This window comes from Streptomyces sp. NBC_00286, assembly GCF_036173125.1.
Classification (GTDB): domain Bacteria; phylum Actinomycetota; class Actinomycetes; order Streptomycetales; family Streptomycetaceae; genus Streptomyces.
Genome location: NZ_CP108054.1, coordinates 9,260,503 through 9,316,058, shown reverse-complemented (window position 1 = coordinate 9,316,058; position 55,556 = coordinate 9,260,503). Strand labels below are relative to the sequence as shown.

Here is a 55,556-nt window from a genome sequence, read left to right as displayed (position 1 = left end):
CCGGGATGCCACCCCCTCCGAACCGAGGAGGTCCCTGTGCGCAATCGTCGGCGGGTGAGCCGTACGCTCTGTGACTTCGACTCGTCGGTCGCGGCCGTCCGTGCGGTGAGCAGATTCATGCGCGGGCGCGACTTCCGCGCGCTGGGTGCGGGGCCCGCCTCCGCGCATCTCGCGGCACTCGCCTCGGCACTGCCCGCCGGAGCGCAGCGCAGGCTTTTCGTCACGGCGGGACGCTTCCAGAGTTCACGTGCGTCCCGGGTGCGCGGGCTCACCAGTGAGGACCTGGCCTCCTGGACCGCCGGGCAGTACGGCCCCGGCCCGTATCCCGCCGTTTTCATCGGCTCCGTCAGCGGTGCCGCCGTGCATCTCGCGGCCGCGATGGGTGCGCCGGTGCTGCCGCAGACCTATCTGGTTCCGGTACGGGCCCGGGTGGACCCCGACCGCCCGCGGAACGCGCTCACGGCAGGCATGGAACTCGGTCGCGCCATGGTGGCGGCCAACCCCGATCTCTCGCTGTGCCATATGCACGACCCGAGTCAGGACCGGGCCATGCTCGTGCGTTTCCTGTACTTCCGCTTCAAGCGGCTGCGGCTCGGGGCGGTGCTGGAGCGGTTCCTCGAGGAGCGGCTGGCTCCCGGCGCGACGATCTTCATCGTGGACTGCACGCTGACCTGGCCGGTCACCGTTCTCGGGGAGCGCCACAGCTTCCAGTTCGGCGCGCTGGGCGGCATGTCGCCGGACGAGTACGTATCCGGAAGCGACCGGGTCGCCGAGCATCTCGCGCAGCAGGGCTCGCCGGTACGCCGCTGGGACCCGTCGCCGGCTGACGAACGTCAGCCCGAGGCCGAGTGGGGCTACGACGACGCGCTCACCGAGGACATCTCCGAGGTGGCGGCCCGGCGCGGCTACCGGGTGCGGCGCATCACCCTGGAGGAACCGGAGCATCTGAGCCCGACGGTCGCGGAGCTGTACCGCTGGTGGCACCACCGCCGCGGACTGCCCGCCGAACGGCTGCTGGTCGAGACGTACGACCAATGGGAGCCGTACTGGACGCTGCGCCTGGGCGCCGTACCGTTCTGGCTGCAGTTCACCGCCGATTCCTCCCTCGACCTGCTGGAGCGCTACCTGCGCGGAGTGGAGCCGTACCGGCAAATCGGGGTCAATCTCTTCTCCAACGGTCTGCTCTCGGTCGGCCAGGCCCCGGTGGCCGAGTGGCGCAAGGTGGCCGAGCGGTACGCGGCCGAAAGCGGCGGCACCCTGGGCGTGGACGAGCGGGCCTTCCCGTGGGACTTCGGCGCCACGATGCGGCACCGGCCCGCGCTGGCGGCGCTGCCCGAGCGGTACCCGATGCCTCCCCCGCTGCGTGTCGACGAACTGGACGAGTTCCTCGGCCACTTCCCGGCCACCTCGGCCCCCTTCCCGCCACGAGTCGAGAGCCTGCGTCCGGCGAGCGGATGAGGAGGAACGACCGGCCATGAGCACACGCGAGCAGCACACCCCGGTGTTCCCCGAGCACACCGAAATCGCGTACCACGACGGCGAGTTCGGGCGGATGCGCAGTCGTACGGTCGGCCGCAGGCAGCCGTCGGTGCCCGAGGTCGTACTCGTCCAGGGCATGGGCGTATCCGACTATCTGCTGCCCGGCCTTGCGGCCTTCGGCGAGTGGACCCGGGCGCATCTGGTGGAACTGCCGGGATTCGCGGGCAGTGGGGATCCGCCGCATGAGATGGATGTACGGGAGTTCGGGAGCTGTGTCGCGGAGTGGCTGCGCGCGCGGGAGCTGGGGCCGGTGGTGCTCATCGGGCACTCCAGCGGTACTCAGGTCGCCGCTCGGGCCGCCGTGGATCACCCGGACGTCGTGGGCGTCGTACTGGCCAGTCCCACCGTCGACCCCATGGCCCGAAGCGTGCCGCGGCTGCTGCTCCGGTGGCGGCTGGACTCCCGCCACGAACCGTCCGGGCTCAGCGAGAACCATCGCCCGGAGTGGAAACGGGCCGGGGTGCGCAGGATGGTGCACATCGTCCTGGTGCACCGGGCCGACCGGCTGGAGGACTCCGTCGCCCGGCTGCGCGTTCCGCTGCTGGTGATCCGCGGCCGTGAGGACCGGATCAGTACGGCCCGCTGGGGCCGGGAGCTCGCGAGCCTGGTGCCGGACGGCCGGTATATCGAGGTGCCGGGGGCGCATACGTTTCCCTGGCTGGTTCCTGACGCGTGGTCCGCGCCCGTACGGGAGTTGGCGGCGGCGTCGGGGCGAGTCTGAGCCCCAGGGCCCTCAGCAGCGTGCGGAGCGCTCAGCTCGTCAGTACCTGGGGCGAGGTCTCCTTCAACTCGGCGTTCGCCCAGCGCAGTTGGCGCAAGGTGTCGGGATGGCATCGTTGTGCGAGGTCGAGCAGCTGGTCGTCCGCGGTGGCCTGGGCGGCCTGGGCGACGAGTTCCCAGTCGACGGAGACCGCCGACGCCTGCTGGCAGATCCTTCTCAGATCACGGAGCAGGAGCAGTCCCGCGTCGCCCCGGCGTCCCGCCTCGCCGCGGCGGCCGATGATCTCGCTGCCCTTCTCGCGCAGCCGGCCGACCGGTCCCGGCTCGTCGTCGGGTTCCGGGTCGAGGGTGACGTCGTAGCGCTCGGCGAGTTCGGCCAGCTCGCGGATGTGCCGGTGGGACCAGTCCGCGAGGTCGAGCGCGAGGTGGTGGATGTCGTGCGAGGTCTTGTGCCGTTCAGCGGTGTGCAGCAGTTCCCGGGCCAGCTCACGCTCCTCGCGATGCAGGTCCCGCAGCACCAGGCCGATCTTCATGTGTCACCTTCCGTCGGCGGCGTACCGCGTACGTCCTCATCTGATTCCGCGGCCGGGCCGCCCCGAGTCTCGGGCACGCCGGCGCCGAGCGGTGCGGAGGCGGCCGTCGTCGGAGCCGGGGCGGGGCTGCCGTCCTGCGCCCGAATGCGGCGCAGCCGGGCCGCGGCGGTCTTGTACAGGGGTTGCTTGGAGGCGGCGTCCCAGTCGGTGAGGGTCAGCTCGTTGGCGGCCCGGCCGTGGGCCTCGTCGGCTTCGGATCCCTCGTCGATGTCCCAGTAGCCGTAGTGGAACGGAAGGAACAGCACTCCGTCCCGGATGCCGCTGACCCGGGCCTTGGCACGCACCGAGCCGCGTGGCGTGGAGACCTCGACCAGGTCTCCCTCCATGACGCCCAACTCGCTCGCGTCACCGGTCGAGATCTCCACCCACATCTCGGGGGCCGCGGCCTGCAGTTGGGGGGCGCGGGCCGTCTTGGTGCGGGTGTGGAAGTGGTAGAGCGTGCGTCCGGTGGTGAGCAGGAAGGGGTGGTCACCGTCCGGTTGTTCATGCGGAGGGAGATATCCGGCCGACTTGATCACCGCCTTGCCGTACGGGTTCATCGCCCGGTACTCCGTGGGCTCCACGGGTGCTCCGGTGACCAGGTCCCGGCCATAGCTCTCGCAGTAGTCGGGGTCGCTCCAGAAGGCGCCGCCGGTGTAGAGGCGTTCGGTGCCGTCCGGGTGTTCCGCGTCGCACGGCCACTGGATGCCGCTGCCGCCGCGCAGTCTGTCGTAGCTCAGGCCGGTGTAGTCGCACGGTCGGCCACGGGAGCATTCCTTCCACGCCTCGAACGCCGACTCCGGATCGTGCCACTTCACCAGCGGGCCGCCGTCCTTGTCGCGCAAGTCCATGCGCCGGGCGTAGTCCAGGAAGATGTCCAGGTCGGGGCGCGCACGGCCGGGCGGGTCGACCGCCTTCTCGGAGAGGTGGACGGTGCGGTCGGCGTTGGTGAAGGTGCCCGTCTTCTCGGCCCATCCGGCTGCCGGCAGTACGACGTCGGCCAGCTCGGTGGTCTCCGTGGGGAACAGGTCCTGGACGATGAGGAAGAGGCGCTCCTGGGACAGTACGGAACGGATGCGGGACAGTTCCGGCAGGGACACCGCGGGGTTGGTGCCCGTGACCCACAGCATGCGCAGGGAACCCTGCTCCGCGTAGCGGAACATCTTCATGGCGTGGGTGGGCGGACCGTAATGCGGAATCCGCGACGGGTCGACGTTCCAGACCCGGCCGAGGTCGGCGACCTGTGCGTCGTCGGCCCAGTTGCGGAAGCCCGGAAGATCGCCGTCGGCGCCGCACTCGCGGGTGTTCTGGGCCGTGGGCTGGCCGTTCATCTGCAGCACTCCGCAGCCCGGGCGGCCGAGCATGCCGCGTACGAGGTGGAGGTTGTTCACCTGCACCGCGGCGGCCGTGGCCTGGTGGGACTGGTAGAAGCCCTGCAGCACCGTGGACACCAGCCGCTCGCAGGTGCCCAGCGCCCGGGCTGCCCGCCGGATCTCTTCGGCGGGCACGTCGCAGATCTCGGCGGCCCGTTCGGGCGGGTACTCCTTCACGCGGCGCTCCAGCTCGTCGAAGCCCACCGTGTGCCGGGTGATGTACTCCGCGTCCGTCCAGCCGTTGCCGATGATCTCGTGCAGCAGCCCGTTCATCAGCGCCACGTTGGTGCCCGGCCTGGGGGCCAGGTGCACCGCCGCGGCACGGGCCACCGGAGTCAGGCGGGGATCCACGCAGATCAGCGCGGGCGGTTCGGGTCCCGCGAGCCGGTCGAGGATGCGCATCCACAGCACGGGCTGCGTCTCCGCCACGTTGTGTCCGAACAGGGCGATGACGTCGGCGTGGTCGATGTCGGTGTACGAGCCGGGCTGTCCGTCGCAGGCGAAGGACTGCTTCAGTGCCTCGGCCGCCGTCGCCGTGCACAGCCGGGTGTTGCCGTCCAGGTGGTTGGTGCCAAGGCCGCCGTGGGCGATCAGGCTCAGGGTGTAGTACTCCTCCAGGAAGAGCTGCCCGGTGGTGTAGAAGCCGATCGCGCTCGGCCCCTGGTCCCGCAGGAGTTCCTTCGTACGGGCCACGATGTGGTCCATCGCGGTGTCCCAGTCCGTCTCCACCAGGCGGCCGCCCCGCCGCACCAACGGCCGTGTCAGCCGGTCCGGGGAGGCACCCGCCTGCCAGCCGTACAAGTCCTTGGGGTCCAGACGGCCGTGGTTCACCCGGTCCTCGGCACGGCCGCGCACTCCGACGATCCGCCCGTCCTTGACCGCGATGTCCAGCGCGTCTCCGTTGGAGTGCAGCACCGAGGCGGACCGTACCCATCGGTCGGGGTGCTCGGCGCCGTTGCCGTCGGCCAGGAAGGTGTCCACCCGCACCGGCCATTTCTCGCCTCGCGCGTAAGGCGTGCGGGTCCCCCACGGCTCAGCGATCCGGTCCAGTCGTCCCATGGGCCCGCCTCTTCCCTCCTGCCGCCCGGAGTCCGCGTCGAGTCCGCGTCGGTCATCTGGCGACGAGTGCCCTTCGTACGCCCGGCAAACCGCTGCGCGCGCTCGGCGCCCGGCGCCCGCCGACGGCATGCCGGGATACGCCCCTCTTCCCGTTTCGTGCCAAAGGCCGGGGTAACCCGTTCCGGGTGAACGGCAAGGAAGCGAGGTGAACCATGCAGCACGATGCCTTTATCGGTCAGGTTCAGGCCCGCGCCCGACTGGACAGCCGCGGTGCGGCCGAGAGGGTCACCCGGGCCAGCCTGGAAACCCTCGCCGAACGCGTTCCGGCATCGGTTGCGGAGAAGGCCGCGGCCCAGCTGCCGCAGGAGGTCGGCGAGCATCTGCGCCGGGTGGCGCACGCGCCGGGCGAGCCCTACACCGGCATCCGGATGGACCGGGAGCAGTTCTTCAGCCGGGTGGCGGAGCGTGCCGGAACCAGCTATCCGAAGGCCCTGCACGAAGCCCGCTGCGTGATCGAGGTCGCGACCGAGGCCACCGACGGTGCCCTGGCCACGCAGATCCGCCCCTCCCTCGACGACGACCTCGCCGAGGTCCTCTTCGCGGGCAGTACTGACTAGCCCGCAGTGTTCAGGAGGTGATCGACGTGCCCGAACCCGGGAGCAAGAAGTACGACACCCGGCGCGCGAGGCTGCGCAAAGACGCGGAGGCGGCCGGGACCCCCGACCAGCATGCCAACGAGGAAGCCAACGAGACGCTGCGGGAGGACCCGGACTGGCGCAGCCGCGGGCCCCGCACGGAACGCGGCCGTGGCCCCAAGGGCGAACGCCCGGAGAGCGCGGACTGAACCGCCCCATCCGGTGTGGCCGATCCGCTGACGAGGCGAAGCCTCACTTGAGACTCGAGACTCGAGGAAGCCTCACTCGAGACTCGAGCGTGAGGCTTCGCCTCGTCACTGGTCCAGCTTGTCCTCCACCGGCGGCTCCTCCATTTCCGCTTCCAAGCGCGGGCCCGTGATCCCGGCAATGCCCGGCTCAGCCCGTGTACTGGCGGGCCCTCGAGTGGCGCTGGGCGTGTTCCAGCAGTTTCAGCCGGGCCTCGACCTCCGGCGGTACGACGGTTCGCTCGCGCAGGACCCAGGGCAGTCCGGCGGCCGCCTCGCCGAAGGCCCGGAGAGAGGCGCGGTCCCGGGGGACGGTGCGGGCGAGATGCAGGGTGCGGCGCAGTGCGGCGGGGGCCGGGCGGCGTAGCCAGGTGAACCACAGGGTGTTGCGGATGCCGTGGGTGCGGCGTCGCGTGGGGTCCCGTACGGGCGACGGACGGTGATGGACCGTCAGCTCCTCGGCGTAGGCCAGCCACCAGCCGTCCGCCGCCAGGTCCGCGGCGAGCAGTTCCTCCTCGCCGCCCAGCCACAGCCGCGGACAGAAGCCGCCCGCGGCGCGGAACGCGTCGGTGCGCAGCACAGTGGCGGCGGCCAGGAAGGAGCCGAGGGCGGGGCCCGGCAGCCAACGAGGGCCGGGGATCGGCGAGTTGCGCAGTTCCTCGACGATCGGGTCCTCGGTGGCGCCCGGTTCGACGAGGATGCGGGCCGTGACGGCCGCGAGCCGGTCGCGGGGGTCCAGGAGGTCCGCGGCGCGGGACAGTGCTCCGGGCTCCCACCAGGAGTCGTCGTCGCAGAAGGCCACGTACGGCGTACGCACCTGTCGTACGGCCAGGTTGCGGCCTACGGCGCCGAGGTTGCGGCCCGGGCGCAGCAGCCGTACGCCGGGATGGTGGTGCGCGACGGCCTCGGCGGTGCCGTCCGTGGAGGCGTTGTCGGTGACGATCACCGGCGGGGCCTCGGGCAGCTCGGCGAGGTCGTCGAGGGTGCGCAGGAGTTCCTTGCGCCGGTTGTGGGTGATCACGACCACGGTCGTCCGGTCATCGCTCACGGGAGGCCTCCTCGACGCGGCGCACGTCCCGCTCGACGTGCGGGGGCAGCGGCCTGCGGGCGCCCAGCGCTGCGGGCAGCACCGCCAGCGCGGCGCGCAGGGCCCGCCGGGCCTCGGGGTCGCGGCGGGCCTCGACGGCCAGGTCCCGGGTGCGGCGCAGGGCGACGGGCGGCGGACGGCGCAGCCAGGCGGTGAGCAGCTCGTTGCGGCGTACGACGGCACGGCGGTGGGCCCGTGGCACCGGAGCCGGATCGTGGTGCGCGACCACCTCCGGGCAGTGGGCGACGCCCCAGCCGCGCGCGGCGAGGTCGTACGCGAGCAGGTTCTCCTCCGCGCCGAAGAACAACAGCCGGTGGTAGCCGCCGGCGTCGAGAAAGGCCGACCGGCGGGCGACAGCGGCGCAGCCGAGGAAGCCGAGTACCTGGGTGCCCGGCAGGTCGGCGGCCGGGCCCAGGGGCGAGGCGGCGAGGGAGTCGTTGAGCGGGTCGGGTGCGTCGTCGGGGCCGACCAGTGTGCGCGCGGAGAGCAGCCCGAGCCGCGGGTGGGCGCCCAGCAGCCTGGCCGCGGTGTCCAGGGCGCCCGGTTCCCACCAGGAGTCGTCGTCACTGAAGGCCACGTAGGGCGTGTCGAGGGCGCGTACGGCGTCGTTGCGGGCGAGGGCCCCGCGATTGACCGGCAGGGCGAGCACCCGTACCTCGGGGAACCGTTTGGCGATCATCGCGCGCGTGCCGTCACTCGACGCGTTGTCGGCCACGACCACGGGCGGCTTCTCCGGCAGGGCGAGCAGCCGGCGCAGGGTGACGGCGAGGGAGTCGGTCCGGTCGCGGGTGGCGATGACGACGCCCACGGGCCGGTCCATCCCTGTCATCGGGGGCTCCTTGCTCACTCGTACGTCCTGTGCCGTGTTGTGATGTCTTGTGCCGTCTGCGCGCTGTACGCGGTAGCCCGGTGTGCCCACCTCAAACCCCGGGCGACAAGTCGTCGTGAATCAGGAGGTTCTTCGCCGTTCGTCACCGGATGTGCGGGGAACTCGCGCAGCATGCAGCAGCACAGCAACCCAGACCCCGATCCGCTGCGGACTCCCGGCCTGGATCCCGGTGGCGGCGTTCCGCCCGGCGAGACGCCGCCCGCCGAGAGCAGTACGCCCGGTGCCGGACCGCAAGAGACCCACAACCCGCCGAGCGGCTGGGCCAAGGGCCCGCTGACCCTCATCCTGATTCTCGTGGTGCTGGTCGCCGCGGGCTTCCTGGCGTTCGCGATCGCGCTCGCCCTGTGAGGACGTACGACCCTGTGAGGACATACGACCCTGTGAGTACGTACGGTCCGTGAGTCTGCACAGGCCGTGAGCGCGTACGTTCCGTCGACCCGGCTTTCCTCAGCCGTGCCGTCAGTCGGGCTGTTCCTGTGGGCCGGTCTCCTCCTCGACCGGCTCGGCCGGTGACACCCTGGCTTCGTCGTCGCCACGCTGTCCCGAGCCCGCCTCGTCCGGCTCCGGATAGGCCTCGGGAGGCGCCTGACCGGCGGACTCGGCGGTCGGGAGGTCCACGATGGCCTCCTCCCGCTCGGCTTCCTCCGGGGGCGGGGGCAGATCCCGCGGCACCCCGGTCTCGGTGCCCGGCTTCTCGGACCGTTTCTCCTCCATGCCGACCGCTCCCTTCGTGGAGTGCGTCGAACGAGAGCAACAACTGCTGGGCGCGCCCTAGGGCAGGGGCGTGCCGCCCGTGGCGTTGAGGATCTCCGCTGTGATGAAGCTCGCTTCCTGGGAGGCGAGATAGACGTACGCCGGGGCCAGTTCGGCGGGCTGTGCCGGGCGCCCCAGCGGAGCCTGCTTGCCGAACTTCACCGTGTCGGGCAGCGTCGCGGGGATCAGCGGCGTCCACACCGGGCCCGGCGCGACCGCGTTGACGCGGATGCCTCGGTCCACGAGCATCTGGGCCAGTCCCTGGGTGAAGGTCACGATCGCGCCCTTGGTCGTCGCGTAGTCCAGCAGATGGGGACTGGGCTTGTAGGCCTGCACGGACGTGGAGTTGATGATGCTGCCGCCCTCCGGGATGTGCGGCAGGGCGAACTTCGTCAGCCAGAACATTCCGTACAGGTTGGTGCGCATGACCCGGTCGAACTGCTCGGTGGAGATCGCCTCGATGCCCTCCGGCTGCGACATCTGGTACGCCGCGTTGTTCACCAGGACGTCGATACGGCCGAACTCCCCGGCCGCCCGCTCGATCAGCGCCCGGCAGTTCTCCTCCTCGCGGATGTCGCAGGAGACGGCGACCGCCTTGCGGCCCGCGCCCTCCACGAGCCGGGACGTCTCGCCCGCCTCGTCCGCCTCCTGGTCGAGGTGGGTGAACAGCACATCGGCGCCCTCCCGGGCGAAGGCCAGGGCCACGGCCCGTCCGATGCCGGAATCTCCGCCGCTGATGACGGTCTTGCGGCCCTCCAGCCGGCCACTGCCGCGGTAGGACTCCTCGCCGTGGTCGGGCGGCGGGTCCATCGGTCCCGTCCAGCCCGGATGGGGCTGGTCCTGTTCCGGGAACTCGGGGCGAGGATGCTGCGTCACTGGATTCTGCTGCGCGTGCTGCGGATCGGTCACGTCGGCCTCCTGACCATTGCGGTGGGGTTGAATCCGGTCAGGCGGGCGAGTTCCCGTCTCGCCCCGGCCGAAAAGTCATGAGCGGGCGGGACGCGGAGTTCCGGGCCGTAGCGCCGCCGAGGCCGCGACGCAGGGGGTGAGCCTCGCACTCACGGGTACCCGAAGCGGCTCGTTTCTGCGGACGGCGGCAGGGCACCCGGTGCTGATGTTCACCAGGAGGAAGGCTCGCGCGGCTGCGGAGGGGCGCGGAGCGGACCACCGACGCGTTGGACGCGCGGCTGCCGGTGTCCGAGGGCGGCGGGCTGCTGCGCAAGGCGTTTCCCGACCACTGGTCGTTCCTGCTGGGCGAGCTCGCGCTGTACAGCTTCGTCGTTCTCCTGCTGACCGGGGTCTGGCTGACGCTGTTCTTCCAGCCGTCGATGAACGAGGTCGTGTACGAGGGCTCGTACCGGCCGCTCGACGGTGTGCGCATGTCGGAGGCATACGAGTCGACCCTGCGTATCAGCTTCGACGTACGCGGCGGACTCCTCATCCGGCAGCTGCACCACTGGGCGGCTCTGGTGTTCCTCGCGGCGATCGGCGTGCATCTGCTGCGGGTCTTCTTCACCGGCGCGTTCCGCAAGCCGCGCGAGGTGAACTGGATGATCGGCGTGACGCTGTTCCTGCTGGCACTCGCCGAGGGCTTCGCGGGCTACTCGCTGCCGGACGATCTGCTGTCCGGCACGGGGCTGCGGATCGCGCAGGGCATCATGCTGTCGATCCCGGTGGTGGGGACGTATCTGAGCATGTTCGCGTTCGGGGCGGAGTTCCCGGGCGAGGACATGATTCCGCGGCTGTACTCGCTGCACATCCTGCTGCTGCCGGGCCTTCTGCTCGCACTGGTCAGCCTGCATCTGATCTTGGTCTTCTACCTGAAGCACACGCACTGGGCGGGGCGCGGCCGGACCAACCGCAATGCTGTGGGCAAGCCCATGTTCCCGCAGTTCGTGGCGAGTTCGAGCGGCCTGTTCTTCAGCGTCTTCGGCGTACTGACGGTGCTGGCGGGCGTGGCGCAGATCAATCCGGTCTGGGTGTACGGGCCGTACCGCACGGACCATGTGTCGACCGGCTCGCAGCCCGACTGGTACGTGGGTTTCCTCGAGGGCTCGCTGAGACTTGTGCCACCGTGGGAGACGGCGGTCGCCGGGCACACGGTGATGTGGAACGTGCTGCTGCCCGCGGTGGTCCTCCCGATGGCCCTCTTCGCGGTGCTGTACGCGTATCCGTTCTTCGAGAAGTGGATCACCGGGGACGACCGGGAGCACCATCTGTGCGACCGGCCGCGGGACAAGCCCGTCCGTACGGGGCTCGGTGTCGCCGCGATCGTCTTCTACGGCGTACTGCTCGCGGCGGGCGGCAACGACGTCATCGCGCACACCTTCAAGATCTCGCTCAACACGCTGACGTGGGTGTTCCGGATCGCCCTCGTGGTGCTGCCGCCGCTCGCGTTCATGGTGACCAAGCGGGTCTGTCTGGCGCTGCGGGAGGCGGAGCTGAAGAGGCTCGCGGAGGGTGAGGAGACCGGCGAGGTGCGGCAGTCGGTGGAGGGCGGCTACGAGGAGAGCCACGCACCGCTGGACGCCGAGCGGCAGTACGTCCTGCGCACGCGCGAGCTGCCGCGGCCCCTGCCGCCGCCGGAGCACGACGGCGGCGTACCGCGGCTGCGCCGGCTGCGGGCCTCACTGAGCTCGTGGTACTACCGAGACCGGGTCGGGGGCGAACCGCCTTCCCGCAAGGGCGAGTTGGAGCCCTGACCGGCCCCTGGTCCGGGGCCGGGGCGTCCGGCGTACTGGAAAACCATCCCGAACACCCCGTGCGCGAGCACGCCGAGGCCGAGCAGGACCAGCCACAGCCCGTAGACCACGCCGAGGGCGACGATGACCGATCCCAGGGCCGTGGTGATGGGCCAGGGGCTGTGCGGCGGGAGGAACTCCAGGGGCCCGGCAGTCTCCACCACCTCGGCGTCGCCCCGGTCCTGGGCCCGGCGGCCGCGCCTGCGGTACTGGACACGCAGGAAGAACGCCACGAGTGCCGCCATCAGGAAGGCGATGCTCAGGGCGGCCGTGCCGGCGGGCTCCACGGAGAACCAGCCGTATCCGGCGGCGGTGACGGCGAAGAAGACCGCCACCCCGGTGAACAGACGTGCTTCGGTCCTCATCAGAAGGCGGTCCTCATCAGAAGGGCAGTCGTCATCAGAACGCGTGGCTCCAGCCCGACAGTACGGCCCGTACCCGGTCGACCAGTCCGGGCCCGGGAAACAGCAGCTTGCTCGTCGGCGGGACGCCGGGGACGGCCGGGTAGGGGCGCGTCGGAACGACGGACTTCACCCGGCGGATACGGCTGCCGAGATCGGTGAGCGTCGGCGCCGGCAGGGCGTCCTTCAGGCGCGGGAAGAGCAGATCCTCCTCTTCCCGGGTCTGCCGGCGGACCTCGATCAGCAACTGGTCGACGAGCTGGGCGAAGGTGACGGTGCCCGCTTCGGTGTCCTCCAGATTTCTCATCAACTGTTCCAGGCGGCCATGGTCTTCCATTCCCTTTTTCGCGAGATCGGCGCCGTCGACAATCCGATCGCTCAGGACCGGATAGACGAATTCCTCTTCGGCGACAAAATGCCGTACGAGCTCGATGGTGGCCCGGTCCGTATAGATCTTGCATATGTGATCGGCCTCGGGAAGCGCCTCGATCTGGCGGAATATGTCTTCCACGTGCCGATGGTCATCGGCCAGTTCCCTGATGGCGTCCGTCTCACCTGCCATGGTCGTCACCCTTTGTTTGTGCCCCGCTCGCGGGGGTACTGCCCGGGCTCATGGGCATGTCCACGAGGAAGACCGCTCGGCTCGATCCGTCGTCAGCAGCGCCTCAGTCACCGGGCCTGCGGCTGGGGCGTGCCCTGTACCGCTGGGCGACCACCACCGATCACAAGGTGATCGGCAATCTCTATATGGTCACCGCGTTCGGGTTCTTCCTGCTGGCCGGCGTCCTTGCGCTGCTGATGCGGGCCGAACTCGCCCGGCCCGGGCTGCAGTTGGTGAACGAGCACGAGTACAACCAGCTGTTCACCATTCACGGCACCATCATGATGCTGCTGTTCGCGACGCCGATGTTCGCGGGCTTCGCGAACGCCTTGATGCCGTTGCAGATCGGGGCACCGGACGTGGCCTTCCCTCGCCTCAACGCCCTGTCGTACTGGATGTATCTGTTCGGCGGGCTGATGGTGGTCTCCGGCTTTCTGGTGCCGGGTGGTGCGGCTTCGTTCGGCTGGTTCGCCTACGCACCGCTCAACAGCGCCGTGCGCTCGCCCGGATCCGGAGGTGATCTGTGGACCATGGGGCTGGTGGTCACAGGTGTGTCCACCACGCTCGGCGCGGTCAACTTCATCACCACCATACTGTGCCTGCGGGCGCCCGGCATGACGATGTTCCGGATGCCCATCTTCACCTGGAACATTCTCTTCACATCGATTCTGGTATTGCCCGCCTTCCCGGTGCTGACCGCGGCACTGCTCGCACTCGAGGCGGACCGAAAATTCGGTTCGCACATTTTCGACGCGGCCAATGGCGGCGCCATTCTGTGGCAGCACCTTTTCTGGTTCTTCGGCCATCCCGAGGTCTATATCGTGGCCTTGCCGTTCTTCGGCATCATCAGCGAGATCATTCCGGTGTTCAGCCGTAAACCCATCTTCGGATATATGTCGCTCATCGGGGCGACCGTCGCCATCACCATGCTGTCGTCGGTGGTGTGGGCGCACCATATGTTCGCCACCGGCGCCGTACTCCTGCCTTTCTTCTCGCTGATGTCCTTCCTCATCGCCGTACCGACCGGCATAAAATTCTTCGCCTGGACCGGCACCATGATCAAGGGATCGCTGTCCTTCGAGACACCCATGCTGTGGGCCCTGGGCTTCCTGGTGTCGTTCCTGCTCGGCGGGCTGAGCGGCGTACTCATCGCCTCGCCGCCGCTGGACTTCCATCTCACGGACTCGTACTTCATCGTGGCGCATCTGCATTACGTCCTGTTCGGCACCGTCGTGTTCGCGATGTTCGCGGGCTTCCATTTCTGGTGGCCGAAATTCACCGGGAAAATGCTCGACGAACGCCTCGGGAAGATCCATTTCTGGCTGCTGTTCATCGGCTTCCAGCTCACCTTCCTGGTGCAGCACTGGCTCGGCCAGCAGGGCATGCCCCGCCGGTACGCCGACTATCTGCCCGCGGACGGCTTCACCCTCCTCAACACGCTGTCCTCGGCCGGCGCGTTCCTGCTCGGCGTGTCCACGCTGCCCTTCCTCTACAACGTGTGGCGGACCGCGCGCTACGGGCGGCGCGTGACCGAGGACGATCCCTGGGGGTACGGCCGGTCACTGGAGTGGGCCACCTCGTGTCCGGCGCCGCGGCACAACTTCGTGGCGCTGCCCCGGATCCGTTCGCACTCCCCGGCCCTCGACCTGCATCACCCCGAATTCGCCCAGCAGGACAGCGACCGGCACGAGGCATAGAATTTCGCTCTGCCACCGGCAACACGGCTCCGCTCCATGGTCACCCGCCGTGCCCCGCACGTTTGAGACACGGCATCCGGGTACTTGAGAGGTTGAAGGAACAGAGTCGGCCGCCTGGGAAAACCCCGGAAAATCGGGGTTACGGGCCGCCGGTCGGTGTCGTCTCGGAGATGAGTACCACGAGCATTTCACTGAGGGGACCGCGATTTCCCGTTCCATGGTTGGTGACCCTACGAGGAGTCACTCTGGAGACGGGGTGGATGACCGTGCGGCTTGCGGGCCTGCCCCTGGATCTCGCTCTGTGGGGTGTGCGGCAGTTCGCCGGGCTGCTCGGCGCCGTCGACCGCCGGCTGCTGCCGGACGACGGTGCCAGTGAGGGCGAGCTCGGAGCGTCGGCCATGCCCGTGGTGTTCGTGCACGGGCTCGCCGACCGTCCGTCGATCTTCTCGAAGCTGCAGAATGGCCTGCGCGGCTGCGGCGCCGGGCCGTTCGTCACGGCGACGTACAGCGTGCTCAATCCGGATATCCGGGTCGCCGCCCGCATGCTGGGCGAGCAGGTCGAACGGGTCCGGAAGCAGTACGGCGACCGGCCCGTGTGCCTGGTCGGACACAGCATGGGCGGACTGATCGCACGCTACTACGTGCAGCGGCTGGGCGGGGACGTGCAGGTGCCGTTGGTGATCACACTGGCCACCCCCCACAGCGGTACGGCGATGGCGCTGTGGGCTCCCCCGCACCCCGTGCTGCGCCAGCTGCGCCCGGGCAGTTCGCTGCTGGCCGAGCTTACGGAGCCGTGTGCGGGCTGCCGCAGCCAGTTCGTCGCCTTCTACAGCAACCTGGACGAAGCGATCATCCCCAGCAGCCGGGGCCGTATCGACCACCCCGACCTGCGGGTGCGCAACGTGCTCGTGGACGGCGTCGGGCATCTGATGCTGCCCGTGCACGGGATGGTCATCCACGAGGTCCGTGAGGTGCTCACCGAGGCCATGGAGCTCCCGTTGGCCGGCTGAGAGCCGCCTGTTCGAAGCTCTGAAACCCGCCGCCCGCGACAGGGCGGGCAGCCTACGAGAGGCTGGAGTACACCCAGCGGAGGCCGGAAGCGATGCCGGAAGAAGACGACACACCATGCGCAAGGACGGTGACATCACCGCCGCGCCTGGTCGGCGCGGATGGCGGGTGCGCCCGTACCAGGCCGGGGACGAGTCGGCCGTACGGGAGTTGATCGACGCCGACCGGCTGCCCGGGCAGCCGCGCTGCGCGCCGGAGCTGCCGGACGCCGCGCTGCGGGGCTGCCCGTCCGCAGCGGGCTGGCAGGCACCGGCCCGGGCGCGCCTCAGCGTGCTCGCCGACGCCGAGGACCGGCCCCAGGGTGCCATCGCGTTTCTGTCCTGGCAGGACCTGCGCTCCGGGCTGATCCATCTCCTGCACGCCCACGAAGACATCCACGCCCTGCACGGCCTGGTCGCCCACGCCCTGAACGCGCTCGGCGAATGCCCGCGCATCGAGGCGTTCACCGCCGCCTCGCCGGGCACCCTGGGCCCCGGCGGCCTGCCCCGCGGGCACCGCGCGGCGACGCATGACGTACTGGTCGGCCTGGGCTTCAACGGTCGGCTGAGGGGCCACTATCTGCTCCGCCGGCTCGGCCCCGGTCATCCGACCAAGCTCGTGGCCGATGTGTACCCCTGCGAATATCCGCCGGGGCATCGGCTGGTCCTGCACAAGGCGGCCGAGCCGATCGCCGAGATCGTGGTGAGCACGGCACGCGACCGCACGGCGACCGTGTACTGGATCGAGACGGCGCCGGAGTACCGCCACCGTGGCCTGGCCGGCAAGCTGCTCGACCAGGCGCTGGCCTTGCTCACCGAGGAGGGCGCCACGCATGTCGTAGCCGCCGTCGGCACGACCTGGCGGGCGACCGGCACCACCGGCACCGCCCCCCGCCTCTTCCACGAGGCCGGCTTCGAAGTGGTCGACCAGCTGTGGGAGTACGACCGCTGGGGCGAGGCCGCACCGACGCCGCCCCCACACGGCAGGTGACCGGGGCGCTCAGCCATGCCGGTTCGTTTCCGGGGTGTTTGTCACCGGCCGGGCCGGGCAACCCGAGCCCGTATCGGCCGACTCCGACGCGACGGGAGCGCATGGATGACCCACGCTGCCCAGCGCCTGCCCGCGTCCTCCCGTACGTCGGCCCCGCGGATCGGCGTCCTCGGTTCGTACGGCGGCTTCAACATCGGCGACGAGTCCATCCTGGCCTGCGTACTGGGCTGCCTCAGGGCCCATCGCCCGCACGCCCGGATCGTCGTCTTCAGCCGCAACGCCGAGCACACCCGGAGCCATCACCGCGGGGCCGACGAGGTCGTGGACTGGGAGGGCGTGACCCAGCGGCAGCTGCTGGACGCGCTGTCCTGCCTGGACCTGCTGGTGCTGGGCGGCGGCGGAATCCTCTACGACGGAGAGGCGCGCCGGTATCTGCGGCTGGTCCGTGCGGCACAGGACCACGGGGTGCGCACCTTCGCCTACGCCGTCGGCGCGGGCCCGCTGCGGGAGCCCGACGACCGGGAGGCGGTGCGCACCGTACTGCCCGAGATGGACGACGTGGTCGTACGGGACGAGGAGTCCGGCCTGGTCCTCGACGAGGTCGGAGTGGAGCGCGAGCTCACGGTCACCGCCGACCCGGCGCTGCTGCTGTCCGCGGAGCCGTTCACCGGCCGGATGATGACGCACGAGGGCATTCCGGCCGGGAAACGCCTGGTCGGGATGTCGGTACGGGAACCGGGCCGGGCGGCCGAGAAGCTGGACGAGGGCGGCTATCACGCACTGCTCGCCGACGTGGCCGACTTCCTGGTCCACCGCCTGGACGCACATGTGGTGTTCATGCCGATGGAACGCCACGACGTGCGCCACGCCCATGCCGTGCTCTCGCACATGTCCGCACCGGACCAGGGCCGGATCATGAACGGCACCTACAGCCCCGGGCAGGTCCTCGGCTTCATGCGCCACCTCGATCTGGCCGTCGGCATGCGCCTGCACTTCCTGATCTTCGCGGCCCTCTCCGGGCTGCCGGTGCTGCCGCTCCCCTACTCGGGCAAGGTCTTCGACTTCGCGCGCCGGGTGGGCGCTCCTGCCCTGGTCGGGGTGGCACGGGAGCAGGCCGGGCTGCTGCTGGCGGAGGTGGACCGGCTCTGGGACGAGTATCCGCAGCGGCGCGAGGAGATGCAGTCGCGGGTCCGGGAGCTGTGCGGGCTCGCCCAGGAGACCTGCACCCGCTGCGGGGCCCTCCTGGACCAGATCGACGGCGGCTTGCCCACCGGCTCCGACATGGAGGACCTGAGTACGGGCGCCTGACGAGGCCGAAGAGGGGGAGGGAGGAAAGGAGCAAGCGATGCCGATCCTGGAGCCGCCCGACGAGTTCCGTACCGTCACGCTGCCGCCGCGGGACGCCGAGTACGCGGGCCGCACCGACGTCCTGGTGGTCGGCGGCGGCCCCGCCGGCTGCGGCGCCGCGCTCGCCGCGGCGGACGCGGGGGCCGAGGTCGTGCTCGTCGAGCGGTACGCGTTCCTCGGCGGCAACGCCACCGTGGCGCTCGTCATGCCCCTGATGTCGTTCCACAACGAGCACAAGCAGGCCGTGTTCACCGAGAACGGCGACGCCACCCGGCTGCTGCCCACCGACCACGGCGAGGGCGAGCCGGTGGTCGCCGGCGTCCTGTGGCGGCTCCTCGAGCGCCTGACCGCGAGCGGCGGCTGCGTACCGCCCACCGTGGAGACCGGCTACACCGTGCCCTTCGACCCCGAGGTCTTCAAGCTGGTCCTCCTCGAAATGCTCGACGAGGCTGGCGTACGGATGCTGTTCCACTCCTTCGCCTCCACCGCGCTGCCGCTCGACGACGGCTGGCGTGTGGTCTTCGAGACCAAGTCGGGTCCCGTGGTGATCGACGCGGGCGTGGTCGTCGACGGCACGGGTGACGGCGATGTCGCGGCGGCCTGCGGAGCCCCGTACGAGATCGGCCGCCCCGAGGACGGACTGGTGCAGCCGATGACGCTGATGTTCCGCGTCGTGGACTTCCTGCGACCGCGGTTCGCCGAGTACGTACGGGCCCACCCCGACCAGTGGCGCGGCGTGCACGGCCTGTGGGACCTGGTCCGGGAGGCCACGGAGGAGGGCGAGCTCCAACTGCCGCGCGAGGACGTGCTGTTCTTCGGCACCCCGCACCCCCGCGAGGTCAGCGTCAACAGCACCCGTGTCACCGCGGCGCTCGGCACCAGCGTCTGGGAGCTCAGCCGCGCCGAGTACACCGCCCGCCGCCAGCTGGCGCAGATCGACCACTTCCTGCGCACCCACGTGCCAGGCTTCGAGCACGCGTACGTGGCGCAGAGCGGCAGCCACATCGGGGTACGGGAGACCCGCCGCATCGTCGGCGACTACCAGCTGACCGGCAACGACATCCTCGAGGCCCGCGCCTTCCCGGACGCCGTCGCGCATGGCGCCTACCCGATCGACATCCACAACCCGGAGGGCACCGGCACGCTCCTCAAGCGGGTGCCCACGGGCCTCTTCTACGACATTCCGCTGCGCTGCCTGCTGCCCCAGGACATCGACCGGCTGCTGGTGGCGGGCCGCTGCATCTCCGGTACGCATGTGGCGCACTCCTCGTACCGGGTCATGCCCATCGCGATGGCCACCGGCCAGGCGGCGGGCGTCTGCGCGGCGCTGGCCTCCCGCCTCGGGCGCAGCCCGCGGGAGTTGCCGCATTCCCTCGTCCAGCGCGAACTGCTGCGCCAGGGCGCCCGGTTGCGGGACGGCGTCCCCAACAGCGCCTCTGTGGCTGGGTGACCGCAGACCCTTGACGTCACGTCAGGCCGTTGCCACACTCACCACCCGCGCAAGAAAGCGCTTGCTAGCGTACTTCCGGTCACGCGCCATCGCTCCCCGAGCCGAGTCGCCCCAGGTCATGCGCGCCCTGATCGTGAATCGATTCAATCGAATCGGTTTCGACGAGAGGGTGGCGGGCCGGGACGACAGGGCAGCGGGCGCGTCCACCCCCACAACATCCGCCCCCACCACAGGAGATGACGAGATGGGACGCAGAGCCGCACCTCGCCTCATCAGCAGAACCCTGGGCACTCGCAAGAAGCGGGCCGGCGCCACCGCCGCCTGCGCCACCGCCCTGCTCACCGGAGCCGCCGTACTCACGGCACCGGCCGACGCCGCCCAGGACGTGCAATCCGCACCTGAACCGGCCGCCGCCTCCCGGGCGGCGGCCTGCGGTGACGGCTCGTACCAGGCCGAGGCCGTGCTCAACGGCAGCACCTGGACCGCCCGCCGGGGCAGCAGCGTCGTCTACACCGGCACCGACATGCGCGCCGCGATGCAGGCCGCCGTCAACAGCCTTACGGCGGGCCGGACTTCGAAGGAACGGGTCGTCGTGCGCGGCTCCGGCTCCATCAGCGCCGGGTCCCGGGTCTCCCTGCCGAGCTACACCGTCCTCGACGTCTGCGGCACCATCAACGTCACCGGCTCGGGCTCCGGCGACCAGGCCCCGGTCTACGCACGCGGCGCCCGCGACATCGAGGTGCAGCACCTGAACCTGACCGGCGCCCCGCTGTACGGCATCTTCATGCGCAACGTACAGAACGTCGTCCTCGGCCAGATCGACATGCGCCTGTCGCGCGGCCTCGGCGTCCGCATCGACAACCGCGGCGACACCAGCCAGTGGACCAGGAACGTCCGGATCGACAACGTGTACGTGTCCGGGGCGAGCAGCCACGCCGTGGAGACGTACGGCGTCGACGGCTTCACCGTCGGCACCGTCACCGCCCGCAATGTCGGCGAGTCCGGGCTGCTGCTCAACCAGACCATCAACGCCTCCGTCACCAAGGTGGACGCGGACAACGCGGGCGCCGGCACCGGTTACGCGGCCTTCCGGATGGCCAACCGCAACGGCCGGGTCGGCAGCGGCTACCCGACGAACATCCGGGTGGGCGAGGTCATCGCGCGCGGTGGCGGACGCGGCGTCTTCTGCGTCTCGGAGAGCGGCGGAGCGGTCATCGACAAGGTGTCGATCTCCAACACGGGCAACAACTCGGTCCTGATCGAGAACTGCTACAACGTCAACATCGCCGCCCAGAGCGGCAGCGTCACCGGCGGCGGAGAGATCCGGCTCGCCGCGCGCTCCGACTTCCCGAACAACCGGGACATCACCATCCAGAACCTGACGGTGACCAACTCGGCGATCAGGGAAAGCCCCTGCGGCGAGAACACGACGTTCCGGAACAACCGGCTGGTGAACAGCAGCCAGAACATTTGCTGACCGTACTGGCAGAAGTTCGGTGCGATGCCGCGCCCCTTAAGGGGCGCGGGCCTGTGTCTATTTGCGGCTCCGCCGCGATGGGGGTCCCCCCGCTCATGGGGGTCCCCCCGCTCATGGGGGTCCCCCCGCTCGAGCGAAGCCGAGAGTGGGGCAGGAGCCGAGAGTGGGGGAGCGACCAGCCACGACGCAGCCGCAGCTTCTAACCGCGCCAAGGGTGGCGGCCCGCTTCCCAGCGAGGCCGCCACCCTGATCGTCAGAGTCGTACGGACGCCCGTACGTGACGCACCGTCAGGGCACATCCGTCAGCTTCGGCATCTCGCCCTTCGTCGTCGTGATGTCGATGACCGAGAACGACGCGCCCTGCGGGTCGCTGAGCGCCGCGAAGCGGCCGAAGGGGGTGTCCATCGGGCCGAACCGCAGCACGCCACCGCGTTCGGTCGCCCTCGTCACCGCGGCGTCGCAGTCCTCGACCGTGAAGTACACGTTGATGTAGGGCGGCACCTCGGGCGGGAACTCCTCCGTCATCTGCATCCGGCCGAGCACCGGCTGCTTGTCGATGTTGAAGAGCCGGAAGTCCATCTCGTCTTCCATCTGTTGGGCCGTGTACGGGAACACGGCCGGGAAGAAGGCGTCCGACTTCTCGGGCTCGCGGGTGTAGACCTCGGCCCAGCAGTACGCGCCGGGCACGGCCTTCGCCTCGAAGCCCTCGTGCGTGCCGGCCTGCCATACGCCGAAGACGACACCGCTCGGATCGCGGGCGAGCAACATGGAGCCGAAGTCGCCGACCTGCATGGGCTCCATCAGCACCTCGCCGCCGTTGTCACGGATCCTGGCGGCGGTTGCCATGACGTCCGGCGAGGAGAGGTACAGGCACCAGGCCGACTGCTCCTCCGCCCCGGGCATCGGCGGTACGACGGCGGCCACCGCCTTGCCGTTCGCGTACGCCTGGGTGTAGTTGCCGAACTCCGTCGACTCCTCGCCGAACGTCCAGCCCAGCACGTCACCGTAGAAGCTCTTCGCCCCCTCGACATCGCTGAACATCGCATCGGCCCAGCACGGCGTTCCCTCGGGTTCCACGGCCATGGTTCCGACTCCTCGTCCTTGAAGGTCGCTGCGGGTACCTGCTCCGACTTTCACGCTAGCCAGGGCCCCGCCGACGCGCGCGCGGAAGAGCGGCCCGGCCGTTACACGGCGGGCCCTGTGAGGGACTGCTCGGTCCAGATGATCTTGCCGTCCCGGGTGTGGCGGGAGCCCCAGCGCTGGGTGAACTGGGAGATCAGGAACAGTCCCCGGCCGCCCTCGTCGGTCGTCTTGGGATGGCGCAGATGCGGGGCGGTGGCGCTGCCGTCCCAGACCTCGCAGATCAGCGCGGCGCCGGTGAGGATCAGACGCAGCCGGATCGGTGCGGAGGCGTACCGGATGGCGTTGGTGACCAGTTCGCTGACGACGAGTTCGGTGGTGAAGGCCAGCTCGTCCAGCTCCCACTCGGTCAGCTGCTGCACAGTCCGTCTGCGGACGTCGGCGACGATCGCGGGGTCGGAGGGCAGGTCCCAGGACACGAGGCGCTTCGGGTCGAGGCGGCGGGCGCGGGCCATCAGCAGCGCCACGTCGTCCGGCGGGCGCGCCGCGACGAGGGCGTCGATGACGGCCTTGCACCGGTCGTCGAGCAGGGGCTCCGGCCGCTCCAGCGCACGGCGCAGCCGCTCCCGGCCCGCGGCGGCCTCCTCGTCCGGGTCGAGGCCGACGTCCGCGAGCAGGCCGTTGGTGTGCAGAGCGAGCACGCTGTCTTCCGGGAGCGGCAGTTCGACCGCCTCGAAGGGGGTGCCGCCCACGCCGAGCAGAGGTCCGTTCGGCAGGTCGAGGAAGTCGACGGTGCCGTCCGGTGCCACGATCGCGGGCGCGCTCTCCCCTGCGGCGGCGATGGAGCACTGGCCGGCGACCGGGTCGTAGACCGCGTACGTACAACTGGCGCCCACCGCATGCACGCCGCCGCCCCGCGGGTCCACCTCGGTGTCGTCCTGGTGCGCGGCCTGGACGACCACGTCGTCGAGGTGCGCCAGCACCTCCTCGGGGCGCAGGTCCAGGTCGGCGAGCGTCTGGACGGCGGTGCGCAGCCGGCCCATGGCCGCGGCGGCCTCGATGCCGCCTCCCGCCACCTCCCCTACCACCAGGGCGAGGCGGGCGCCCGACAGCGGAATGACGTCGTACCAGTCGCCGCCGAGCCCGGTCAGCTCGTCGGCGGGCCGGTACGAGGCGGCGACCTCCATGGCGTCCTGCTCGGGAAGCCGGTGCGGCAGCAGATTGCGCTGCAGTACGAGAGCGGCGTCGCGTTCGCGCGTATAACGGCGGGCGTTGTCGAGGCTCAGGGCCGCGCGGGCGACGCACTCCTCGGCGAGGCTCAGGTCGTCCGCCTCGAAGGGGTCCTGCCACTGTCTTCGGAAGAACGTGGTGATCCCCAGCGTGGTGCCCCGCGCCCGGATCGGCACGATCATCACGCTGTGCAGTCCCAGTTCGAGGAAAGAGGCGGCCCGGCCTCCGGGGATGTCGGTGGCCCACTCCTTGGCCAGCGGGTCGAGCCGATCCTGGTGCCAGGATCTGCCGCTGGCCAGACAGTGGATCGGGGGTGCTCCGGGCCGGTACCGGGCGGCCTGCCCGATCTCGACGACGGCCTCCGGGACGCCTTCGTTGACGGACTGGTGGGCGGCCCGCCGCAGCGGCACCCCGTCGGTCTCGTCCAGCGGCCCGGACGGCGGCTCGCCGCCTTCGAGGACGGGCTCCAGGAGGTCTACGGTGACGAAGTCGGCCAGTCCTGGCACGGCCACGTCGGCGAGTTCCTGGGCGGTGCGGCGTACGTCGAGCGTGCGGCCGATGCGCTCGCCCGCCTGGTCGAGCAGGGTGAGCCGGCGACGGGCCCGGTAGCGCTCGGTGACGTCGACCACCGTGTAGTACACGCCGATCGGGTTGCCGTGGTCGTCCTCGAGCCGGGTGAACGACATCGCGTGCGCGGACTCCCGGTGCGGCGCGGACCGTACGCGGCCCACGTGTTCGTGGTCGACGATCGGCACACCGGTGTGCAGCACCTGACGCATCACGGCTTCCAGCGCCTCGGTCTCGAGGCCCGGCTGGATGTCGACAAGGCGCTTGCCGAGCCGTTCGTGCGCGGGTCCGCCGCCGAACTGCTGCATGGCTGTGTTCGACCACACGTACCGCAGATCCGTGTCCACGATGGCGATGCCGATGGGCGAGCGGGTGGCCAGCCGTTCCAGGACCGTACGGCTCATGTCCCAGCCCGCGGCGCCGGTCATGTCGGAGGCCAGCACCATCCAGCGCGCCGGGCCGTCCGAGGCCAGGGTGGGGACGACGCGCACCATCGTGGCGACCGGGTGCCCGTCCCGGTGGCGTACCGACAGGGGGCCGGCCCAGCCGCCGTCCCGCTCGCACCGCTCGATGAGGTGCGGAAGGCGCGCGGCGTCCTCGGGCATCAGCAGGTCGGCGGCGGCGCGGCCGAGGACTTCGGGCGCCGGGTATCCGTACAGCCGCTGGGCGTCGCCGCTCCAGCCGGTCACCACCGCGGTGGCGTCCAGCAGCACCGGCGCGGCGTCCGCGACGTCGAACCGCCGGCCCTTGACTCCGCTGTCCTCGCTCGTCACCACCGTGACCCTCTCCGTCCCCGAGAGTGGTCTGGATCGGTACACCCCCGGCCGGTGCTCCGTACGGCTGCCGCCTCACGGGTCCGGTATGGCCCCAACGTACCGCCGCGCGGGCCGCCGGGCCTACGGAAGTGGGCAGCTCAGGCACGCATGAGGAGCTGGAACTCGAAGGCGTAGCGGGCGGCGCGGTACACGTGGGTGCCGTACTCGACCGCCCGCCCGGTGTCGTCGTATGCCGTGCGCCGCATGGTGAGCAGCGCGGCGCCCTCCTGATCGTCGAGCAGTTCGCCCTCCTTGGCGGTGGCACAGCGGGCGCCGACGCTCTGGCGGGCGCTGTGCAGGGTGATCCCGGCGGCCCGCATCATCCGGTAGAGGCCGGTCGCCTCAAGGCGGGCGGTGTCGAGGTCCAGGAGCTTGGCGGGCAGGTAGTTGCACAGGTACGCCACGGGTTCGCCGTGGGTCAGGCGCAGCCGTTCGAGGACCGTGACGTCGTCTCCCTCGGGGAGGCCGAGAGCGGCGGCGACGTCCGCCGGGGCGGGCCGGACCTCGTTGCGCAGGACCTTGGTGGCGGGGCTCTGCCCGGCCGAGTCCAGGTCGTCGTACAGGCTGCTCAGCTCCAGCGGGCGTTTGACCTGGCTGTGGACGACCTGGGTGCCGACTCCGCGGCGGCGCACCAGCAGGCCCTTGTCCACCAGGGACTGCATGGCCTGGCGGACAGTGGGCCGGGACAGGCCGAGCCGCGCGGCGATCTCCATCTCGTTGCCCAGGAGATCGCCGGGCGCGAGCGTGCCGTGCTCGATCGCGGACTCCAGGTGCTGGGCGAACTGGTAGTAGAGCGGGATCGGACTGCCCCGGTCCAGCGAGATCTCGAGGTCGTCGACCGGGGAGGCGGTCCTGGCACGAGTGGCCCGGCCCTTCTTCGCCACCGGAACCCCCTCCCTTCGCGTCGTCGGTGCTCGAGAGCCGTCAGGAGTGGCTGGGGAAGCCGAGGTTGATGCCGCCGCTGTCGGCCGGGTCGGGCCAGCGGGTGGTGATCACCTTGCCCTGGGTGTAGAAGGCGATGCCGTCGTTGCCGTAGATGTGGTGGTCGCCGAACAGGGAGTCCTTCCAGCCGCCGAAGGAGTGGTAGCCGACGGGCACCGGGATCGGCACGTTGACGCCGACCATGCCCGCCTGGACCTCGAGCTGGAAGCGGCGGGCGGCGCCGCCGTCGCGGGTGAAGATCGCGGTGCCGTTGCCCCAACGGGAGCCGTTGATCAGCTTCATGGCGTCGTCGTAGGTGTCGGCACGCACCACGCACAGCACCGGGCCGAAGATCTCGTCCTGGTACGCGTCGGCCGTCACCGGCACCTTGTCGAGCAGCGAGACACCGAGGAAGAAGCCGTCCTCGTGGCCCTCGACGGAGTAGCCGGTGCCGTCGACGACGACCTCGGCACCCTGCGCCGCCGCACCGGAGACGTACGAGGCCACCTTGTCGCGGTGCTCGCGCGTGATCAGCGGGCCCATCTCGGAGGCGGGGTCGGTGCCGGGGCCGATCTTCAGTCCCTTGGCCCGCTCGGCGATCTTGCCGACCAGTTCGTCACCGGTGTCACCGACCGCGACGACGACCGACACCGCCATGCAGCGCTCGCCGGCCGAGCCGTACGCGGCGTTGATGGCCTGGTCGGCGGCGAAGTCCAGGTCGGCGTCGGGCAGCACGAGCATGTGGTTCTTGGCGCCGCCGAGGGCCTGGACGCGCTTGCCGTGCTCGATGCCCTTCATCTGGATGTACTTGGCGATCGGCGTGGAGCCGACGAAGGACACGGCGGCGATGTCCGGGTGCTCCAGGAGGCGGTCCACGGCGACCTTGTCGCCCTGCACGACGTTCAGTACGCCGTCGGGCAGGCCCGCCTCGGAGGCCAGTTCCGCCAGCCGGTAGGAGGCGGAGGGGTCCTTCTCGCTGGGCTTGAGCACGAAGGTGTTGCCGCAGGCGATGGCGACGGGGAACATCCACATCGGCACCATGGCCGGGAAGTTGAACGGCGTGATGCCCGCGACGACACCGAGCGGCTGGCGGATGGACGCCACGTCCACCCGGGTGGAGACCTGCGTGGACAGCTCGCCCTTGAGCAACTGCGGGATGGAGCAGGCGAGTTCGACGATCTCCATGCCGCGGGCGACCTCGCCGAGCGCGTCGGAGTGCACCTTGCCGTGCTCGGCGGTGATCAGCGCGGCGATCTCGTCGCGGCGCGCGTCCAGCAGCTCGCGGTACTTGAACAGCACGGCGGTGCGCTTGGCGAGCGAGGCGGCGCCCCAGCTCTCGAACGCGGCCTTGGCGGCGGCGACGGCGGCGTCGACCTCGTCCGTGGTGGCGAACGCGACCTGCGTGTCCTGGGCGCCGGTGGCGGGGTCGTAAACGGGGCCGAAGCGGCCGGAGGTGCCCTCGACGGGCTTGCCCCCGATCCAGTGGGTGATGGTCTTCATGACGTGCGGGTCCTTTTCCTGAGCGGGGGGGGGTCGGGCGGGGTTCGGGATGGGGGTCAGAGGTGCCGGCGGCGTCCCTGCGCGTGCTGGTCGTAATTCTCGCGGGCCCGGAGCGCGGCCTCGCGGGAGGCGACCTCCGCGACCGGTACGTCCCACCATGCCTGGGCCGCGGGCGCGGTGGGCGTCGGGTCCGTCTCGACGTACACGCAGGTCGGGCGGTCCGAGGCGCGGGCGGTGGCCAGCGCGTCGCGCAGTTCGCGGACGGTCTTGGCGCGCAGCACGTCCATGCCGAGGCTGGCCGCGTTGGCGGCGAGGTCCACGGGCAGGGGTGCGCCGCTGAACGTGCCGTCGGCCGCCCGGTAGCGGTAGGCGGTGCCGAACCGCTCACCGCCGGTCTCCTCGGAGAGGCCGCCGATGGAGGCGTAGCCGTGGTTCTGGATGAGGACCAGGTTGACGGGCAGGCCCTCCTGGACGGCGGTGACGATCTCGGTCGGCATCATCAGGTACGTACCGTCACCGACCAGGGACCACACGGGCGTGCCGGGGGCCGCCTGCTGTACGCCGATGCCGGCCGGGATCTCGTAGCCCATGCAGGAGTAGCCGTACTCCAGGTGGTACTGGCGCGGGGAACGGGCCCGCCACAGCTTGTGCAGGTCGCCGGGGAGCGAACCGGCCGCGTTGATGACCACGTCGTCGTCGCCGACCACGGAGTCCAGGGCGCCGAGCACCTGCGTCTGGGTGGGAACCTGGTTCTCGTCGTCCGCCCGGTAGACGGCGTCCACGACCTGCTCCCAACGCTCCTTGCCCGCGCGGTACTCGGCCTCGTACGCCGCGTCCACACGGTGCTCGGACAGCGCCTCGGTGAGTGCGTCGAGCCCCGCGCGGGCGTCGGCGACCAGGGTGCGGGCGGCGAGCTTGTGGGCGTCGAAGGCGGTGACGTTGAGGTTGAGGAAGCGGACGTCGGGGTTCTGGAAGAGCGTGACGGAAGCGGTGGTGAAGTCGGTGTAGCGGGTGCCGACGCCGATGACCAGGTCGGCGGTGCGCGCGATGTCGTCGCAGACCGCGGTGCCGGTGTGGCCGATGCCGCCGAGGTCAGCGGGGTGGTCGTGGCGCAGCGAGCCCTTGCCTGCCTGGGTGGAGGCGACGGGGATGCCGGTGGCGTCCACCAGCGCCTTCAGCGCGTCCTCGGCCTCGCTGTGGTGGACGCCGCCGCCCGCGACGATCAGCGGCCGTTCGGCGGCCCGGATCGCGTGCACGGCTTCGGCGAGTTCGGCCGGTTCGGGCGCGGGGCGGCGCACCTGCCAGACGCGGTCGGCGAAGAACTCCTCGGGCCAGTCGTACGCCTCGGCCTGCACGTCCTGCGGCAGGGCGAGGGTGACGGCGCCGGTCTCGACGGGGTCGGCGAGTACGCGCATGGCGTTCAGGGCGGAGGGGATCAGGGCCTCGGGGCGGTGGATCCGGTCGAAGTAGCGGGAGACCGGGCGGAGGGTGTCGTTGACGGACACGTCCGCCGAAACGGGGTGCTCGAGCTGCTGGAGCAGCGGGTCGGCGGTGCGGGTGGCGAAGTAGTCGCCGGGCAGCAGCAGTACCGGGAGCCGGTTGACGGTGGCGAGGGCCGCGCCGGTGACCAGGTTCGTGGCGCCGGGCCCGATGGAGGTGGTCACGGCCTGTGCGGAGAGCCGGTTGAGTTGGCGGGCGTAGCCGACCGCCGCGTGCACCATGGACTGCTCGTTGCGGCCCTGGTGGAACGGCATCGTCTCCTCTTGGGCCTCAAGCAGCGCCTGGCCGATCCCGGCGACGTTGCCGTGCCCGAAGATCCCCCAGGTGCCGGCGATGAGGCGGTGCCGGACGCCGTCGCGTTCGGTGTACTGCGCGGCGAGGAAGCGCACGAGCGCCTGAGCGACGGTCAGGCGGCGGGTGGAGCTCATCGGTTACCTCACTGAGACGGAGTGGTGGGGGTCCCCCCGCTCGAGCGAAGCCGAGAGTGGGGGAGGGTGAGTCTGGGGTCTACGGGCTGGCTCGGCCAGGTGTCGCGGATCCAGGCGTGGTCGGGGTGGTCGCAGATCAGCCAGGCGCGCTCGGCGCCGGGACCCGCCATGACGTTGAGGTAGTACATGTCGTGCCCGGGCACCGCCATGGAGGGACCGTGCCAGCCGTCCGGGATCAGTACGACGTCGCCGCCGCGCACCTCCGCCAGAACGTCCGTGCCGTGGCCGTGACCGGACGGCGAGACACGCTGATAGCCGAGGCCGGGCGTGCCCTCGTGGTCGGCGAACTCGAAGTAGTAGATCTCCTCCAGCTCGGACTCCTCGCCGGGCCGGTTCACATCGTGCTTGTGCGGCGGGTACGAGGACCAGTTGCCGCCGGGGGTGATCACCTCGACGGCGATGAGCTTGTCGCACTCGAAGACCCCGGCGGCGCCGAAGTTGTGGACCTTGCGCGAGCAGTTGCCGCTGCCGCGCAGTTCGACGGGGACGGAGGAGGCGGGCTCGTAGCGGGCGGGCAGGCGGCGGGTGCAGCGGGCGCCGGTGAGCGCGAAGCGTCCGCCCGCCGGGGAGGTGAGGCTCGCGGTCGCGTCGCGCGGGACGTACACGAAGTCGCTGGGGCCGCTGAACACGCTGTCGCGGCCGTGCAGTTCGTACGTCTCGCCGCCGAAGTCGTCGGTGACGGCGACGGTGCAGCCGCCACTGAGCGACAGCACGATCCACTCGCTGTCCCCCGCCGTGAAGTGGTGCGTGCCGCCGGGCGGCAGTTCGAGCACCCGCAGGCTGGAGTAGCCCCAGCCGGCGCTCTCGGGGGTGACGTCGACGGCGTACTGCTCGCTGGTGGCCTTCCCCAGGGGCAGGTGGTGCGTGTTGGTCATCGGTCGGCTCCTCCTGGTCCGGTCATCGCGGGGTTCCTCCGGGTCAGGCTCACAGCAGCCCGACCGCCGTGTCCACGGCGGTCTCCACACTGCCCTCGGCCGGGTAGAGCAGGGAACGGCCGACGACCATGCCCTGCACGGTGGGCAGCCGCAGCGCCTTGCGCCATCTCTCGTACGCGCCCTCCTGATCCTTGCCCACCTCGCCGCCCAGCAGTACGACCGGCAGGGTCGAGGTCTCCAGGGCGGCGGCCATGTCGTCCGGGTCGCTGGTGACGGGCAGCTTCAGCCAGGTGTAGGCAGAGGTGCCGCCGAGACCCGAGGCGATCGCTATGGAGCGGGTGACGGCCTCGGCGGACAGATCGTTGCGTACCTTCCCCTCGACCCGGCGGGAGATGAACGGCTCGACGAACAGCGGGAGTTGACGCTCGGCCATGGCATCGATGGCCCGGGCGGTGGACTCCAGGGTGGTCAGCGAGCCGGGATCGTCGTAGTCGATGCGCACCAGCAGCTTGCCCGCGTCGAAGTTGAGCCGGGCGATGTCCTCGGGACGGTGTCCGGTGAAGCGGTCGTCCATCTCGAAGGACGCCCCGGCGAGCCCGCCGCGGTTCATCGAGCCCATGACGACCTTGTTCTCCAGGGCGCCGAGGAGTAGCAGGTCCTCCAGGATGTCGGCGGTGGCGAGCACCCCGTCCACGCCGGGCCGGGCCAGCGCGATGCACAGCCGCTCCAGCAGATCGGCCCGGTTGGCCATGGCCAGGCGACGGTCGCCGACACCGAGGGCGCCGCGAGCGGGATGATCGGCGGCCACGATCATGAGGCGCCCGCTGTCGCCGATGAGCGGGCGGCGGCCGCGACGGGCGGCTGCTTCGGCGATGGCCTCCGGGTGCCGGGCGCGCACACTGACGAGGTCGGGGATGGTGAGGCTCAAGGGTTGGCTCCGTTCAGGGGGGCGTCGGGGTCAGCCTCGGGAGGCATAGGGGGGTTCTGGTGGATCTCCGTGGAAGAAGGAGCGGCGTCCGGTGCGTGCTCTCGGTGTGCCGGCCGGAAGGCCCCGTCGATGGACCGGGCGTACTTGGGCTTTCGGCCGGTGCAGCGAGTGGGGGCACCTCCCACGCCCTTAAGGCAGTGGGGGAGCGTGCTGGGCGTCGTGACGCCGCGGAGGTCCATCAGAAGTCCCCTAGTTCCTCGACCTCGGTGGGGGTGGGCATGGCGGAGGAGCAGGCGAGGCGGGAGGCTACGAGGGCGCCGGCGGCGTTGGCGTACCGCATGGTCTTCTCCAGCTCCCAGCCGGCCAGCAGGCCGTGGCAGAGGGAGCCGCCGAAGGCGTCGCCCGCGCCGAGTCCGTTGACCACCTCGACGGGCACCGGCGGCACCTCGGCGGTCGTTCCGTCGCGGTGGACGGCTAGGACACCCTTGGGGCCCTGCTTGACCACCGCGAGTTCCACGCCGGCCTCAATCAGGGCCTCGGCGCAGGCGTGCGGTTCGCGGACGCCCGTGGCGACCTCGCACTCGTCGAGGTTGCCGACGGCGACCGTGACGTGGCGCAGGGCCTCGGCGTAGTACGGGCGGGCCTCGTCGGGGTTCTTCCAGAACATGGGGCGCCAGTCGAGGTCGAAGATGGTGGTGCCCGCCTTGTCGCGCGCCTTGAGGGCGGCGAGGGTGGCCGAGCGGCTGGGCTCCTCACTCAGGCCCGTCCCGGTGATCCAGAAGATCTTGGCCGCGCGGATGGCGAAGAAGTCGAGTTCGTCGCTGTGGATCTCCAGGTCCGGTGCCTTGGGCTGCCGGTAGAAGTACAGCGGGAAGTCGTCGGGGGGAAAGATCTCGCAAAAAGTGATGGGCGTCGGGTAGGCCTCGACCGGGGTGACCCAGCGGTCGTCGACCCCGAACTCGCCCAGCGCCTGGTGCAGATACGCGCCGAAGGGGTCGTTCCCGGTGCGGGTGATGATCGCCGTACGGCGGCCCAGGCGCGCGGCGGCCACCGCGACGTTCGCCGCCGAACCGCCGAGGAACTTCCCGAAGGTGTCGACGTCCGTGAGGGGGACGCCGGTCTGGAGGGGATAGAGGTCGACGCCGATACGGCCCATGGTGATCAGGTCGAATGACTCGGTCATGCGTCGCTCCTCATTCTGGGTGATGCCTCAGGTGTAAGTCGCGCGACGGGACCCTGTCAATAGTTTGTACTGACATTCTCACGTGCTCGTGAAATGATGTCTTAACAAAGTATTGACACGGTGCCTCATCAGCGGCTTACATCCCGTCCCAACAAGTGCAGCCGAAAGTTCCTCGGCATGTGGCCCGGCGTATGTTCTTTCGCACGGGCTCCCAGGGTGCGGGCGTTTGCCCGGCCCGCCTCCACGCCCGCTCCCTATTTCCCCGCAGCACAGTGAGGTGCCGGAAAGATGGACCGTACGTCTCGCCCCCGCTCCCGCAGACTCCCCGTACTCGTGGCCGCAGCCGCCGCGACAGCACTGATCGCCACCGGCTGCTCCAGCAGCTCCGGAGGCAAGGAAGCCGAGGAGAGCGGCGAGAACATCGCCGCGGGCAAGGCCAGCACGCCCCGCATGACCGTCGCCCTGGTCACCCACCAGGCCCCCGGCGACACCTTCTGGGACATCGTCCGCAAGGGCGCCGAGGCGGCCGCCGCCAAGGACAACATCAAGCTGATCTACTCCGCCAAGCCCGAAGCGGCCGAGCAGGCCAACCTCGTCCAGAACGCGATCGACCAGAAGGTCGACGGCATCGCGGTCACGCTGGCCAAGCCGGACGCCATGAAGGACGTGGTGTCCAAGGCGGAGAAGGCCGGCATACCCGTGGTCGCCCTCAACTCCGGTGTGGACAACTGGAAAGACATGGGCATCCTGTCCTACTTCGGCCAGGACGAGGGCATCGCCGGCGAGGCCCTCGGCAACAGGCTCAACCAGTCCGGCGCCAAGAACGCCGTCTGCGTGGTCCAGGAACAGGGACACGTCGGGCTCGAGGCGCGCTGCGCGGGCGTGAAGAAGACCTTCAAGGGCAAGACGGAGAACCTCTACGTCAACGGCACCGACATGCCGTCCGTGAAGTCGACCATCACCGCCAAGCTCAAGCAGGACACCTCCATCGACCAGGTGGTCACGCTCGGCGCCCCATTCGCGATGACGGCCGTGCAGTCGGTGAGCGAGGCGGGCAGCGAAGCCAAGGTCGCCACCTTCGACCTCAACAAGGAACTGACCGGCGCCATCGAGAAGGGCGACATCGAGTTCGCCGTCGACCAGCAGCCCTACCTGCAGGGCTACCTCGCGATCGACACTCTCTGGCTCTACAAGAACAATGGCAACTACAGCGGCGGCGGCGAGGCCCCGGTCCTCACCGGCCCGGCCTTCGTGGACAAGTCCAACGTCGAGGCCATAGCGAAGTTCGCCGCGAAGGGTACTCGGTGATTCCTATGACCCAGCAGGCTGCGCCGGCGGTGTCCGCACCGCCGGCCTCCGGCCCGAAGAAGGAAACCGACGGCCGGACCTCCGAGCGCCCCATGTGGCTGCGGCTGCTCGCCCGGCCCGAAGTCGGCGTCTTCCTCGGAGCCGTCGCGGTCTTCGTCTTCTTCCTGATCGCGGCACCGCCGGTCCGCGAGGCCGGCTCCATGGCCACGATCCTCTACCAGTCGTCGACCATCGGCCTGATGGCCCTGCCGGTGGCCCTGCTGATGATCGGCGGCGAGTTCGACCTGTCGGCCGGTGTCGCCGTACTCACCTCGGCGCTCACCGCGAGCATGGTCAGCTACCAGCTCACGATGAACGTCTGGGTGGGCGTCGTCGTCGCCCTGATCGTGTCGCTGGCGATCGGCGCCTTCAACGGCTGGCTGCTGATCAAGACCGGCCTGCCGAGCTTCCTGATCACCCTTGGCACCTTCCTGATACTGCAAGGCGTGAACCTCGCGGTCACCAAGCTGGTCACCGGGAACGTCGCGACCAACGACATCAGCGACATGGACGGCTTCGAACAGGCCAAGTCGGTGTTCGCCTCGACCTTCACCATCGGTGGCGTAGGGGTGAAGATAACCGTCTTCTACTGGCTGATCTTCGCCGCGATCGCCACCTGGCTGCTGCTGCGCACCAAGTTCGGCAACTGGACCTTCGCGGTCGGCGGCAACAAGTTCAGTGCCCGCGCGGTCGGTGTGCCGGTGACCTTCACGAAGATCGCGCTGTTCATGGGTGTGGGCTTCGGCGCCTGGTTCGTCGGTATGCACCAGCTGTTCTCCTTCAACACCGTGCAGTCCGGCGAGGGCGTCGGCCAGGAGCTGATCTACATCGCCGCGGCGGTGATCGGCGGCTGTCTGCTGACCGGCGGCTACGGCTCCGCGATCGGCCCGGTCTTCGGTGCCTTCATGTTCGGCATGGTGCAGCAGGGCATCGTGTACGCCAACTGGAACCCCGACTGGTTCATGGCCTTCCTGGGCGTGATGCTGCTCGGCGCCACCCTCGTCAATCTGTGGGTCCGCAACGCGACCACCCGGAGGTGATCTGATCCCATGACAAGCAACGGATCCACGGCCAACGGGGCCCTCGTCAAGGACGCCGCTCCCCCGGACGAGAAGCCGATCGTCGAACTGCGCGGAGCGGGCAAGTCCTACGGCAACATCCGCGCCCTGCACGGCGTGACCCTCTCCGTGCACCCCGGCAGGGTGACCTGCGTGCTCGGCGACAACGGCGCCGGCAAGTCCACGCTGATCAAAATCATCTCCGGGCTGCACCAGCACACCGAGGGCGAGTTCCTCGTAGACGGCGAACCGGTGCGCTTCAACACCCCGCGCGAGGCCCTCGACAAGGGCATCGCCACCGTCTACCAGGACCTCGCCGTCGTACCGCTGATGCCGGTCTGGCGGAACTTCTTCCTCGGCTCGGAGATGACCAGCGGCCCCTGGCCGATCCGCCGTCTCGACATCGCCCGGATGAAGAAGACCGCAGACGAGGAACTGCGCGCCATGGGCATCGTCCTGGACGACCTCGACCAGCCCATCGGCACGCTCTCCGGCGGCCAGCGCCAGTCCGTGGCCATCGCCCGCGCCGTCTACTTCGGCGCCCGCGTCCTCATCTTGGACGAGCCGACCGCCGCCCTCGGCGTCAAGCAGTCCGGCGTGGTGCTGAAGTACATCGCCGCCGCCCGCGACCGCGGACTCGGCGTCATCTTCATCACCCACAACCCGCACCACGCCTACATGGTCGGCGACTACTTCAGCGTGCTGCGCCTGGGCACCATGGAGCTGTCCGCCGACCGCAGCGAAGTCAGCCTCGAAGAGCTCACCAACCACATGGCAGGCGGTGCCGAACTCGCCGCGCTCAAGCACGAGTTGTCGGAAGTCCGCGGCGTCGATGTGGAAGAGCTCCCCGAGGAGCAGGACCTCAAGGCCCCCGTAGTGACGTCCGAAGGAACCGCATCGTGACCAACCCCCTGGACCGCATCCGCGTCGGCTCGGCTCCCGACTCATGGGGCGTGTGGTTCCCCGACGATCCCCTGCAGGTGCCCTGGGAACGCTTCCTGAACGAGGTCTCCGAGGCCGGTTACTCCTGGATCGAACTCGGCCCGTACGGCTACCTGCCGACCGACCCGGCGAAGCTCACCGACGAGGTGAACAAGCGCGACCTCAAGGTGTCGGCCGGCACGGTCTTCACCGCGCTGCACCGCGGCCCCGAGGTCTGGGAGTCCACCTGGGAGCACGTCAGCCAGGTCGCCGAACTGACCCGGGCCATGGGCGCGGGGCACCTGGTGGTCATCCCGTCGTTCTGGCGGGACGACAAGACCGCCGAGCTGATCGAGCCGCCCGAGCTGACCGTCCGCCAGTGGGCGAACCTCACCAAGGGCATGGAGCGTCTCGGCCACGAGGTGAAGGAACGCTTCGGTCTCGACATCGTCGTGCACCCTCACGCCGACACCCATATCGACACCGAGGAACACGTCGAGCGCTTCCTCGACTCCACCGACAGCGCCCTGGTCAACCTCTGCCTGGACACCGGCCACTACGCGTACTGCGGCGGCGACAACGTCAAGCTGATCGAAACGTACGGCGAGCGCATCGGCTACCTCCACCTCAAGCAGGTGGATCCGGACATCCTCGCCGACGTAGTCAAGAACGAGGTCCCGTTCGGCCCCGCGGTGGCCCGCGGAGTGATGTGCGAACCCCCTGCGGGGGTACCGGAGTTGGGCCCGGTACTCACAGCAGCCCAGAACCTCGGCGTAGACCTGTTCGCCATCGTGGAACAGGACATGTACCCGTGCGAGCCCGACAAGCCACTCCCGATCGCAACCCGCACCCGCAAGTTCCTGAGGTCGTGCGGCGCGTAACCGCGGCAGTCGCGCGTAGCTGCGGGCAATCGTGCCGCTGGGGCGATGGGGGTCCCCCGCTCGAGCGGAGCCGAGAGTGGGGGAGGGTGGGCGCAGCGGCACCCCGATGCGCCGGGCTGCGCCCACCCACCCCAGCCCCCACGGCGGTCGGCGCAACGTCAGGCCGACAGTGCGGTACGCGGCCGCGGGCGAAAGCCCGCAGCCGCGTAGCACTCATCGATCAGCGCCATAGTCGCAAGCGCATCGTCCGCATCCAGCGGAAGGTCACCTCCACCCCGGACACGTGCGGCGAAGGCGTCCAGCTGATACGCGTACGACGACCGCGTCCCAAGCCGCTCCACCCGCTCCCCCTCCCCCGTACGCACCACAACCCGATCATCCTGGTGCGGCAGCACAAAGTTCGGCGCGAACGCCTCGCCCCGCGAGCCAACAACCCGGCAACTCATCTCCAGCTCGCCATAAGCCATATGACACCGAGCCGCCCCGGTGGCCCCACCGGGAAACTCCAACTCGGCATCGATCCACTCATCAACCCCAGGCGCCCCAGCCCGCTCCTCACCCCGCGCAGACACCAGTCGAGGCACACCCCCCGCCCACGGAGCCAACATCCGCACAGCATGCAAGCTGTAGCACCCCAGATCCATCACGGCCCCACCGGCAAGCGGCAACGACCACCGCGGATCCCCGTCGTCCGGCGCGGGAATCGCAACCAGCGTCTCCACCCGCCGCAACTCCCCGAGTTCACCACTGCCCAGCAGCTCATGCAGCCGCCGCGTGACCGGATGGAAGAGGTAGTGGAAGCCCTCCATGAACACGGTTCCGGCCTTCGCGACCGCCTCCCGCACCTCGGCGGCCTCCTCGGCATTGCTCGCCGACGGCTTCTCGGTCAGCACATGCTTGCCCGCGGCAAGGGCGGCCCGGTTCCACGGCCCATGCAGCCCGTTGGCAAGCGGGTTGTAGACAACCTCGACCTCGGGATCGGCCAGCAGATCGCCGTACGAGTCGTGCACCCGCTCCACGCCATGCCGCGCGGCAAAGCCCTCCGCCCGCCCACGGTCTCGCGCGGCCACCGCGACGAGCCGGTGACCGCCGGCCCGGGCCGGTTCGACGAGCGCACGCTCGGTGATCCGTGCTGCCCCGAGTACGCCGATGCGCAGTGGTTCCCGGCCCGTTTCGCTCATACCTGCTGTTCCTCCTCGATCGCGACAGGCCGATCTTCCTGCACAGTCGCTCCCCCGTCCACAGCCGGGAAACGCCGACGGGCAAGGTCCTGAGCGTGGGCCACAGCGCACTCGACCAGCTCGAAGGCGGGCAGACCGCCGACGTAGTACGTGCGGGCCCGCCCCTGCAGCGCGTCAAGCCGGTCCAGGACGCCACCGGCGAGGTCGTCGCTGCCGAAGTGCGGCATGAACGCCCACTGCCGCCGCAGATGCACCTCCCCCATCCGCCCGCCGAGCGCCGCGACATCGTCCCGCAGCAGCGCCGGTACGTCCTCGGGGCGCCCGTACGAGTAGAACGTACGCACATCGCTGCCCGGGTAGCGGTGGTGGTACGAGACGCAGTGCCCCCTCGCCGCACGGCTCGCGGTGTGCCGGTCGAGGAAGTAGAAGGCGTTCTCCGGCAGCCCGGACGCGGAGGCGAGGGTGGTGTGGTAGGCGTTGCAGCGGATCCGCGCGGCGAGGTCGCGCTCCTCCTCGGTGGCGTCCAGAACCGGCAGGATCCGGTCCAGGCCGACGGCGAGCACCAGGTCGTCCGCCTCCACCGGACCGGACTCGGTTTCGACCCGCACCCCGCCCGCGTGCCGCTCGACCGACTCCACGCGCACAGCGCACCGTACGTCCTTCAACTCGTCGGCGACCCGACTCCACAGCGTGGCGAATCCGCCCACGACGGTGAAGTCCCCTGCATGACCGAGCAGTTCGGGTCGGTCCGCGGACAACAGCCCGGTCATCTCCACGTACTTCACGAAGTACAGCGCAGGCATGTCGTCGTCGAGATAGCCGTAACCGGCCGCCGTGTATCCGGTGCCGAACGACTCGGCCATGGACTGCAGGCCGTGCTCGGCGAGCCACTCGGTGACGGGAGTGGCCAGCGCCCGCGCGGAGTGGGCGAGCCCGGGTTCGGCGATGCGCGGGAACTCCCGCTCGCGCAGCGCCTGGTAGCGACGGAGGGCGCCGTCGACCAGGAACGCCATGGACTGGCGGCTCGCGGCGCGTGCGGCGACGTCGAGCACGCGGTAGCGGGTGGTCGGCTCCGTCTCCACGTCCAGCTCGGTCACCAACTCGGCGACCCGCGCGTACCGGCTGGTGCAAATGTGGCCGCCGAGGTCGTACGCCCGCCCGTCCACGTGAACGCTCTGACACTTCCCGGCCACCGTGTCCTGCTCCTCCAGAACGGTCACCCGGTGCCCGGCACGCTCCAGTTCACGGGCGGCCACCAGACCGCTCGGTCCCCCGCCGATGACGACCACGCTCCGGGGGCCGGCGGTGTCGGGTAACTCCTGCATGGTCGACGCTCCTTGATCGGTCGGACGTGAACGGCTCTCATTCTTGATCGTGTCTCACTACTGTGGCTTCGCATGACCGACTCCGAGATCGAGATCACCGCAGAGCTGGTACGGGATCTTCTCAAGGACCAGCATCCCGACCTTGCGGGGCTGCCCATCCGCGAGGTGGCGGGCGGCTGGGGCAACCAAATGTGGCGCCTCGGCGACGAGTTGGCCGTCCGCATGCAGCGCATGGACCCCACCCCGGAGCTCCAGCTGAAGGAGCGGCGGTGGCTACCGGTGCTGGCCCCGCGCCTGCCGCTCCCGGTGCCGACTCCGGTGCGGTTCGGCGAACCGTCCGAGCGCTTCCCCAAGCACTGGACCGTGATGACGTGGGTCCCCGGCGAGCCACTCGACTGCGCCTCGATCAGCCGCGGCGAGCACGCGGCCGACACTCTGGCGGGCTTCCTCAGGGCGCTCCATGTGGAGGCGCCCGCCGATGCGCCGGCCAGTTCGGACCGCGGCGCTCACCCCAAGCAGTGCACGGGCGGCTTCGAGGAGTTCTTGCAGGCCATTGCCCCCGGCGGCCTCGGCGCCGACGTACGGGCCGTCTGGGACGTCTGGAACGATGCCGCTGCGGCGCCCCAGTGGGAGGGCCCGCCGCTATGGCTGCACGGTGACCTCCATCCCGCGAATGTCGTCGTCTCGGACGGGACGCTCGCCGGCGTGGTCGATTTCGGCGGCCTATTCGCCGGCGATCCGGCGTGGGACCTCGCGGCCGCGTGGCTGCTCCTTCCCGCGGGCGCGGCCTCACGGTTCTTCGAGGCGTACGGGCATACGGACGAGGCCACGATCCGGCGTGCCCGAGGGCTGGCCGCTATGAAGTGCCTTTTCCTCATCCTCATGGGCCAGAACGGAGATCGGGGCCTTCCTGGCGGCAAGCCGGCATGGGGACCCGCGGGCCGGGCGGCGCTCGACCGTGTTCTGAAAGCAACCTGACGGCCGTAAACGGACGCCGGAGGTGCGGTGTTCACACGCGCGTGTCCCGGGCGCCCAAGGCACCCGGGACACGTGACTCGCAGGGACGAGATGTCTCAACCAGCGCGAACCTCGGCGATCGTCACCGGCCGGTGCTCGTGCAGCGACAGCGTGCAGGCCTCCGCGATCCAGCCCGCCTCCAGCGCGTCCGCCACCGTGCACGGCGAGGTCCGCCGGCCGGCGACGACCTCGGTGAACGCGTCGAGTTCGGCGCGGTAGGCGTCGGTGAAGCGGTCCATGAAGAAGTCGTGCGGCTGCCCTGCGGGGAAAGTGACGCCGGGCTCCACGGAGCGCAGCGGCAGTTTGTCCTCCAGGCCGACCGCGATGGAGTCCTGGAAGCCGTGGATCTCCATGCGGACGTCGTAACCCCGGGCGTTGTGGCGGGAGTTGGAGACCACCGCGATCGTCCCGTCGTCCAGGGTGAGGATCGCACCGGTGGTGTCGGCGTCGCCGGCCTCCTTGATGTAGTCGGCGCCCCGGTTGCCGCCGACGGCGTACACCTCGGTGACCTCGCGGCCGGTCACCCAGCGGATGATGTCGAAGTCGTGCACGGAGCAGTCGCGGAAGATGCCTCCGGAGGCGGCGATGTACGCGGCCGGGGGCGGCGCCGGGTCCAGGGTGGTGGACCGTACGGTGTGCAGCGGGCCGAGTTCGCCGCTCTGGACGGCTGTACGGGCGGCCACGAAGCCGGCGTCGAAGCGCCGGTTGTAGCCGATCTGGATCTCGACGCCGCTGTCCCGCACCGCGTGCAGGACATCGACGCCCTCCTTCATCGCGCGGGCGACGGGCTTCTCGCAGAAGACCGGCACTCCCGCCTCGACGGCGGCCCGGATCAGTCCGGGATGGGCGTCGGTGGCGGCGGCGATCACCACACCGTCCACGCCGGCGGCCAGCACCGCCTCCGGCGAGCCGACCGCTTCGGCGCCGAAGCGCTCGACGGCCGCCGTGACGGCATCCGCGAACGGGTCCGCGACGACGAGGGACTCGACCACGTCGAGCCGGGACAGGGTCTCGGCGTGGAACGCGCCGATGCGGCCGAGGCCGAGGATGCCGATACGCATGGTTCAGAGGCTCCTTTGTTTCCTTGTGCGTCGTACGTGTCAGGGGTGATCCGTACGTATCTGTCGCGCGGCTCAGTCGAGTCCGCCGAGGACGTTCTGGTCCCAGTCGATGACCGAGCCGGTGACGACACCGCTGCGGTCGGAGAGGAGAAAGACGACGAAGTCGGCGATCTCATCGGGCTGGCCGAGCTTGCCCATCGGCAGCCGGTCGGCGGCCTGTTCGCGCCAGTCGTCGCCCGCGTCGTGGAAGGTGCGCTGGGTGGCGTCCTCGCCCTCGGTCGCGGTCCAGCCGATGTTGAGGCCGTTGATCCGGATCCGGTCCCAGCGGTGGGCGTGCGCGGCGATGGGGGTCCCCCCGCGCGAGCGAAGCCGAGCGTGGGGGAGCGTCAGGCCAGCGAGTCCGGCCTTGGCCGCGACGTACGGGGCGGGGAAGGGCTGTCCGCCGTGCTCGGACGAGGTGATGACGTTGACGATCGTGCCGAGCGCCTTGCGCGCCAGTATGTCGGCGACGGCGGCCTGCATGGCGAAGAACGGGCCCTTGAGGTTGATCGCGATGTGCGCGTCGAACAGCTCGGGCGTGGTGTCGAGCAGTGTTCCGCGGGAGGTGAGCCCGGCGGAGTTGACCAGGCAGTCGACCCGGCCGTACGCCTCGATCACCCGGTCCACACTCCCCCGCGCCTGCTGCGCGTCGGCGAGGTCGGCCGGTACGTACATGGCCTTGGCCCCGGCTTCGGACAGTTCGGAGACCAGTGCCTCGCCGGGTTCGGGGCGGCGTCCCGTGACCGCGACGGCCGCGCCCTCGCGGACGGCGGCCCGGGCGACTGCCGCGCCGACGCCCTGGGTGCCGCCGTTGACGAGGACGACCTTGTCCTCAAGAAGTCCCATGGTCTGTCTCGTTCCTCAGCTCTCGCGTCGCTCGGTGGCGGCCCGCAGTGCATCCCGCAGGTGTTCCGGGGTCCAGTCCTCGCGGAGGGCGCGCCGGACGAGGTCCGCCTGGGAGGGCGGGGCCAGTCCGTCGACGGGCGGGTCGGAGTCCAGATTCGTCGGGAAGGGGTAGCCCTCGGCGCCGGCCGCGATCACCGTGTCCAGCCATTCCTGTCGTATGCCCTCGGACTTGCGTTTCCGCAGCACCGGATAGACGGCGTTCGCCACGGCCTCGCGGTCGACGGTCTCCATGGCCCGGCCGAAGGCCGAGGAGACCTGGAGGAGGTTGGCCATGCGGCGGATGTCCGCCGAGCGGTTGTGCCCAGCGGCGTGGAACAGGGCGGGGTTGAAGAAGACCGCGTCGCCCTTGGCGAGGGGGAGCTGGACGTGGCGTGCCTCGAAGTAGGCCTGGAATTCCGGCAGTCGCCAGGCCAGGTAGCCGGGCTCGTACTTCTGCGAGTGCGGCAGGTACATCGTCGGGCCGGACTCGACGGGCATGTCGCAGTGCGCGACCGCGCCCTGGAGGGTCAGTACGGGTGAGAGGCGGTGGACGTGTGCCGGGTAGGCGGCCGCGGTCTCGTTGGAGAGGAAGCCCAGGTGGTAGTCGCGGTGCACGGTCTGGGCGGCGCCGCCCGGGTTGACGACGTTGATCTGGGAGGTGACCTGGTAGCCGGGGCCGAGCCAGGCCTGCGACACCAGGGCGAGGACGTCGTTGGCGTAGTAGTCGGCGAACGCCTCCGCGTCGTACAGGGCCGCCTTCTCCAGCGCGTTCCACACCCGGTCGTTGGCGCCCGGCTTGGCGAAGTGGTCGCCCGCGGCGGCGCCCGTGGCACGCTGCTCGGCGATCAGGGCGTCGAAGACGGCGGTGGCCCGGTCGAGGACCTCCGGGTCCGCGAAGGCGCCCCGGAAGACGACGATGCCCGGGCCCTCGGCGAGCGCGTGCACCAGCTCGGCCTGGAACTCGCGGTCGGCTTCGGCCTGGTCGGCTTCGTAGACAGGCACGTTGCGCACGATGGCGGAGGCCTGCGGGTAGTCGGTGGGGTCGGTCTCCTGCTCGACGAGCGCGCGGAAGGAGTCCAGGTCGCAGTCCTGCTCGGACAGCCAGGGACGGGGGTGTACGGAGGTGACGGTCATCGTCGTCCCTTCGGGGCACGGAGCAGTGGAGCGCTGTCATTCTTGTCAGTACAAACCCCTCGAACAACCAGCAGGAACCCATCAAAAACCCCTCAAGGAGCCGGCGCATGGGCCACCCCTTCCCCCTCCGGGAGATCGCACGTCAGGCGGGCCTGAGCGAAGCCACGGTCGACCGGGTCCTCAACGGCCGGGGCGGCGTGCGGGAGAGCACCGCTCAGGAGGTGCACCGGGCGATAGCCGACCTGGACCGGCAGCGCACCCAGGTCCGGCTCGTCGGCCGTACCTTCATGATCGACATAGTGATGCAGGCGCCTGAGCGCTTCACGACCGCCGTACGCGCCGCCCTGGAGGCCGAGCTGCCGTCCCTGCACCCTGCCGTGCTGCGCTCTCGTTTCCGCTTCCGCGAGCGGGGTCCGGTCGAGGAGCTGGTCGGCACGCTGGACCGGATCGCCCGGCGCGGTTCGCAGGGCGTGATCCTGAAGGCTCCCGACGTCCCCGAGGTCACGGCAGCGGTCAGTCGGCTGGAGGCGGCGGGCATCCCGGTCGTGACCTTGGTGACCGACTTGCCCGCGAGTTCGCGCCTCGCCTATGTCGGCATCGACAACCGGGCGGCGGGCGCCACCGCGGCGTACCTCCTGAGTCAGTGGCTGGGCGACCGACCAGGTCATGTGCTGACCACCGTCAGCCGGGGGTTCTTCCGGGGCGAGGAGGAACGCGAGATGGGTTTCCGCGCGGCGATACGGGCCCGGCATCCCGTACGGCGTCTGGTCGAGGTCACGGACAGCGACGGCCTGGACGCCACCCAGTACGACCTGGTGCTGGCCGCGCTCCGGGACGATCCCGACATCAAGGCGGTCTACTCGATCGGGGGCGGGAACGTCGCCACGCTCGACGCGTTCGACGCCTTGAAGCGGCCGTGCGAGGTGTTCATCGCGCATGACCTGGACCACGACAACGCTCGGCTGCTGCGGGCCGGGCGGTTGTCCGCCGTACTCCACCACGACCTGCGCCAGGACATGCGCCGCGCGTGCCGGGTCATCATGCGGGCGCAGGGGGCTCTGCCTGCCGACACTGACCCCGCGCTGCCGTCGCCGATCCAGGTCGTGACGCCGTACAACATGCCGCCGGAGTCGGCGGTGAGCGGCGACTCGTAATGCAACTCTGGGGTTGCACACGATGGGGTGACGTGCAACCCTGGAGTTGCATCAAAGGCGGCAGTGAATGCCACCGATGCATGTCATCCATGCATGACTACGACAGAGGAGTCACCCCATGAACGAGGACCGGATCGAGCGCGAAACCCTGATCGCGGCACCCCTGGAGCGGGTCTGGACGCTGGTGGCCCAGCCCGGGTTCTGGGTGGCCGACAAGGCGAGCCTGCCCGGCACGGTGGCCAGGGAAGGCGAGTCGATGATCGCGAAGAACGCCGAGCACGGGGACTTCCCGGTGCGAGTGGAGAAGGTTCAGCCTCCTACGTATCTGGCGTACCGCTGGACCAGTGCGTTCCCGGGCGAAGAGCTGCGCGAGGACAACAGCACTCTCGTCGAGTTCACGTTGACGCAGGAAGGCGACGGGACGCGGCTGCGCGTGGTGGAGAGCGGGTTCGCGGCGCTGGCCGGCTCCGAGGAGCTGCGCAGCCAGAACTTCAAGGACCACAGCGAGGGTTGGCCCCTGGAGCTCGACGCGCTCAAGACGCGCGCCGAACAGCCATCCGCATGACCGAGGAGTCTCGCGGCACCGTCGGGCCGGTCGACAGCGTCCTCGCGGCGCTGGCCGACCCGACGCGGCGTCAGCTGCTCGATCAGCTGGCGGCCCAGGGCAAGGCCACCGCCACGACGCTCGCCGCCCAACTCCCCGTCTCCCGCCAGGCGGTGGTCAAACACCTCGCCGTCCTGGACGCCGCCGGGCTGGTGTCCGGGAGCCGGGTCGGACGCGAGATGCGCTACGTGGTGCGGCCCGCGGCGCTGGACGCGACGGCGCGGTGGATGGCCACGATGGCGGCCGACTGGGACCGGCGGTTGGCGACGATCAAGCGGGTGGCCGAGGAAGCGGAGGCGCTCCGCGAGGAGGGCGGTTCGTGAGCTGCGGGTTCGTTGTGGCTGCCCGCTCCCCCGCTCTCGGCTTCTCCCCCACGCTCGACTTCGCTCGAGGGGGCCCCATGAGCGGGGCCCCCATCGCGGCGGAGCCACGCGTTGGAGCGGACTGCGTCTCAGTGAAGTCGAGGCGCTCTCGACGGCCGAACCCGGCTGCCGAAAGGATCACGCACTCGGACGCGTGAGCTCAGGCTCCTTCTCCAAGGTGCCCGAGGTCCTGACCTCTCCCCCGGGCTCGGACCCATGCTCCGCCGTGACGTCCGCCGCCCGGTCCTTGCCCGGGAGCAGGATTGCCACGCACACCACCCCAACCCCCAGGATTGCCGCGCCCACCAGGCTGGTGTGAGCCACCGCGTCGGCGAAGGACGAGCTGACGGCTTCCGCCATCTGGTGGGCGCCGTCGGCGAGTTGGCCGGCCTGCTCCTTGAGCTGCGCGGCCTGCTGCGGGTCGGTCGCCTGTGCCGCCTGCTCGGAAAGTTGCCGTGCCTGGTCGCCGATCCCCTGGGCGACCCCGTACCCGGCGGCCACCGAGTCCTGCGCCTGGTTCAGCGCGTCGGCCGGGAGTTCGCTGCCCGCGGTCGCGTCCGACAGACCCGACGCGTACGAGGTCGACAGCAGCGAACCGAGGATGGCGATGCCGATCGCGCCGCCCAGCTCTGTCGAGGTGTCGTTGACCGCGCTGCCCACGCCCAGCTCCTCCTCCGGGAACGTGCCCATGATCGCGTCCGTGCAGGGTGCGAGCGCCAGGCCCATCGCGAGCCCGAGCGTGATGAGGGGCGCCACGAAATCGCCGTACGACGACGACTTGTCGACCTGGGTGAGCAGCGCGAGTGCCGCGGTGCCGCCGACCATGCCCACGACGATCATCGCCTTCCTGCCGAACAGCGGAGTGAGGTAGCCGGTCAGCACGGAGCCGGCGAAGACCGCGCCGGCGAGTGGCAGCATGCGCAGGCCGGTCTCCAACGCGTCGTAGGCCAGCACGAATTGGAGGTGCTGGGTGACGTAGTAGAAGGCGCCGAAGACCGCGAGGAAGAACAGTACGACGGCGATGTTGGCGCCGGTGAACGCGCGGTTCGCGAAATGGCGCAGGTTGAGCAGGGGGTGCGGGTGGCGCAGCTCCCAGAGGACGAACGCCACGAGCCCCACCACCGCGACGGCCGTACCCGTGACCGCCTTGGCGTCCCAGCCGTGCGGGGCCTCGATGAGCGTGAAGACCAGCGCGGCGATCCACACCACCGAGAGCAGTCCGCCGACGTAGTCGATCCGCGGCGCGTTTTTGGCCTTGGACGGAGGTACCAGGACGAAGACGCAGCCGAGGGCGAGGGCGATCACGGGAACGTTGATCAGGAAGGTGGACTGCCAGCTGAAGCTCTCCAGCAGCAGGCCCGCGATCAGTGGTCCGGCGGCGATGGCGATACCGGCGGTGCCCGCCCACAGGGTGATCGCCTTGGTCCGCTCGGCGCGCGGGAAGGTCGCGGCGACGAGGGAGAGCGTGGCGGGCATGATGAGCGCCGCGCCCACACCCATCACGGCACGGGCCGCGATGACCCCCGTCGCGCTGTCGACGAGTGACCCCCCTATCGCTCCGACGCCGAACAGGACGAGCCCGAGAACGAGCGCGCCGCGTCGGCTGTACTTGTCGCCGATCGCCGCGAACAGCAGCATCAGGGCGGCGTACGGGATGGTGTAGCCGTCGATGACCCACTGCAGGTCCGTGCTGGACAAGCCGAGGTCCTGGGTCATCGAGGGAGCCGCGACCGTGAGGGCGGTGTTGGCCATCACGATCATCAGCAGGCTCAGACAGAGCACCAGCAGAGCCCACCAGCGCCGGGCGTAGGGCCGGTCCATCCTCTCGACCGGTTCGTTCATGAACACACGCATGAGCTGGGGTCCTTTCGCGAAGGGGGCCGCGCACTGGCCCTGCGGGCAGGGCTGGGTGCACGGAACGCCAGGGGTGCGGCGAGCTTCAGTTCGCTCGACTTTATCAGACGACAAAGTCGGAGGATCGAGTCCGTTGACACGCAGCTGTCGTGAGATGGGGCACCCATGGCGTGATCGCCTGCTGCACAGAGGAGCAATGCGCGGGCGTTGCGCGGGAAAACACAGTGAGATGCCCGCCTCTGACGTCGCGCAGCGTCAGGCGCGGCTGCTCGGCAGCGTGCAGGACAGGCTCGTCGCAGGTGACACGCAGTCGGCCGCCAGTGCACTGCGGCAACTGGCGGCCGGATACGAGGAGTTGGGTGCCGCGCTGGTGTGATTCCTTGGCGTGGCTACACCAGGAAGAGCAGTTCGACGGCGACGAGTACGTCTATGACGCCGCATCAAGCAGCCCCGGCCGCCCCGGCCCGCTCGACCAACTCCGCGAAGGGGACGGCGTGATGATTCGGCTGTTGCTCGCCGACGATGAGGAGCTCCTCAGGAGTGCCCTGGCCGCCCTGCTTGCACTGGAGGGCGACCTCGACGTGGTCGCCGAGGCGGCCACGTCCACCGATGCGGTACGGCTGGCCCATGAGCACCGCCCCGACCTCGCCGTACTCGACCTCGAGATGCCGCCCACCGACGGCCTGCGTGCCGCCGAAGAGATCCGGGCCGCCGAACTGCCCACCCGGATCGTGCTGGTCACCCGGCACGCGCGGCCAGCGGTGTTGCGCCGGGCCCTGACCGTCGGCGTACGGGGCTTCGTGCCGAAGACGACACCAGCGGCGCGGCTGTCGGAGATCATCCGCGATATCGCCGCCGGACGTCGCTATGTCGACCCCGACATCGCCGCCTCCGCGCTGACCGAGGACGACTGCCCGCTCACCGATCGCGAACTGGCGGTCCTCCGCGCCGCCCGTACCGGCGCCTCGGTCGTTGAAATCGCCGCCGAGGTCCATCTGGCTCCGGGCACGGTCCGCAACCTCTCCGCCGCCATGTCCAAGCTGGGAGCCCCCACCCTCCCCCACGCTCGGCTTCGCTCGCGCGGGGGGACCCCCATCGCCGCGGCCCACCACGCCTGGCAACAGGGTTGGATTTGAGACCGCTCCCCACAGGCCATGGAGTGGGGAGGCTGTTGCGCAGAATTGTGACACTCGACCCCCCAAGTGTCACAATTCTGCGCAACAGCCTCCCCACCCCGGCCCCTCCCGCCCTGACGGCCGCTCACTTCGTCAAAAGCCGTACGATGCGGCCGAGTTCGCCTGCCAAGACGTGCGCGGAAAGCGGATCATTCGAGTAGGTTTGTGTCCGGTTACCGAACACCGATGTGCAGGAGGCATTTTCGTGTCCGATCAAGACCCCCAGCTCGCCGCCGCTGCCGAGATACGTGCCCGGATCGACACGACCAAGCCGCACTCCGCGCGTTTCTGGAACTACTTCGTGGGCGGCAAGGACAACTACGAGGTGGACCGCGAGATCGGGGACCAGATCAAGGAGATCTTCCCCGGCCTTGTGGACGTGGCGCGCACGAGCCGCCAGTTCCTCGGGCGCGCCGTCCGGCACCTGGCCGGCGAACAGGGCGTCCGGCAGTTCCTCGACATCGGCACCGGCCTACCGACCGCCGACAACACCCACGAGGTGGCCCAGCGCGTGGCCCCGGACGCCAGGATCGTGTACGTCGACAACGACCCCATGGTCCTCGCCCACGCCCGCGCCCTGCTCACCAGCACACCCGAGGGCGAAACGGCGTACATCGACGCCGACTTCTACCAGCCCGAGGAGATCCTCAAGACGGCGGCGAGCACGCTGGACCTCTCGCAGCCCGTCGCCCTGATGATCCTCAACACCCTGGGCCATGTGGCCGATTACGACCAGGCACGGGATCTCGTCTCGCGCCTCATGGCCGGTCTGCCGTCCGGCAGTTATCTGGTCATCAGCGACAGCACCGCCACCAGCGAGGGCATGATCGCCGCGTCGAACGCGTACAACGAGAGCGGCGCCGTTCCGTACTACGTACGCAGCGTGGAGGAGATCGCCGGGTTCTTCGACGGTCTGGAACTGGCCGAACCCGGCGTCGTTCCGGTCACCGAGTGGCGCCCGGAATCCGAGGCCTCGACGGTGGACGCCTACGGCGCGGTGGGCCGCAAGCCGTAGCCATCGCCGGTACGGCTGCCGGGGCGGTCAGCCAGTGAGGAGACTCCTGCTGACCGCCCTTTCTGCCGCTACCAGCGGTGGTGGACCTGGGCCCGGATGCTGCGGTCGTACAACTCCCGTACGGCGTCGAGCGTCGCGTCCGGAAGCGGCGCCAGCGCGGCGGCCTCCGCGTTCGCGCGGGCCTGCTCGGGAGAGCGGGCGCCGGGGATGACCGAGGTCACGCCGGGCTGCTGGATGATCCAGCGGAGCGCGGTCTGCGCGGGCGTCGCCCCCGCCGGCGCGAGGGCCGAGAACTCCGCGGCCGCTTCGAGCCCGGACTCGTAGTCGACACCGGAGAACGTCTCGCCCTGGTCGAAGGACTCGCCGTGCCGGTTGTACGTGCGGTGGTCGTCGGCGGGGAAGACGGTGTCCTTGGTGTACTTGCCGGACAGCAGGCCGGAGGCCAGCGGCACGCGCGCGATGATGCCGACTCCCGCCTCGGCGGCGGCCGGGAGCACCGCCTCAAGCGGCTTGAGCCGGAAGGCGTTGAAGATGATCTGGACGCTGGCCGTGCCGGGTCGAGCGATCGCGGTCAGCGCCTCCTCACAGGTCTCCACGCTGACGCCGTACGCGGCGATGCGCTGCTCCTCGACGAGGGTGTCCAGGGCGTCGAAGACCGCGTCGGAGGAGAACACGGGGGTCGGCGGGCAGTGCAGTTGCACGAGATCGAGGGTGTCCACACCCAGGTTCGTACGCGAACGGTCGGTCCAGGCACGGAAGTTGTCGAGGGTGTAGTTCTCCGGCTCCTGCGCCATGCGGCGGCCCATCTTCGTGGCGACGAAGAGATCCGCGTCCGGGCGTTCACGCAGATAGCGGCCGATGAGCTGCTCGCTGCGCCCGTCGCCGTACACATCGGCGGTGTCGAAGAAGGTCACGCCGCTGTCGACGGCGGCGTCCAGCACGGCGAGCGCGTCCTCCTCCTTGACCTCGCCCCAGTCGGCACCCAGCTGCCAGGTGCCGAGGCCGACGACGGAGACCTGCTGGTTGATCCTGCCGATTTCCCGCTGTTCCATGGTGTCTCTTTCAGTGGTGCCCGTGTGACTTCAGTGCAAGGACCCCTTAAGCATCGGGCCTGGGAAGATGGCCCGTCCAACAGAAGAAGCCGCACGCATTCATGAGCCGGCCTTCTCAATGAGTCCCGCGTCCGCAGCGCGCGGCTGAGGCCCGGCCGCGGGACCGGCCGTGCGGTAGGCGTGCGGCGCGACGCCGGTCACCCTGCGGAAGACCCGGCTGAAGTACGCCCGGTCGGTGAAACCCACCGCCCGGGCCACGCTCTGGATGCTGTCCTCGCTGCCGCGCCACTACTAGCAGCAGAACGGGGCACGGCGGACGCCCTGTCCGGCACCGCCGCTCACCGCGACGCTCCCTAGGAACGGTTTGGAGAGCTGATGTACGCGTACGTGAGTGAGCCGCGCGACTGGCTGTGCACGATGCTAGGGCGACCGTTGTGGACGATGACGGCGGCTGTGTGGACTATTGCGCGCAGCGGAGAAGTAAGGTGTGCGGTCGGGATCTTGACCAGCCTTTGACGAGCGCTTGACGCCGGCGATACGGGGTCGTACGGGGAAGGAACGGTCGGTGGCGGGACTGCTGACGCGGGTGCGCTCGTGGTCGTCGCTGCTCGCGGCGCATCCCGCGCGTGCGGTCGTGGTGGCGTTCGCCGTCGTGGTGCTGGGCGGCGCGGTGCTGCTGACGCTGCCCGTCGCCACCGAGGACGGTTCCGCCACGGGCTTCGTGGCGGCGTTGTTCACGTCCACCTCCGCGGTCTGCGTCACCGGTCTGGCGGTGGTCGACACGGGAACGTACTGGAGCGGCTTCGGAGAGGGCGTGATCCTCGCGCTGATCCAGGTCGGCGGCTTCGGGATCATGACGATGGCCTCGCTGCTGGCGCTGCTGGTCTCGGGCCGGCTGCGCCTGCGGCTGCAGCTGACGGCGCAGGCCGAGACGAAGAGCCTCGGCATCGGGGACGTACGCCGGGTGCTGATCGGCGTCGCCGGTACGACCCTGATCGTCGAGCTCGCGGTGAGCGCCGTCCTCGCGCTGCGTTTCCGCTACGGGTACGGCAACGGCATCGGCGAGGCGGCGTACCTGGGCTACTTCCATGCCGTGTCGGCGTTCAACAACGCCGGGTTCGGGCTGCACGCCGACAGCCTCACCCGCTATGCGCAGGACGCCTGGGTCACGCTGCCGATCGCCGTCGCCGTGATCCTGGGCGGCATCGGCTTCCCCGTCATGCTGGAGCTGCTGCGCCACCGCAACCGGCGCCGGACGACCGGGCGCCGCAACTGGACGCTGCACACCAGGCTGACGCTGATCATGACCGCTGTCCTGCTGCTCACGGGGACCGTACTGACGTGTCTGCTGGAGTGGACCAACCCGGGGACGCTCGGCCCGCAGGGAGTGGGGCACAAGATCCTCAACGGCTTCTTCCACTCGGCCATGTCGCGCACCGCCGGGTTCAACTCGCTCGACATCAGCGCCCTGCACGCCTCGACGCTGCTGATGACCTGCGTACTGATGTTCATCGGCGGCGGCAGCGCCGGAACCGCGGGCGGCATCAAGGTCACGACCTTCGCCGTCCTGTTCGCCGCGATCGTCGCCGAGGTGCGCGGCGAGAGTCACTCCGTGGTGCTGGGCCGCCGGCTGGCCCCGCAGGTGCTGCGCCAGGCACTGACCGTGGCGCTGCTGGGCATCGGCCTGGTCATCGCCTCCACGCTCGCCCTGCTCGCGATGACCGAGGAGCGTCTGGAGGCGGTGCTGTTCGAAGTCGTGTCCGCCTTCGCCACGGTGGGCCTGTCCACCGGCATCACCGCCGATCTGCCGACGACCGGTCAACTGCTGCTGATCGGCCTGATGTTCGTCGGCCGCCTCGGCCCCATCACCCTCGTCTCGGCCCTCGCCCTGCGCGAGCGCACCCGCCGCTACGAACTGCCCGAGGAGCGACCCGTCATTGGTTAACCACCTGCACTCTCTGCGTGAGCGGCGCCGCAAGCGCCGCGCCGAGTCCCCCGCCCGCGCCGGCGCCGGCGCCGGCGCCGGCGCCGACCAGCGTGTCGCCGTCATCGGCCTGGGGCGCTTCGGATCCTCACTGGCCGGCGAGCTGATGCGGCGCGGCTGGGACGTCCTCGGCATCGACACCAATGCCCGGCTGGTGCAGAAGTACAGCGACGGCCTCACCCATGCCGCCGTCGCCGACTGCACGGACCCCGAAGCGCTGCATCAGCTCGGTGTCCACGAGTTCACCAGTGCCGTCGTCGCCATCGGTACGGACATCGAGGCGAGCATCCTGGTCAGCTCGAATCTGCTGGAGGCCGAGGTGCCCAATCTGTGGGCCAAGGCCATCAGCCGCCAGCACGGTCAGATCCTGGAGCGCCTCGGTGTGCACCATGTGGTCCTGCCGGAGCACGAGATGGGCGAGCGCGTCGCCCACCTGGTCACCGGCCGGATGCTGGACTTCATCGAGTTCGACGACGACTACGCCCTGGTGAAGACCATCGCCCCTCAGGTCGCCACCGGCATGCCGCTCGGCGAGAGCCAGGTCCGCGCCAGGTACGGCGTCACGGTCGTCGGCATCAAGAGGCCCGGCGAGGGTTTCACGTACGCCACTGCCGACACCGTCGTGCAGAAGGGCGACGTCCTCATCGTCACCGGCAAGACCCACGCGGTGGAGTCCTTCGCCGAACTGAGCTGAGGCGGACGGCGCTCGGTGTACGTAACTCGTCAACGAGCCGTACGGGACCCATCAAGCCTTGCCCGAGGCGGTCGCCAAACGCGGCCGGGTCGTGCCTTGCTAGGGGACAGCGGCAACCGGGTAGTACGGCGATGAGTGAGGGGAACGGTCATGGTGGAGTGGCACCCGCTGCGGACCCCCGTGGTCAGACCCGTGCCCGAGCCGGTGTCGACCGGCTTCGTGTGGATGGCGGCCTTCGCGGGATCCTGTCTCCTGGTGGCCGTGCTCGGTGCCGTCGGCGGACTGTCCAGCCCGACACTGGCGCTGGGGGCATTGTGCGGGCTCGCGCTGCTGCTCGGGCTGCCCGCTCGCTTCCGCGCGGCGCCCGGGATCGCCCTCGTGTGCTGGCTGTTCCTCAACCACTTCGCCATCGTGCCGCGCGGTGAACTCAGCTGGGACGGGCACCTCGACGCCGTCCGGCTCGTTCTGCTGTTGGCCGCCGCGTTCCTCGGCACGGTCCTCGCGCGGATCGTGCACGCCCGCGGCGCCCACCATCGCGTCACGCCGGGGCGGGAGCGACAATGAACAGTGCGGCGACCGAGCGGGAGACACGAGCCGATCGTGCGGGCACGTGACCTGGCAGTGGAGTACGAGACGGTCGGTCTGGACACCGACGCGCTGGAGGCGGCACGGCTGATGGCCCAGCACCGGCTGCCCGCGCTCCTGGGGGCCGACCTGGGCGGCAACGCCACCGCGATCGGTGCCTCCGCCAACGTCGTCGTCCTGGGCATCGCGGAACGCAACCGCCAGCCCATCACCTTCTGGCAGTTCACCAAGTACGGCCTGATCGTCACGGCGGTCACCGTGGCGTTCGCCCTCGCCTATGTGTGGCTGCGGTACTTCGCCCTCGCCTGACGTACGTGTGCCCGTCGTAGGCGGCGTACGCCGATGCTGCCGGGCCCCGACGCATACGGCCCTGGGATCCGGGCACTCGTCGCCACTGCACGGAACTCCGGCGGGCGAAGGGGTGAGCACCATGGCACACCTCAACTGGCATATCGACCTGGACATCGACCGGTCCGACACCGAGAGCGAGGCGACGGCGACCCTGCGGTTGCCGGACACCACGCGGATGACGACCCACGGTCACGCGAAGCGCAATCCCAGCGACCCGGAACAGGCCCAGGTCGGCGAGGAACTGGCCGCGGCCAGGGCACTCAACGACATGGCCCGACGTCTGCTCCGCAAGGCCGCCCACGAGATCGAGGACGCGACCCACGCACCGGCGCATCCGCACCCGTGACGCGGGCTACTGACCTGGTCGGCCGCAGACCGCGCCGTCTATCAGCTTGATGGTGGTCTTGGCCTGCTCTATGAAGCGTTTCTCGTCGCCGAAGCGGGTGGTGAAGACGGCCGCTGCGGCCGAGGCCTTTCCGTCCGGGGTGACGGCGGACTCGGAGACGGTGCCGAAGGACGTACCGCCGTGGTTCCAGACCCCCTTGGGGCAGCCCTTGACCGGGCGCCAGGCGATGCCGAGCCCGTAGCGCGTCTTGTCGCCCAACTCGTCGGGCGCCGGGACAGTGGTGCGCATCTGCGCCAGCTGCTCCGCAGGCAGCAGCCGGCCGCTCATGAGGGCGCGCAGGAAGGTGTTCATGTCTTCGGTGGTGCTGATGACGGCACCGTCCGCGCCGCCCTCCACGGCCAGCGTGGTGTCGGTGAGGTCGTCGCGGCCGGGGAACTGGAGGTACGCGGTGGCGGTGGGCCTGGGGACGTAGGGCGAGGTGCCGGGGGTGAGGGTGTGGCGCAGCTTCAGCGGCGCGATGACGCGCTCGTGGACTTCCTGCTCCCAGCGGTGACCGGTGGCCTTCTCGATGATCATCCCGGCCAGTACGTAGTTGGTGTTGGAGTACGCCCAGCGGGTCTCGGACCCCGGGTCATCGGCGTCCGGCAGCCAGCCGGGCTTGCGCGTCATGGCCATCGCGACTTGTTCCTCGGCGGTGCGCACCTTGAAGCGCTGCTCGCGATAGCGCTCGGGCGTCAGCTCGGCCGGGTCCCCGAAGAGGATGTCGGTGTAGTCGACGAGCCCGCTGGTGTGCTGCAGCAGATTGCGGATGGTGATGCGGCTGCCGTCGTTGCCGTTGCCGGTGACCACTTTGGGCAGCCACTTGTCGACGGTGTCGTCCAGGCTCAGCTTGCCCTCGGCGACCAGTTGGAGGGCGACGACGGCCACGAAGGTCTTGGTGTCGCTGCCGATCCGGTAGTAGGCGTCGTACGGCACGGGCCCGCCCCGCTCCAGATCAGCGACGCCCGATCTGACCGACATGTCCCGGCCGGTGGCGTCCCGCGCCCTGGCCACCAGTCCGGTGGCGCCGGTGTCCCGGACCGCGTCCGCGTCCCGCTGGAACCGGCCGCGTGAGATCTCTTCGCTGTCGGCGCCCAGGGCTCCGGCGCCGGAGCCGAGCAAGGTGGTCGCCCCGATCGCCCCCACCCCGGCCACCGCCAGCGCCACCCTCACCCATGCCGACCGACTGAACCGCTCACGTGTCTGCGTACCCATGCGTCAGACGTTACGGAGCGTCAACTCCTCGGCCCATCCGGTCAGCCGCAAAGTTCGCAGTGGTGCCAACCCCAGTACCTGAGTGCGGACTTCCCCAGCCCGACCCGATCCTCACAGCGGTTGCGGCAGTGGCTGTTCGGTCCAGATGATCTTGCCATTGGAGGTATAGCGGGTTCCCCAGCGTTCGGTGAGCTGGGCGACGAGGAAGAGGCCGCGTCCGCCCTCGTCCTCGGTCCTGGCGCGGCGCAGCCGGGGCGAGGTGCTGCTGGTGTCGGAGACCTCGCAGATCAGCGCGCGGTCGCGGAGGAGTCGTAGCTGGACGGGGCCGGTGGCGTGGCGGATGGCGTTGGTGACGAGTTCGCTGGCGATGAGTTCGGTGCTGAAGGCCAGTTCGTCCAGGCCCCAGGCGGTCAGCTGCTCGGTGACCGCCGCGCGGGAGCGGGAGACGACCGCCGGGTCGCTGGGCAGCTCCCACTGGGCGACCTGCTCGGGGCCCATCGCTTTCGTACGGGCGACGAGCAGGGCCACGTCATCGCTCGGCCTGCTCGGGAGCAGGGCATCGAGGAC

At 70.1% G+C, this 55,556-nt stretch carries 53 protein-coding genes and 1 pseudogene (1 of these 54 running past the window's edge); 28 read left to right on the top strand and 26 right to left on the bottom strand.

Annotation, left to right across the window (positions count from 1 at the left end):
- Window positions 1–54 precede the first annotated feature (54 nt).
- A complete protein-coding gene (locus OHT21_RS41990; RefSeq protein ID WP_328773488.1) occupies window positions 55–1,458 on the top strand; it encodes a hypothetical protein in 1,404 nt (467 codons plus the stop codon).
- Window positions 1,459–1,474: 16 nt separating this feature from the next.
- Window positions 1,475–2,260 carry an alpha/beta fold hydrolase gene (locus OHT21_RS41985; protein ID WP_328773487.1) on the top strand — a complete coding sequence of 262 codons (786 nt, stop codon included), beginning with the start codon at window positions 1,475–1,477 and terminating at the stop codon, window positions 2,258–2,260.
- A gap of 31 nt (window positions 2,261–2,291) precedes the next feature.
- Here the strand turns inward: OHT21_RS41985 and OHT21_RS41980 are convergent, their stop codons facing one another.
- Together OHT21_RS41980 and OHT21_RS41975 are read right to left on the bottom strand one after the other, a co-directional pair.
- Entirely contained in the window at window positions 2,292–2,792 is a 501-nt protein-coding gene (locus OHT21_RS41980) for a hypothetical protein (RefSeq protein ID WP_328773486.1), read from the bottom strand.
- Window positions 2,789–5,263 carry a molybdopterin oxidoreductase family protein gene (locus tag OHT21_RS41975; RefSeq protein WP_328773485.1) on the bottom strand — a complete coding sequence of 825 codons (2,475 nt, stop codon included), beginning with the start codon at window positions 5,261–5,263 and terminating at the stop codon, window positions 2,789–2,791. Before OHT21_RS41975 ends, OHT21_RS41980 begins: the two co-directional genes overlap by 4 nt.
- Before the next feature lie 212 nt (window positions 5,264–5,475).
- On the opposite strand from OHT21_RS41975, the gene OHT21_RS41970 reads away from it, so the two are divergent.
- Together OHT21_RS41970 and OHT21_RS41965 are read left to right on the top strand one after the other, a co-directional pair.
- Window positions 5,476–5,880, top strand: a complete 405-nt coding sequence (locus OHT21_RS41970; RefSeq protein WP_328773484.1) for a DUF2267 domain-containing protein — start codon at window positions 5,476–5,478, stop codon at window positions 5,878–5,880.
- A 26-nt stretch (window positions 5,881–5,906) separates the two neighbouring features.
- A complete protein-coding gene (locus OHT21_RS41965) occupies window positions 5,907–6,107 on the top strand; it encodes a hypothetical protein (RefSeq protein ID WP_328773483.1) in 201 nt (66 codons plus the stop codon).
- A 187-nt stretch (window positions 6,108–6,294) separates the two neighbouring features.
- Here the strand turns inward: OHT21_RS41965 and OHT21_RS41960 are convergent, their stop codons facing one another.
- Window positions 6,295–7,191 carry a glycosyltransferase family 2 protein gene (locus OHT21_RS41960; RefSeq protein WP_328773482.1) on the bottom strand — a complete coding sequence of 299 codons (897 nt, stop codon included), beginning with the start codon at window positions 7,189–7,191 and terminating at the stop codon, window positions 6,295–6,297.
- Window positions 7,181–8,059 carry a glycosyltransferase family 2 protein gene (locus tag OHT21_RS41955; protein WP_328773481.1) on the bottom strand — a complete coding sequence of 293 codons (879 nt, stop codon included), beginning with the start codon at window positions 8,057–8,059 and terminating at the stop codon, window positions 7,181–7,183. The genes OHT21_RS41960 and OHT21_RS41955 overlap by 11 nt, the downstream gene beginning before the upstream one ends.
- A gap of 171 nt (window positions 8,060–8,230) precedes the next feature.
- Between OHT21_RS41955 and OHT21_RS41950 the strand changes: the two genes are divergently transcribed.
- Window positions 8,231–8,467 carry a DUF6480 family protein gene (locus OHT21_RS41950; RefSeq protein ID WP_328773480.1) on the top strand — a complete coding sequence of 79 codons (237 nt, stop codon included), beginning with the start codon at window positions 8,231–8,233 and terminating at the stop codon, window positions 8,465–8,467.
- A 111-nt stretch (window positions 8,468–8,578) separates the two neighbouring features.
- Here OHT21_RS41950 and OHT21_RS41945 read toward each other — a convergent pair whose 3' ends face one another.
- Together OHT21_RS41945 and OHT21_RS41940 are read right to left on the bottom strand one after the other, a co-directional pair.
- Complete coding sequence (locus OHT21_RS41945) at window positions 8,579–8,833, bottom strand: hypothetical protein (RefSeq protein WP_328773479.1); 255 nt, start codon at window positions 8,831–8,833, stop codon at window positions 8,579–8,581.
- Window positions 8,834–8,890: 57 nt separating this feature from the next.
- Window positions 8,891–9,781 carry an SDR family oxidoreductase gene (locus OHT21_RS41940; protein WP_328773478.1) on the bottom strand — a complete coding sequence of 297 codons (891 nt, stop codon included), beginning with the start codon at window positions 9,779–9,781 and terminating at the stop codon, window positions 8,891–8,893.
- A gap of 266 nt (window positions 9,782–10,047) precedes the next feature.
- Between OHT21_RS41940 and qcrB the strand changes: the two genes are divergently transcribed.
- Window positions 10,048–11,574 carry a cytochrome bc1 complex cytochrome b subunit gene (gene qcrB / locus OHT21_RS41935; RefSeq protein ID WP_328773477.1) on the top strand — a complete coding sequence of 509 codons (1,527 nt, stop codon included), beginning with the start codon at window positions 10,048–10,050 and terminating at the stop codon, window positions 11,572–11,574.
- Here the strand turns inward: qcrB and ctaF are convergent.
- Both ctaF and OHT21_RS41925 read right to left on the bottom strand, forming a co-directional pair.
- On the bottom strand, window positions 11,517–11,978 hold the full coding sequence (ctaF, locus tag OHT21_RS41930; protein WP_328773476.1) for an aa3-type cytochrome oxidase subunit IV: 462 nt from the start codon (window positions 11,976–11,978) through the stop codon (window positions 11,517–11,519). The genes qcrB and ctaF overlap by 58 nt on opposite strands.
- Window positions 11,979–12,012: 34 nt before the next feature.
- Window positions 12,013–12,576 carry a hemerythrin domain-containing protein gene (locus tag OHT21_RS41925; RefSeq protein ID WP_328773475.1) on the bottom strand — a complete coding sequence of 188 codons (564 nt, stop codon included), beginning with the start codon at window positions 12,574–12,576 and terminating at the stop codon, window positions 12,013–12,015.
- A gap of 56 nt (window positions 12,577–12,632) precedes the next feature.
- Between OHT21_RS41925 and ctaD the strand changes: the two genes are divergently transcribed.
- The 6 genes from ctaD (at window position 12,633) to OHT21_RS41895 (ending at window position 20,623) form a co-directional block, all read left to right on the top strand.
- Window positions 12,633–14,312 (top strand): aa3-type cytochrome oxidase subunit I, encoded by a 1,680-nt coding sequence (gene ctaD / locus OHT21_RS41920; protein ID WP_328773474.1) that lies wholly within the window; start codon window positions 12,633–12,635, stop codon window positions 14,310–14,312.
- A gap of 260 nt (window positions 14,313–14,572) precedes the next feature.
- Window positions 14,573–15,322 (top strand): esterase/lipase family protein, encoded by a 750-nt coding sequence (locus OHT21_RS41915; RefSeq protein ID WP_328773473.1) that lies wholly within the window; start codon window positions 14,573–14,575, stop codon window positions 15,320–15,322.
- Window positions 15,323–15,437: 115 nt separating this feature from the next.
- Entirely contained in the window at window positions 15,438–16,349 is a 912-nt protein-coding gene (locus OHT21_RS41910) for a GNAT family N-acetyltransferase (protein ID WP_328773472.1), read from the top strand.
- A gap of 105 nt (window positions 16,350–16,454) precedes the next feature.
- Window positions 16,455–17,657 (top strand): polysaccharide pyruvyl transferase family protein, encoded by a 1,203-nt coding sequence (locus tag OHT21_RS41905; RefSeq protein WP_328773471.1) that lies wholly within the window; start codon window positions 16,455–16,457, stop codon window positions 17,655–17,657.
- 37 nt (window positions 17,658–17,694) lie between these two features.
- Window positions 17,695–19,146 (top strand): FAD-dependent oxidoreductase, encoded by a 1,452-nt coding sequence (locus tag OHT21_RS41900; protein ID WP_328773470.1) that lies wholly within the window; start codon window positions 17,695–17,697, stop codon window positions 19,144–19,146.
- Window positions 19,147–19,390: 244 nt separating this feature from the next.
- Window positions 19,391–20,623, top strand: a complete 1,233-nt coding sequence (locus OHT21_RS41895; protein ID WP_328773469.1) for a hypothetical protein — start codon at window positions 19,391–19,393, stop codon at window positions 20,621–20,623.
- 288 nt (window positions 20,624–20,911) lie between these two features.
- Here OHT21_RS41895 and OHT21_RS41890 read toward each other — a convergent pair whose 3' ends face one another.
- The 8 genes from OHT21_RS41890 to iolC form a co-directional block, all read right to left on the bottom strand.
- Window positions 20,912–21,706: a VOC family protein gene (locus tag OHT21_RS41890; RefSeq protein WP_328773468.1), complete on the bottom strand. Its 795-nt coding sequence runs from the start codon at window positions 21,704–21,706 to the stop codon at window positions 20,912–20,914.
- 101 nt (window positions 21,707–21,807) lie between these two features.
- Window positions 21,808–24,276 (bottom strand): SpoIIE family protein phosphatase, encoded by a 2,469-nt coding sequence (locus OHT21_RS41885; RefSeq protein ID WP_328773467.1) that lies wholly within the window; start codon window positions 24,274–24,276, stop codon window positions 21,808–21,810.
- 137 nt (window positions 24,277–24,413) lie between these two features.
- Window positions 24,414–25,199 (bottom strand): GntR family transcriptional regulator, encoded by a 786-nt coding sequence (locus tag OHT21_RS41880; RefSeq protein ID WP_328773466.1) that lies wholly within the window; start codon window positions 25,197–25,199, stop codon window positions 24,414–24,416.
- Window positions 25,200–25,239: 40 nt separating this feature from the next.
- Window positions 25,240–26,736 carry a CoA-acylating methylmalonate-semialdehyde dehydrogenase gene (locus OHT21_RS41875; RefSeq protein WP_328773465.1) on the bottom strand — a complete coding sequence of 499 codons (1,497 nt, stop codon included), beginning with the start codon at window positions 26,734–26,736 and terminating at the stop codon, window positions 25,240–25,242.
- 56 nt (window positions 26,737–26,792) lie between these two features.
- Window positions 26,793–28,664 carry a 3D-(3,5/4)-trihydroxycyclohexane-1,2-dione acylhydrolase (decyclizing) gene (gene iolD / locus OHT21_RS41870; RefSeq protein ID WP_328773464.1) on the bottom strand — a complete coding sequence of 624 codons (1,872 nt, stop codon included), beginning with the start codon at window positions 28,662–28,664 and terminating at the stop codon, window positions 26,793–26,795.
- A gap of 8 nt (window positions 28,665–28,672) precedes the next feature.
- Window positions 28,673–29,599 (bottom strand): 5-deoxy-glucuronate isomerase, encoded by a 927-nt coding sequence (iolB, locus tag OHT21_RS41865; protein ID WP_328773463.1) that lies wholly within the window; start codon window positions 29,597–29,599, stop codon window positions 28,673–28,675.
- A gap of 49 nt (window positions 29,600–29,648) precedes the next feature.
- On the bottom strand, window positions 29,649–30,527 hold the full coding sequence (locus tag OHT21_RS41860; protein WP_328773462.1) for a Cgl0159 family (beta/alpha)8-fold protein: 879 nt from the start codon (window positions 30,525–30,527) through the stop codon (window positions 29,649–29,651).
- A 238-nt stretch (window positions 30,528–30,765) separates the two neighbouring features.
- Window positions 30,766–31,710 carry a 5-dehydro-2-deoxygluconokinase gene (gene iolC / locus OHT21_RS41855; protein WP_328773461.1) on the bottom strand — a complete coding sequence of 315 codons (945 nt, stop codon included), beginning with the start codon at window positions 31,708–31,710 and terminating at the stop codon, window positions 30,766–30,768.
- Window positions 31,711–31,998: 288 nt separating this feature from the next.
- On the opposite strand from iolC, the gene OHT21_RS41850 reads away from it, so the two are divergent.
- Genes OHT21_RS41850 through OHT21_RS41835 form a run of 4 tightly spaced genes read left to right on the top strand, consistent with a single transcriptional unit; the run spans window position 31,999 to window position 35,917 of the window.
- Window positions 31,999–33,018 (top strand): sugar ABC transporter substrate-binding protein, encoded by a 1,020-nt coding sequence (locus OHT21_RS41850; RefSeq protein ID WP_328773460.1) that lies wholly within the window; start codon window positions 31,999–32,001, stop codon window positions 33,016–33,018.
- Complete coding sequence (locus OHT21_RS41845) at window positions 33,018–34,097, top strand: ABC transporter permease (protein ID WP_328774427.1); 1,080 nt, start codon at window positions 33,018–33,020, stop codon at window positions 34,095–34,097. Before OHT21_RS41850 ends, OHT21_RS41845 begins: the two co-directional genes overlap by 1 nt.
- 9 nt (window positions 34,098–34,106) lie before the next feature.
- A complete protein-coding gene (locus OHT21_RS41840; RefSeq protein ID WP_328773459.1) occupies window positions 34,107–35,018 on the top strand; it encodes an ATP-binding cassette domain-containing protein in 912 nt (303 codons plus the stop codon).
- Window positions 35,015–35,917, top strand: a complete 903-nt coding sequence (locus OHT21_RS41835; RefSeq protein WP_328773458.1) for a sugar phosphate isomerase/epimerase family protein — start codon at window positions 35,015–35,017, stop codon at window positions 35,915–35,917. Before OHT21_RS41840 ends, OHT21_RS41835 begins: the two co-directional genes overlap by 4 nt.
- Before the next feature lie 158 nt (window positions 35,918–36,075).
- Here OHT21_RS41835 and OHT21_RS41830 read toward each other — a convergent pair whose 3' ends face one another.
- Together OHT21_RS41830 and OHT21_RS41825 are read right to left on the bottom strand one after the other, a co-directional pair.
- Window positions 36,076–37,098, bottom strand: a complete 1,023-nt coding sequence (locus OHT21_RS41830) for a Gfo/Idh/MocA family protein (RefSeq protein WP_328773457.1) — start codon at window positions 37,096–37,098, stop codon at window positions 36,076–36,078.
- Entirely contained in the window at window positions 37,095–38,423 is a 1,329-nt protein-coding gene (locus OHT21_RS41825; protein WP_328773456.1) for a protoporphyrinogen/coproporphyrinogen oxidase, read from the bottom strand. Before OHT21_RS41825 ends, OHT21_RS41830 begins: the two co-directional genes overlap by 4 nt.
- A 72-nt stretch (window positions 38,424–38,495) precedes the next feature.
- On the opposite strand from OHT21_RS41825, the gene OHT21_RS41820 reads away from it, so the two are divergent.
- Window positions 38,496–39,401 (top strand): aminoglycoside phosphotransferase family protein, encoded by a 906-nt coding sequence (locus tag OHT21_RS41820; RefSeq protein WP_328773455.1) that lies wholly within the window; start codon window positions 38,496–38,498, stop codon window positions 39,399–39,401.
- A gap of 95 nt (window positions 39,402–39,496) precedes the next feature.
- Here OHT21_RS41820 and OHT21_RS41815 read toward each other — a convergent pair whose 3' ends face one another.
- From OHT21_RS41815 to OHT21_RS41805, 3 genes are all read right to left on the bottom strand, one after another.
- Window positions 39,497–40,501 carry a Gfo/Idh/MocA family protein gene (locus OHT21_RS41815; RefSeq protein ID WP_328773454.1) on the bottom strand — a complete coding sequence of 335 codons (1,005 nt, stop codon included), beginning with the start codon at window positions 40,499–40,501 and terminating at the stop codon, window positions 39,497–39,499.
- A gap of 72 nt (window positions 40,502–40,573) precedes the next feature.
- A complete protein-coding gene (locus OHT21_RS41810; protein ID WP_328773453.1) occupies window positions 40,574–41,386 on the bottom strand; it encodes an SDR family oxidoreductase in 813 nt (270 codons plus the stop codon).
- 15 nt (window positions 41,387–41,401) lie between these two features.
- Entirely contained in the window at window positions 41,402–42,559 is a 1,158-nt protein-coding gene (locus OHT21_RS41805; protein ID WP_328773452.1) for a phytanoyl-CoA dioxygenase family protein, read from the bottom strand.
- 107 nt (window positions 42,560–42,666) lie between these two features.
- Here OHT21_RS41805 and OHT21_RS41800 point away from each other — a divergent pair, with 107 nt between their 5' ends.
- The 3 genes from OHT21_RS41800 (at window position 42,667) to OHT21_RS41790 (ending at window position 44,640) form a co-directional block, all read left to right on the top strand.
- Window positions 42,667–43,713, top strand: a complete 1,047-nt coding sequence (locus OHT21_RS41800; protein WP_328773451.1) for a LacI family DNA-binding transcriptional regulator — start codon at window positions 42,667–42,669, stop codon at window positions 43,711–43,713.
- 118 nt (window positions 43,714–43,831) lie between these two features.
- The gene (locus OHT21_RS41795) at window positions 43,832–44,278 is read left to right on the top strand and encodes an SRPBCC domain-containing protein (protein ID WP_328773450.1); all 447 of its coding nucleotides are present in this window, start codon (window positions 43,832–43,834) and stop codon (window positions 44,276–44,278) included.
- Complete coding sequence (locus OHT21_RS41790; RefSeq protein WP_328773449.1) at window positions 44,275–44,640, top strand: ArsR/SmtB family transcription factor; 366 nt, start codon at window positions 44,275–44,277, stop codon at window positions 44,638–44,640. The genes OHT21_RS41795 and OHT21_RS41790 overlap by 4 nt, the downstream gene beginning before the upstream one ends.
- A gap of 177 nt (window positions 44,641–44,817) precedes the next feature.
- On the opposite strand, the gene OHT21_RS41785 is transcribed toward OHT21_RS41790, so the two are convergent.
- Complete coding sequence (locus tag OHT21_RS41785) at window positions 44,818–46,533, bottom strand: MFS transporter (protein WP_328773448.1); 1,716 nt, start codon at window positions 46,531–46,533, stop codon at window positions 44,818–44,820.
- 229 nt (window positions 46,534–46,762) lie between these two features.
- Between OHT21_RS41785 and OHT21_RS41780 the strand changes: the two genes are divergently transcribed.
- The 3 genes from OHT21_RS41780 to OHT21_RS41770 all read left to right on the top strand — a co-directional run bounded on the left by OHT21_RS41780 (window position 46,763) and on the right by OHT21_RS41770 (window position 48,723).
- The gene (locus tag OHT21_RS41780; protein WP_328773447.1) at window positions 46,763–46,909 is read left to right on the top strand and encodes a hypothetical protein; all 147 of its coding nucleotides are present in this window, start codon (window positions 46,763–46,765) and stop codon (window positions 46,907–46,909) included.
- Window positions 46,910–47,030: 121 nt separating this feature from the next.
- Window positions 47,031–47,669 (top strand): response regulator transcription factor, encoded by a 639-nt coding sequence (locus OHT21_RS41775; protein ID WP_328774426.1) that lies wholly within the window; start codon window positions 47,031–47,033, stop codon window positions 47,667–47,669.
- A 244-nt stretch (window positions 47,670–47,913) separates the two neighbouring features.
- The gene (locus tag OHT21_RS41770) at window positions 47,914–48,723 is read left to right on the top strand and encodes an SAM-dependent methyltransferase (RefSeq protein WP_328773446.1); all 810 of its coding nucleotides are present in this window, start codon (window positions 47,914–47,916) and stop codon (window positions 48,721–48,723) included.
- Window positions 48,724–48,791: 68 nt separating this feature from the next.
- Here OHT21_RS41770 and OHT21_RS41765 read toward each other — a convergent pair whose 3' ends face one another.
- Together OHT21_RS41765 and OHT21_RS41760 are read right to left on the bottom strand one after the other, a co-directional pair.
- A complete protein-coding gene (locus OHT21_RS41765) occupies window positions 48,792–49,775 on the bottom strand; it encodes an aldo/keto reductase (protein ID WP_328773445.1) in 984 nt (327 codons plus the stop codon).
- A gap of 99 nt (window positions 49,776–49,874) precedes the next feature.
- Entirely contained in the window at window positions 49,875–50,042 is a 168-nt protein-coding gene (locus OHT21_RS41760; protein ID WP_443050698.1) for an AraC family transcriptional regulator, read from the bottom strand.
- Window positions 50,043–50,340: 298 nt separating this feature from the next.
- Here OHT21_RS41760 and OHT21_RS41755 point away from each other — a divergent pair, with 298 nt between their 5' ends.
- The 5 genes and pseudogenes from OHT21_RS41755 (at window position 50,341) to OHT21_RS41735 (ending at window position 53,735) form a co-directional block, all read left to right on the top strand.
- The gene (locus OHT21_RS41755; RefSeq protein WP_328773443.1) at window positions 50,341–51,720 is read left to right on the top strand and encodes a TrkH family potassium uptake protein; all 1,380 of its coding nucleotides are present in this window, start codon (window positions 50,341–50,343) and stop codon (window positions 51,718–51,720) included.
- Window positions 51,713–52,453, top strand: a complete 741-nt coding sequence (locus tag OHT21_RS41750) for a potassium channel family protein (protein WP_328773442.1) — start codon at window positions 51,713–51,715, stop codon at window positions 52,451–52,453. The genes OHT21_RS41755 and OHT21_RS41750 overlap by 8 nt, the downstream gene beginning before the upstream one ends.
- 150 nt (window positions 52,454–52,603) lie before the next feature.
- Window positions 52,604–53,017, top strand: coding sequence for a hypothetical protein (locus OHT21_RS41745; RefSeq protein ID WP_328773441.1), 414 nt, complete (start codon window positions 52,604–52,606; stop codon window positions 53,015–53,017).
- 138 nt (window positions 53,018–53,155) lie between these two features.
- Window positions 53,156–53,347: pseudogene (locus OHT21_RS41740) on the top strand (hypothetical protein); the annotation flags it as partial.
- Between the two features lie 121 nt (window positions 53,348–53,468).
- A complete protein-coding gene (locus tag OHT21_RS41735; protein ID WP_328773440.1) occupies window positions 53,469–53,735 on the top strand; it encodes a DUF1876 domain-containing protein in 267 nt (88 codons plus the stop codon).
- 6 nt (window positions 53,736–53,741) lie between these two features.
- Here OHT21_RS41735 and OHT21_RS41730 read toward each other — a convergent pair whose 3' ends face one another.
- The gene (locus OHT21_RS41730) at window positions 53,742–54,989 is read right to left on the bottom strand and encodes a serine hydrolase domain-containing protein (protein ID WP_328773439.1); all 1,248 of its coding nucleotides are present in this window, start codon (window positions 54,987–54,989) and stop codon (window positions 53,742–53,744) included.
- Window positions 54,990–55,100: 111 nt separating this feature from the next.
- Window positions 55,101–55,556: the 3' end of a SpoIIE family protein phosphatase gene (locus OHT21_RS41725; RefSeq protein ID WP_328773438.1), read on the bottom strand. 2,442 nt of this gene lie beyond the right edge of the window; 456 of the gene's 2,898 nt are visible here — the last part of the coding sequence; its start codon lies beyond the right edge, outside the window — the gene reads right to left on this strand; it ends in the stop codon at window positions 55,101–55,103.

Excerpts from the sequence above, each read along its gene's own strand:
- OHT21_RS41985 (WP_328773487.1), top strand. The coding sequence starts at position 1,475 with ATGAGCACACGCGAGCAGCACACCCCGGTGTTCCCCGAGCACACCGAA.
- OHT21_RS41980 (WP_328773486.1), bottom strand. The coding sequence starts at position 2,792 with ATGAAGATCGGCCTGGTGCTGCGGGACCTGCATCGCGAGGAGCGTGAG.
- OHT21_RS41975 (WP_328773485.1), bottom strand. The coding sequence starts at position 5,263 with ATGGGACGACTGGACCGGATCGCTGAGCCGTGGGGGACCCGCACGCCT.
- OHT21_RS41970 (WP_328773484.1), top strand. The coding sequence starts at position 5,476 with ATGCAGCACGATGCCTTTATCGGTCAGGTTCAGGCCCGCGCCCGACTG.
- OHT21_RS41955 (WP_328773481.1), bottom strand. The coding sequence starts at position 8,059 with ATGACAGGGATGGACCGGCCCGTGGGCGTCGTCATCGCCACCCGCGAC.
- OHT21_RS41950 (WP_328773480.1), top strand. The coding sequence starts at position 8,231 with ATGCAGCAGCACAGCAACCCAGACCCCGATCCGCTGCGGACTCCCGGC.
- OHT21_RS41945 (WP_328773479.1), bottom strand. The coding sequence starts at position 8,833 with ATGGAGGAGAAACGGTCCGAGAAGCCGGGCACCGAGACCGGGGTGCCG.
- ctaF (WP_328773476.1), bottom strand. The coding sequence starts at position 11,978 with ATGAGGACCGAAGCACGTCTGTTCACCGGGGTGGCGGTCTTCTTCGCC.
- OHT21_RS41925 (WP_328773475.1), bottom strand. The coding sequence starts at position 12,576 with ATGGCAGGTGAGACGGACGCCATCAGGGAACTGGCCGATGACCATCGG.
- ctaD (WP_328773474.1), top strand. The coding sequence starts at position 12,633 with ATGTCCACGAGGAAGACCGCTCGGCTCGATCCGTCGTCAGCAGCGCCT.
- OHT21_RS41915 (WP_328773473.1), top strand. The coding sequence starts at position 14,573 with ATGACCGTGCGGCTTGCGGGCCTGCCCCTGGATCTCGCTCTGTGGGGT.
- OHT21_RS41910 (WP_328773472.1), top strand. The coding sequence starts at position 15,438 with ATGCGCAAGGACGGTGACATCACCGCCGCGCCTGGTCGGCGCGGATGG.
- OHT21_RS41905 (WP_328773471.1), top strand. The coding sequence starts at position 16,455 with ATGACCCACGCTGCCCAGCGCCTGCCCGCGTCCTCCCGTACGTCGGCC.
- OHT21_RS41900 (WP_328773470.1), top strand. The coding sequence starts at position 17,695 with ATGCCGATCCTGGAGCCGCCCGACGAGTTCCGTACCGTCACGCTGCCG.
- OHT21_RS41895 (WP_328773469.1), top strand. The coding sequence starts at position 19,391 with ATGGGACGCAGAGCCGCACCTCGCCTCATCAGCAGAACCCTGGGCACT.
- OHT21_RS41890 (WP_328773468.1), bottom strand. The coding sequence starts at position 21,706 with ATGGCCGTGGAACCCGAGGGAACGCCGTGCTGGGCCGATGCGATGTTC.
- OHT21_RS41875 (WP_328773465.1), bottom strand. The coding sequence starts at position 26,736 with ATGAAGACCATCACCCACTGGATCGGGGGCAAGCCCGTCGAGGGCACC.
- iolD (WP_328773464.1), bottom strand. The coding sequence starts at position 28,664 with ATGAGCTCCACCCGCCGCCTGACCGTCGCTCAGGCGCTCGTGCGCTTC.
- iolB (WP_328773463.1), bottom strand. The coding sequence starts at position 29,599 with ATGACCAACACGCACCACCTGCCCCTGGGGAAGGCCACCAGCGAGCAG.
- iolC (WP_328773461.1), bottom strand. The coding sequence starts at position 31,710 with ATGACCGAGTCATTCGACCTGATCACCATGGGCCGTATCGGCGTCGAC.
- OHT21_RS41850 (WP_328773460.1), top strand. The coding sequence starts at position 31,999 with ATGGACCGTACGTCTCGCCCCCGCTCCCGCAGACTCCCCGTACTCGTG.
- OHT21_RS41840 (WP_328773459.1), top strand. The coding sequence starts at position 34,107 with ATGACAAGCAACGGATCCACGGCCAACGGGGCCCTCGTCAAGGACGCC.
- OHT21_RS41830 (WP_328773457.1), bottom strand. The coding sequence starts at position 37,098 with ATGAGCGAAACGGGCCGGGAACCACTGCGCATCGGCGTACTCGGGGCA.
- OHT21_RS41825 (WP_328773456.1), bottom strand. The coding sequence starts at position 38,423 with ATGCAGGAGTTACCCGACACCGCCGGCCCCCGGAGCGTGGTCGTCATC.
- OHT21_RS41820 (WP_328773455.1), top strand. The coding sequence starts at position 38,496 with ATGACCGACTCCGAGATCGAGATCACCGCAGAGCTGGTACGGGATCTT.
- OHT21_RS41815 (WP_328773454.1), bottom strand. The coding sequence starts at position 40,501 with ATGCGTATCGGCATCCTCGGCCTCGGCCGCATCGGCGCGTTCCACGCC.
- OHT21_RS41810 (WP_328773453.1), bottom strand. The coding sequence starts at position 41,386 with ATGGGACTTCTTGAGGACAAGGTCGTCCTCGTCAACGGCGGCACCCAG.
- OHT21_RS41805 (WP_328773452.1), bottom strand. The coding sequence starts at position 42,559 with ATGACCGTCACCTCCGTACACCCCCGTCCCTGGCTGTCCGAGCAGGAC.
- OHT21_RS41800 (WP_328773451.1), top strand. The coding sequence starts at position 42,667 with ATGGGCCACCCCTTCCCCCTCCGGGAGATCGCACGTCAGGCGGGCCTG.
- OHT21_RS41795 (WP_328773450.1), top strand. The coding sequence starts at position 43,832 with ATGAACGAGGACCGGATCGAGCGCGAAACCCTGATCGCGGCACCCCTG.
- OHT21_RS41790 (WP_328773449.1), top strand. The coding sequence starts at position 44,275 with ATGACCGAGGAGTCTCGCGGCACCGTCGGGCCGGTCGACAGCGTCCTC.
- OHT21_RS41785 (WP_328773448.1), bottom strand. The coding sequence starts at position 46,533 with ATGCGTGTGTTCATGAACGAACCGGTCGAGAGGATGGACCGGCCCTAC.
- OHT21_RS41780 (WP_328773447.1), top strand. The coding sequence starts at position 46,763 with ATGCCCGCCTCTGACGTCGCGCAGCGTCAGGCGCGGCTGCTCGGCAGC.
- OHT21_RS41775 (WP_328774426.1), top strand. The coding sequence starts at position 47,031 with ATGATTCGGCTGTTGCTCGCCGACGATGAGGAGCTCCTCAGGAGTGCC.
- OHT21_RS41765 (WP_328773445.1), bottom strand. The coding sequence starts at position 49,775 with ATGGAACAGCGGGAAATCGGCAGGATCAACCAGCAGGTCTCCGTCGTC.
- OHT21_RS41745 (WP_328773441.1), top strand. The coding sequence starts at position 52,604 with ATGGTGGAGTGGCACCCGCTGCGGACCCCCGTGGTCAGACCCGTGCCC.
- OHT21_RS41735 (WP_328773440.1), top strand. The coding sequence starts at position 53,469 with ATGGCACACCTCAACTGGCATATCGACCTGGACATCGACCGGTCCGAC.
- OHT21_RS41730 (WP_328773439.1), bottom strand. The coding sequence starts at position 54,989 with ATGGGTACGCAGACACGTGAGCGGTTCAGTCGGTCGGCATGGGTGAGG.